A 56,091-nucleotide genomic window follows, 5' to 3' on the forward strand; every position below is an offset into this window, starting at 1 on the left:
TTGTGGGGCGCGGGGTGGGGGGGGGGGGGGCGGGGGGGGGCGGGCCCCAACCCCGGCCCCCCCCGCGGGGGGGGGGGGGGTGGGGCCCGCGCCCCCCCCCACGCTGCAGCCAGCGTTCCGCTCGATGTTCCAGGACAGCCCCTCTCCCCGACCCTCTCCCCTGAAGGGGAGAGGGAGACTTTGGGTGGCCGCTATCCGAACGACGTGCTCATCTCGGGCTTCGACATCCTATTCTTCTGGGATGCCCGCATGATGATGCAGGGCATCCACTTCATGGGCGATGTGCCGTTCAAGAAGCTCTACCTCCACGGCCTCGTCCGCGCCGCCGATGGTGCGAAGATGTCGAAGTCGAAGGGCAATGTCGTCAACCCGCTCGGGCTGATCGACCAGTACGGCGCCGACGCACTGCGCTTCTTCATGGCGGCGATGGAGAGCCAGGGCCGCGACATCAAGATGGATGAGAAGCGCGTCGAGGGCTATCGCAACTTCGCGACCAAGCTGTGGAATGCGTGCCGCTTCGCGCAATCGAACGGCATCGTCGCGAGCACCACGCTCGAGGCGCCCTCGGCCGAGCTCGCGGTCAACAAGTGGATCATCGCCGAGACGATCGCATGCGTCCAGGCGGTCGACCTCGCGCTTGCCGACCTGCGCTTCGATGGTGCGGCGAATGCGGTCTATCAGTTCGTGTGGAGCCGCTTCTGCGACTGGTATCTCGAGCTGATCAAGCCGGTGTTCGACGGCGACGAGAAGGGCAGCATCGATCCCGAGAGCAAGTTGGTCGCGGGCTGGGTGATCGACCAGATCCTCGTGCTGCTCCACCCGTTCATGCCGTTCATCACCGAGGAACTGTGGCACGCGATGGGCCCGCGCGAGACCGACCTGATCGTCGCCAAATGGCCGATGGCGGATGCGCGCTCGCTCGATCCCGCGGCGAGCAAGGAGATCGACTGGCTGATCCGATTGGTGTCGGAAATCCGCGCGGCGCGGACCGAGGTCAACATCGCGCCGGGTACGCGGATGCAGATGCACGTCCGCGATGCCGATGCGGAGACGCTCGCGCGGCTCGAGCGGCAGGCGCCGGCGATCGCGCGGTTGGCACGGGCGAGCGTGGTGCAGGATGCGCCCGGTGGCGGCGCGCTGCAGGTCGTCGTCGATGGCGCGACCTTCGTGCTGCCGCTCGAGGGCGTGATCGATCTCGGCGCCGAGCGTGACCGCCTCACCAAGGCGATCGCCGCGGCCGCCAAGGAGCGCGATGCGCTTGCCGGACGGCTGGGCAATGCGAGCTTCGTGGAACGCGCGAAGCCCGAGGCGGTTGAGAAGGCGCGGGCCGATCACGCCGAGAAGTCCGCCGAGGCCGAGCGGTTGACGGCGGCGTTGCAGCGTTTGGGCTGAACCGTCGCCCCGGCGCAGGCCGGGGCCGCTGGGCTATGGGCACCCGGTGCGCATCACCGCCAGCGGCCCCGGCCTGCGCCGGGGCGACGGTTGGTCGTGGCGCGGCTAGTTTGAACATATTCCCCTCCCGCCTGCGGGCGGGGCTAGGGGAGGGCCTGTGAGCGACGTTCTGGACATTACAGCCCCTCCTCCAACCCCTCCCGCAAGCGGGAGGGGAGCTAAACAGCGCGACCTGACGACCGGCCCGATCGCGATGACGTTGCTCGCCTTCGCGCTCCCCACGCTGGGCTCGAACATCCTCCAGTCGCTCAACGGCTCGATCAACACGATCTGGGTCGGGCGCTTCCTCGGCGAGGGCGCGGTCGCGGCGACCGCCAATGCCAACACGATCATGTTCCTCATGTTCGCGCTCGTGTTCGGCTTCGGCATGGCCTCGACCATCCTGATCGGCCAGAGCATGGGCCGGCGCGATATCGAGGTGGCGCGCCGCGCGTTCGGCGCGTCGATTGGTCTGGTGATGGCGGGCGCGGTGGTCGTCGCGGCGCTCGGCTGGGTCTTCTCGCCCGATATTCTGCGCGTGCTGGCGACGCCGCCGACCGCGATGCCGCTCGCGCTCGCCTATCTGCGCGTGATCTTTCTCGGGCTGCCCGCGTCGATGCTGCTCGTGCTGCTCAGCATGGCGCTGCGCGGGATCGGCGATTCGATCACGCCCTTGTGGTTCACGCTGCTGAGCGTGCTGCTCGACAGCGGGTTGAACCCCGTATTCATTCGCGGCTGGTTCGGCATGCCCGCGATGGGCATCGCCGGCTCGGCGACCGCGACGTTGATCTCGGCGCATGTCGCGGCGCTCGGGCTGTTGGCGTACGTCTATCTGCGCGACCTGCCGATCAGGCTGCGCGGGCAGGAGCTGAGCTACCTGATCCCGAGCCTCGCACTGACGCGGACGATCCTCGCCAAGGGCCTGCCGATGGGCGCGCAGATGCTCGTCATGTCGGTCGCCGCGCTGACGATGACCGGCCTCGTCAACCGCTACGGGATCGAGACGACCGCGGCCTATGCCGTGTCGTTGCAACTCTGGGCCTATATCCAGATGCCCGCGCTCGCGGTCGGCGCGGCGGTGAGCAGTATGGCGGCGCAGAATATCGGCGCGGGCTTCTGGGATCGGGTCGATCGCATCACGCGCGCCGGGCTGATCTTCAGCGCGGTGCTGACCTCGACGATGGTGGTCGCGATCATCGCGTTCGACCGGCCGGTGATGGGGTTGTTCCTCGGCAGCGAGAGCCCGGCGATCGCGATCGCGCGGCATATCCAAGTGCTGGCGAGCTGGAACTTCATCATCTTCGGCATGACGATGGTCCTGTTCTCCACCGTGCGCGCCAACGGCGCGGTCTGGGCGCCGCTGATCATGCTGTTCGTCGCAATGTATCCGGTGCGGATCGGCTTTGCCTTGCTGTTCCAGCCAACGATGGGCGCGGATGCGCTGTGGTGGAGCTTCCCGCTCGGCTCGTGTGCCAATTTCGTGATGGCGCTGTGCTATTATCGCTATGGCGGGTGGCGCAACCAGCGGTTCGTCGTGCCCGCCGAGCGCGCGCAGGAACAGGTACCGAGTTCGGCCGAGCCGGCGGGGCGGCTGCACCCGTCGGGCTAGGGCAGAAGCGCGAAGCTCACGACGAGTTGCACGCGCGTTTCGACCGGGGTCGGAGCGATGTCGAGCACGACGGGAGCCTGTGCAATCGCTGGCATCGCCATGTTGGGCGCGTCTTGGACATCGAATAATACGCGCCCGTTGGGATCCGCGCGCACGATCGAGACGACCGGCCCAAGCCGCAACCCGCTCGCCGTGGCCAGTGCGGCGGCCTGGGCGCGGGCATCGGCCATTGCATCGGCGAGCGCGCGTCGCGCCGGCGCGCTATCGTCCCGCAGACCAAAACCGTCGACCCTTGCGCTGCTGGCGCCGAGCCGCCTGGCGAGGCCGACTGCGGTTCCGGCCTGCAGCACTGCCGCGAGCCGTACACTCGTCTGTGTACTCGCGACATGCCCGGTCACGCGGCACGGACCCTTGCCCGTGCCGCCGGCGCCGCCGCTGCCACTTGCCATCTGGTCGAGGGTCTCGGCGGCAGTGTCGAGGGTCTCCGCCATGGATACCAACCCGGTGTCATCCGTGCCGTGATCCGCGCAATTCCCGCCGCGCACTTCGCGCATGGCGATCGTTCCGGTGCGGATGTCGAGGTGGCGGTCGAGACCGCGCAGGCCATCGAACACCGCGCGCTGTCGGGCGGCGGCCGTGGCCGCGTCGGGTGTCTTGCCTTCGCCGCGCAGGGTGAGGTCCAGCGTTGCCAGGTCGGGCGCGGTTTCGATCTTGCCGGAAGCGGTGACCAGGATCGTGTTGGGCCGGGCCAGATCCGGCATCGCCTGAGCTTGCACCGCCATGGGGAAGAAGGCGACGAGACCGAACGCCAATAGCCTGGACACGCCGTCTCTCCCAATGTCTGTTATGTTGTAACATCATCATTGCAGTGATCCGCGAGGCGCGCAAGACCGCTTGCACCCGCCCGCGCGACGTTCCAGAACGATGCACATGACCGCGCAATATCCAGCACTTCGCCTTCGCCGTACTCGTGCCTCCGCCTGGAGCCGGCGGCTCTATGCCGAGACCGTGCTCACCCCTGCCGACCTGATCTGGCCGCTGTTCATCGCCGAAGGGACCGGCGTCGAGGAGCCGATCGCCTCGCTGCCGGGCGTGTCGCGCTGGTCGGTCGACGGGATCGTCGCGCGCGGGCGTGAAGCGCGCGATCTTGGCATTCCCTGCATCGCCTTGTTCCCCAACACGCCGGGGCATCTGCGCAGCGAGACGGGCGAGGAAGCGCTCAACCCGGACAATCTGATGTGCCGCGCGGTGCGCGCGCTCAAGGACGCGGTGCCCGAGATCGGCGTGCTGACCGATGTCGCGCTCGATCCCTACACCAGCCACGGCCATGACGGGCTACTCGACGCGGCGGGCTATGTGCTCAACGATGCCACGTCGGAGGCGCTGGTCGCGCAGGCGCTCAACCAGGCGGCGGCTGGGTCGGATATCATCGCACCGTCGGACATGATGGACGGCCGCATCGGCGCGATCCGCGAGGCGCTCGAGGCTGATGCGCACCACAACGTCCAGATCATGTCCTATGCGGCCAAGTACGCCAGCGCCTTCTATGGCCCGTTCCGCGATGCAGTCGGCAGCCGCGGACTGTTGAAGGGCGACAAGAAGACCTACCAGATGGACTCGGCCAATGCCGAGGAAGCGCTGCGCGAGGTCGCACTCGATCTCGCCGAGGGCGCCGACAGCGTGATGGTCAAGCCCGGGCTGCCCTATCTCGACATCGTCGCGCGGGTGAAATCGGCGTTCGAGGTGCCGGTGTTCGCATACCAGGTGAGCGGCGAATATGCGATGATCGAGGCCGCCGTCGCCGCGGGCGCCGCCGAGCGCGACCCGATGGTGCTGGAAACGCTGATGGCGTTCAAGCGGGCGGGTTGCTCGGGCGTGCTGACCTATCATGCGGCGCATGCCGCGCGGTTGCTCAACGCGTGATTGCGGCGATCGTCGAGACCGAGCGCCTGCGGTTGCGGGTGCCGGGCCCCGGCGACCGCGCCACTTTGCATGGCTGGTTCGGCGATCCGCGGGTGATGGCCGATCTCGCGCCGGTGATGGACGCGGCGGCCGCCGATGCTGCGATCGCGCGGCATGACGGCTATCGCGGCGAGCGGCTCGGCTTCTGGATGGTCGAGCGCCGTGATGATGGAGTGGCGGTCGGCTTCTGCGGGCTGAAGCGCTGCAATCCCGGAACGCCGCTCGTCGGACGGCTCGAGATCGGCTGGATGTTCGGCGGGCCCTATTGGGGGCAGGGCTATGCGCGCGAGGCGGCGTCCGCCAGCCTCGCCTGGGCGTGGGCCAATCTTGACGCGGACACGGTCGTCGCGATCACCGCGCGGGTCAACACCAAGAGCCAGCGGCTGATGGAGCGGATCGGGATGCACGCCGCGCCCGCGCTCGATTATCAGCATCCCGCCTTTGCCGAGGGGCACCGGCTGCGCGATAGCGTGGTCTATGTGATCGACCGGCCGGCGGCATGATCGAGACGCCACGTCTGATCCTGCGCGGCTGGCGCGAGAGCGACATCGCGCCGTTCCATGCGATGGGGCAGGACCGCGAGGTGATGCGCTATCTCAAGCCATCGCTGAGCATGGCGGCCGCGCGCGAGGGGTATGACCGAATGGTCGCGTGCCAGGCTGAGCACGGATTCTGCTTCTGGGCGGTCGAGCGGCGCGATGACGGTGCGTTCATCGGATTTTGCGGGATCAAGCCGGGCGACAGCTTTCTTGAGGGCGAAACCGAGATTGCGTGGCGGCTCGCGCGCGACGCGTGGGGGCAGGGCTATGCGCGCGAGGCGGCCGAGGCGAGCCTCGCCTGGGGCTGGGCGAACCTCGACATTCCGCGTGTCACTGCGATCACCGTCCCCGCCAACACGCGCAGCTGGGGGCTGATGGAGCGGCTCGGCATGACGCGCATCGTGGGCGGCGATTTCGACCGTCCCGATCTTGCCGTGGACGATCCGCTGCGGCGCCACATCCTCTATCGTATCGATCGGCCGACCGCATGACGACTCTCCGAGCACCCGCGCGCTTTGCCCGGCTGCTGTTCGTCGTGACGATCCTCGGCGGCTCGTTCCTGCTGTTCCTCGTCCAGCCGATGGTCGCGCGCATGGCGCTGCCGCGGCTCGGCGGCGCGCCGGCGGTGTGGAACTCGGCGATGCTGGTCTATCAGGCGCTGCTGCTCGGCGGCTATGCCTATGCGCACTGGCTGGGGCGGCTGAGCCCGCGCGCGCAGGCGATGACGCATCTCGGGGTGTTGCTCGCCGCCGCGCTGTGGCTGCCGATCGGGCTGTCGAGCGTCCAGCCGAGCCCAACCGCGCAGCCCGCCATGTGGGTGCCGTGGTTGCTGGTGACGTCGATCGGCCCGCTCTTCCTGGCGATCGCGGCGCAGGCGCCGTTGCTGCAGCGCTGGTTCAGCCTGACGCGGCACGGCGACAATCCCTATGCGCTCTACGCCGCGTCCAATTTCGGCAGCTTCGCCGGGCTGATCGCCTATCCGTTGCTGGTCGAGCCGATGATGGCGCTCTACCGCCAGCGCCTGCTGTGGAGCAGCGGCTACATTGTCGTCGGTCTGCTCGTCGCGCTCTGTGCAGCGACGCTACCGCGCACGGGGCCGCTGACCACCGCGACCGTTGCGCAGTCGCCCGCGCCGAGCCGGCGCCGCGTGCTGCACTGGGTGGTGCTCGCGGCGATCCCCTCGGGGCTGATGCTGGCGACCTCGACGCTGATCACAACCGACATCGTCGCGATGCCGTTGCTGTGGGTGCTGCCGCTTGGCCTGTATCTGTTGAGCTTCACGATCGCGTTCGCGACCCAGCGCAGCACGGCCGATCTGCAGACGCGGATCGCGCCGGTCGCGCTGCTGCTGTTCGGCGGGTTGCTCGTCAGCGGGATGGCGGGGATGCCGTTCCTTGGCGCGATCATGGCGCTCGCCTTGTTGTTCCTGATCGCGGTGGCGCTGCACACCGGGCTGTATCGGCTGCGCCCCGACCCCGACCGGCTGACCGGCTTCTATCTTGCAATGGCGGTGGGTGGCGCGCTGGGCGGCGTGTTCGCGGCGCTGCTGGCGCCCTTGCTGTTCGACTGGACCTACGAATATCCGCTGCTGCTGCTCGCCGCGGCAGTGTTGATGCCGCACGACTTCCTCGTCGGCGCGTTGCGGAAGCTGTGGGACGGCGGCGCGCGTCGGCGGCGGATCCTGCTGGGCGGGGTGGCGATCCTGGTCGTGTTCCTGGTGGCGATCGCGATCGAAGCCTCGGGTACGCTGCAGCAGACCGCGTTGCTGGCGATCGTCGCGATCGGTCTGCTTGCGATCGGCAACCGCCTGGCGTTCGGTCTGGCCGTGCTTGGGGCGCTCGTCGCGTTCGGCGGGTATCGCGCGGTGCTGATCTCGCTCGAGCCCGACGCGCGCACGCGCAGTTACTTCGGCATTTACACCGTCCGCGGCAACAGCACTGAGCGGCAGCTCGCGCACGGCACGACGGTGCACGGCACGCAGCTGCTCGGATCGCCGGCGCGCGAGCGGACGCCGACGACCTATTACGTCCCTGGGTCGGGCGTCGGACAGGCGCTGCGCGCGGTGCCCGGGCTCTATGGACCAAAGGCGCGGATCGGCGTGGTCGGGCTGGGCGCGGGGACGCTGGCTTGCTATGCCCAGCCCGGCCAGACGTGGCGCTTCTTCGAGATCGATCCCGCGATCGTGCGGATCGCGCGCACCCGCTTCAGCTTCCTGTCGCGGTGCAGCCCGGATGCGCAAATTGTGCTGGGCGATGCCCGTCTTAACCTGGCACGCGCGCCGTCGGCCTCGCTCGATCTGCTCGCGCTCGATGCCTTTTCGTCGGATTCGGTGCCGATGCACCTGATGACGCGCGAGGCGTTCGCCACCTATGGCCGAGTGCTCGGGTCGCGCGGTGTGCTGCTCGTCCACATCTCGAACCGCTTTCTCGATCTCGAGCCCGTCGTCGCGGCGGCCGCGCGGGCGGGGGGCTGGCGCGCGGTACAGCTGTTCCATCGTCCCGGACCGAACGACCCGCCAGCCTCGACGAAGTCGCAGTGGATCGCGCTATCGCATGATCGCGCGACGCTCGCCGTGCTCGCCCGCGCCGATCGTGCGTGGCAGCCGCTCGCCGAGCGACCCGGTTTTGCGCCGTGGAGCGACGATTATTCGACGATCCTGCCGCTGCTCAAAGGCGTGCGTTAGCCGCTCGGCAACTGCGCCGCGATCGCCCCGATCGTCGCGGTCTGGGCGTCGAACGCGGCTTGCGCCGTCGCGTGGAGCGCGGTGATCGCCGGATAGTCGGGTTTCGCGTCGGCGGCTCGCGTCAGTGCGAGCGTGTCGATTTCGGAAAGCGTGGCCGAGGTCGTCGCGCGGTAGCCGTCGAGCTCGGCCAGCGCGGTCTGCGCGGCGATCCAGCGCTCGCTGCCTGCCGCCGCGCCGCGTGCTGCGCTCGCCAGCCGCTCGGCGGTCGTCGCCGCGCCGGCAAAGGCGGTGCTGGTCTTGGCGAGTGTGGCGTGCAGCTCGGCGACCGTGGCATCGGTCGACGGCTCGGGCTCGGCGATGGCGATCGCGACTTCGGGCTCGGCATCGCTGCGCGTCTCGATCGCGCGCGGCAGCAGCGACGGGAAGCGCGTCGCGGTCTGCGCGGCACATCCCGCCAGCGCGCCGGTGAGCAGCAGCGCGGACAGCGCGGGGCGGGCGGGCAAAATCGATCGTTTCATCGATAAATGCTCTATGCCGGTAAGAAAGGTGACGCAACGCACTTGCGTCCCCCGAAAGACGCCGCTAACAGCGCCACTCCACTGCACCCATAGCTCAGCTGGATAGAGCATCAGACTACGAATCTGAGGGTCGGGCGTTCGAATCGCTCTGGGTGCACCAACCTATTTCCGCAGGTTGCGGGCGAAAGCCGGGTCAGAAATGACCCGGCTTTTTTGCGTCTGGTGTCGAGTGGCGGCTGGGCCGATCCGCGTGGAAGCGGCGTCACTCCACCGCGCTGCGTTCGACCGAATCGAGAATGCGGACGCCGGCCATGAACACCGCGAGCGGGCACACCGCGAACAGCAGCCAGCCGCCATAGCCCGGATACTGGCTGAGGTAGTGCACCCCGCGCTCGACCGCGCCGAGCGCCAGCGCGTAGATCACCGCGAAGGCTTCGAACTTGTTCTTGATGACGAACAGCCGCGAGAATTTTGTCCACATGCAGCCATACTTAGCAAAAGCCGGGCCAATCGCGGTTTTGCGTCGGTTCTTGCTTAACAGCGATGGTTAAGTGTCAATTAACCCGACAGTAGGTCGGTGCGATCAGCTTCGCGCGACATGGTAGACGATCGCATCCTCCGCGACGTCCAGCGCCGACGCCACGGTGCGCCCGAGCACGATCCCGCCGGTCAGCGTCCGCACATCGCCGTACGCACAGCGAAAATCGGCGAGTCGGCCATGCGCGACGAGCGCCGGTTCGCCCCCGTCGCCGTCGATTGCGACGATCCGCGCCGCCTTCACATCGCGGATCGTGCGGACCTGGTCGGTCTTGGCGAGCATCGTCGGGCCACCGTCAAAAATATCGACATAGTTTTCGTAGGCGAAGCCCTCATTCTCGAGCATCCGCATCGCGGCGCGGCCCGAGGGGTGGGGCAGGCCGATCACCGCGCGGGCGCTCTCGGGCAGCATCGCGATGTAGATCGGGTGCTTGGGGAACAGGTCGGCGATGAACTGGTGGCCACGCACCGCATTGAACTGGTCGGCGTCCTGGAAATTCATCCCGAAGAAGCGCCCCGCCAGCCCGTCCCAGAAAGGCGAGCCGCCGGCCTCGTCGATGATCCCGCGCAGCTCGGCGAGCACGCGGTCGGCGAAGCGCGCGCGGTGCTGCGCGATGAACAGATAGCGGCTGCGCGCGAGCAACATGCCGAGCCCGCCGGCGCGCTCGCCCGGATGGAGGAACAGTCCGCCGACTTCGCTGCAGCCCTCGAGATCGGTGGTCAGCCCGAGCATGTCGGCGCGAAAGGTGCGGCCGAGCTCCTTGCTGTGCTGCGTCAGCGTGCCGAGGCGGTAGCTGTAGAAGGGATAGCTCTGCCCGACATGCGTGAAGATCTGGCAGGTGCCGCGCACCTCGCCCGTCGCGGTGTTTTCGAGCACCAGCACGAACAGGTCATCGGCCTTGGCGTCGTCGGTCCGCGCGAAGGCGCGCGCGCTGCGTTCGAGCTTGGCCTTCAACGCGGCGCGATCGGGCGGGAGGTTGGTGAAGCCACCGCCGGTCAGCTTGGCCATTTCGTAGAGCGGCTGGAGGTCGCTGTCGCGCGCGGCGCGGATCACATGAGTCACAGGGTACCCTTTTCGGCAAGGCGCAGGATCGTCAGCGCCGAGAGCGCGGCGCGCTCGGGCAACGAATCGACGATCAGAAATTCGTCGGTGGAATGGATCGCGCCGCCGCGCGCGCCCATCGTGTCGACCACGGGGACGCCGCACGCCGCGATCGTGTTGCCGTCGCACACCCCGCCGGTCGCACGCCAGGCGATGTCGAGGCCGAGGTCGGCGCCGCACGCCTTGACCAGCGCGAACAGCTTGGCGGCGCCGGGGTCGATCGGCTTGGGCGGGCGGTTGAAGCTGCCATGGACGGCGATTGTCACGTCGTGCGCCGCGGCGACTTCGGCGACGATGCGGTCGATCGCGGCTTGCGCGCGCGCGATCTCGGCGTGATCGGCAGGGCGGAAGTTGATCCGCAGCACGGCGTGGTCGGGAACGACATTGTTCGGCCCGCCCCCCTCGATCCGCGCCGGATTGACCGCGAGCGACGGCGAGCGGACCGCGAACAGCCGCACCGCGAGGTCCGACGCCGCGACGATCGCGTTGCGGCCTTCGTCGGGGTTGCGCCCGGCATGCGCGCTCTTGCCGGTGACGATGATCGAGAAGTTGCCCGTCCCGCCGCGTGCTCCCGCCAGCGTGCCGTCGGGCAGCGCGGGTTCGTAGGTCAGCGCCGCGATCTTGCCGCGCGCCGCCTCCGCGATCAGGCGCGAGGAGGAGAAGGAGCCGGTTTCCTCGTCGGAGTTGATGATCACCTCATAGCCGATCCGCGCGGCGAGCGGGCTCGCCTCGACCGCGCGCAGGGCTGCGAGCATCACCGCGAGCCCGCTTTTCATGTCGGCGACGCCGGGGCCGTTGATCGTCCCGTCGGCGCGCGCGGTCAGCGTCTGGAAGGGATGTTCGACCGGATAGACGGTGTCCATGTGTCCGGTCAGCAGGATCTGCACCGGCGCCTGCGGGCGCACCACCAGATGGAGGTGCCGGCCATGATCGAGCGTCGTCACGCTGCCGTCGGCGGCGACGTTCTGCGCGGTGTCGCCCGCCACCAGCGCGATCTCGCCGGGCAGCACTGCAAACGCCTCGGCCAGCAAGTCGGCCACCTTTGCGAGCCCGGCAAGATTGCGCGTTCCGCTGTTGATCGCCGACCAGGCCTCGACCTGCTGCAGCATCGGCGCTGCGGCCACGTGCGCGACCGCCGCGCGTTCTATCTCTGTCATCCCCGCCATCGAAGCGGTGTAGCCGGTCTGCGCACCCTGCTCCAGCCCCCGGCCCGTGCTCAGCGCAAGTGGGGCGAGAAGGCGGCGAGGACCTGCTCGTACAACTCCTTCTTGAACGCGACGATCACGTTGGGGAGCGTCTCCGGGCGTACCCACTGCCACGATTTGAACTCGGGATGCGCGGTGGCGATGTCGATGTCGCTATCCTGCCCCAGGAAGCGATACAGGAACCAGCGCTGCCGCTGGCCGCGCCATTTGCCTTTCCACACCTTGCCGACGAGCTCCTCGGGCAGATCGTAGAACAGTTCGTCGGGGGCGGCGGCGATCAGCGCGACATGCTCGGGCGCAATGCCTGTTTCCTCGCCGAGCTCGCGGATCGCGGTGGCCTCGGGGTCTTCGCCGTCGTCGATCCCGCCCTGCGGCATCTGCCACGCCTCGACCTCGGCATCGATCCGCTGGCCGACAAAGACGAGGCCCTCGGCGTTGAGCAGCATGATCCCGGCGCAGGGGCGATAGGGCAGGGTGGTGGGGTCGGTCATTGGAGAGCTTTCGTTGGAAAAAATCCTCCCTCGCGCAGCGGGGGAGGGGGACCATGAGCATTAGCGAATGGTGGAGGGGGAATATCCGCGGGGGAGACGCTTGTGGCGGCCCCCTCCACCACCAGCCTGAAGGAGGCTGGCGGTCCCCCTCCCCCGGTTCCCGGGGGAGGATTAAGAGGCTTCGGCGATCAGCGTTTTTGCGGCGGCTAGGGCGCCCGCCACGTCGTCCGCCGCCGACGGGATCGCCTTGCGCAGCGTGATGAAGCCGTGGATGTTGCCGACCGCCTCGCGGAAGGTCACCGCCACGCCCGCCTCCGCCAGCGCCGCAGCATAAGCGCGCCCCTGGTCGCGGATCGGGTCGAGGCTCGCCGTCACCACCACCGCGGGCGGCATGCCCGCAAGATCGCCCTTCAGCGGCGAGGTGCGGATATGCTCGGCCTCGGCCTGATAGGCGGCGTTGAACCACTCCATGCTGTCGCGCGTCAGCAGATAGCCGTCGGCGAACTGCGTGTAGGACGGATAGTCGCGCGTCGTGTCGGTCGCGGGATAGAAAGGCAGTTGCGCGATCACCGGCACCGCGGCGGGCGCATCGCGCAGCGCCATCGCGGTGACGATCGCGAGGTTGCCGCCCGCGCTGTCGCCGCAGACGATCAGGCTGGTAACGGTGCGGCAGAGCGCGGCAGGGCTCGCCGCCGCCCAGCGTGCCGCGGCCTCGCAATCGTCGGGCGCGGCGGGCCAGGGGCTTTCGGGGGCCAGGCGATAATCGACCGCGAGCACCGGCAGGTCGAGCGTGCGCGACACCTCGGCGCAGAAGCTCGCATGCGTGTCGAGATCGCCGATCACGAAGCCGCCGCCGTGGAAGAACAGCACCAACGGCCCAGCGTCGCGCGTCGCGGCGGTGTCGAACAGCCGCGCGGGAACGTCGCCGGCGGGACCAGGGATATTGAGGTCGGTGATCGTCGCCAGCGCGCCGATCGGCGGATCGGCAATGTCCTTCATCGCGGCATAGGTCGCGCGCGCTGCGGGAGGCTCGAGCTGGTGCATCTTGGGGCCAGGGACGCTGTTGAGAAACGCGAGGAAGCCCGCGACATCGGGGCGCACGTACGGATCGGTCACGCATCTCTCCATCTGGTCTAGGCCGTGTTTGCACCTACCTAGGGAGGATGATCGCGGTCGTCCATCACCCAGCCTATGTCGCGCCCGGGCAAGCGACCAACCCCAGCCAGCTCAGCAAGAATGCCGCGATTCGTGACTTGCTGCGCACGCACGGGGGCGCGATCGACTGGCACGAACCCGAGCCGATGCCGCTCCACTGGCTCGAGGCGACGCATGATCCCGGCTATGTCGCCGAGGTGCTCGAAGCCCGCGTGCCGCGCGAGAAGGAGCGGCGGATCGGCTTTCCCGTCACGCCGACCGTGGCCGCGCGCGCGCAGGTCGTGCCGGCGGGGACGTGGCTCGCGGCACGGCTCGCGCTCGATCGCGGGTTTGCCGCCAACAGTGCTGGCGGCAGCCATCATGCGCTGGCCGAGACCGGCGCGGGCTACTGCGTGTTCAACGATCTGGCGATCGCGGCGGTGCGGCTGGTCGAGGAAGGCGATGTCGCGCGCGTACTGATCGTCGATTGCGACGTCCATCAGGGCGACGGCACCGCCGCGCTTACCGCCGGGCGGCCGGGGATCGCGACCTATTCGATCCATGCCGAGAAGAATTTCCCGGCACGCAAGGCGCGCTCGACGCTCGACGTGCCGCTCGCCGATGGCATGGGCGATGCCGAATATCTCGCCACGCTATCGGAGACCCTCGTACCGCTGATCGACGAGTATCGGCCCGAATTGATCCTCTATCAGGCGGGGATCGACCCGTTGGCGGGCGACCGGCTCGGCCGACTTGCGTTGAGCGACGCGGGACTGGTCGCGCGCGAGACCTTCATCGCGCGGACCGCCGCCCGCCGCGGCATCGCGCTTGCGAGCACTGTTGGCGGAGGATACGGTGGCGACGTCTTGGCGCTGGCGTCGGCGCATGTCCGCGCGATCCTGATGTTGGGAAATGTGTATCGCGATGCGGCGCGTTCGCTCGTGCGCTGATGGCCGACAGGGAGATGGCTCACACGAAGACACGAAGCCACGAAAAGAGAGGAAGGAAGCGGTTTGACCGAGGATCTCGAGGCGCTTGCGCGGATCGCGGTCGATTGCGGTTATAAGCTGCATGAGGCGCTTGGGCCCGGTCTGCTCGAATCGGTTTACGAGGCGTGCTTGTCGAGCAGCCTCCGGGCGCGCGGTCTCTTTGTCGAGCGGCAAAAGATTGTGCCGATCCGCTATGGCGACATCGTGTTGGACGAAGCGTTCAGGGCGGATATCCTGATAGAGCGACGGTTGCTGATCGAGCTGAAATCCGTTGAAAACTTCGCGCCGGTGCACGCAAAGCAGGTGCTGACCTACCTGCGTTTGATGGATCTGCAACTCGGGCTATTGATGAACTTTGGCGCAGCCACCTTCAAGGACGGCGTACGGCGGATCGCCAATAATTATTTCGGTCCGTCGGAACGATAATCCGCTTTTCGTGTCTTCGTGTCTTTGTGTGAGTCATCTTTCTTGAGCAATCCGACAGATCCCGTTCTCCTCTGGCTGCGCCGCGACCTGCGGCTTGCCGACCAGCCCGCCTTGCTCGCCGCGATCGAGGAGGGAGCGGTGATCCCGGTCTACATCCTCGATGACGCTACGCCGAAGCATTATGCGATGGGCGGCGCGTCGCGCTGGTGGCTGCATCACAGCCTCGACAGCCTCGACGCGGCGCTGCGCGCGAAGGGATCGCGGCTGATCCTGCGGCGTGGCGAGAGCGCTGCCGAACTGGCCAAGCTCGCCAAGGAGACGGGCGCCACGCGCGTCCACGCGATCCGCCATTTCGAGCCGTGGTGGCGCAATGCCGAGCGTGCTGTGGGGAAGCAGCTCGAGCTCGTCTGCCACGACGGCAACTACCTCGCGCCGCCGGGATCGGTGACGACCGGCTCGGGCGGGCAGTACAAGATCTTCACCCCCTTCTGGCGCGCGTTGAAAGCGACGCTGCCGCCGGCAGAACCGACGCGCGTGCCGGCGCATATCCCGGCGCCGTCGCACTGGCCCAAGAGCGACACGCTCGCCGACTGGGACCTGCTGCCGACCAAGCCCGATTGGTCGAAGGGGTTCGGCAAGGAATGGACGCCCGGCGAGAAGGGCGCGCACAAGCGCTTGAAGGCGTTCGCGGATCATGCCGACCGCTATGACGAGACGCGCAACCTGCCGTCGGTCGAGGGCAGCTCGCGCCTCTCGCCGCACCTTCATTTCGGCGAACTTTCGGCAGCCCAGGTGTGGCATGCGGTTGCCGATGCCGGGGGATCGGTCGACGTCTTTCTCAGCGAGATCGGCTGGCGCGACTATTCGCAGAACGTCATCTGCCAATATCCCGACTACGGCTCGAAGAACGGTCGCGACGCGCTCGATTCGCTCGGCTGGCGGACGGGCAGCGAAGCGACCGCCGACCTCAAGGCATGGCAGCAGGGCCGCACCGGCTATCCGATCGTCGACGCCGGGATGCGCCAGCTGTGGACCACCGGCTGGATGCACAATCGCGTACGGATGATCACCGCGAGCTTCCTGATCAAGCATCTGCTGATCGACTGGCGCGAGGGCGAGCGCTGGTTCTGGGATTGCCTGGTCGATGCCGATTACGGTTCGAACTCGGTCAACTGGCAGTGGACCGCAGGCACCGGGATCGATTCGAACATGTTCGTGCGGATCATGGCGCCGCTCGTCCAGTCGCCGAAATTCGATGCCGGGGACTATATCCGCGAATGGGTGCCCGAGCTCGCCGGTATCAAAGGCGACGCCATCCACGATCCCGAAGACGCCGGTTGTCGCCCGCGCGCATACCCCGCAAAAATCATCGGGCATCGCGAGGCGCGCGAGCGTGCGCTCGAGGCGGCACGCCAGACGCGCTGAAAATCCCGTTGCGGTGTGTGGGCATGGATGCGAGGGGGCGCGCAATGCTTGGGGCCTTCTCGAAATTGTTTCACCGTCTGCTGGACCGGATCGACGCAGGTCTGGTCGCGGGCTCACTCGCCGCGCACTTGCCCGACGGGGGCGATCGGCTGCTCGGCGGCCGCGCGCCGGGGCCGGCGGCCGTGGTCGACCTGCGCAGCTGGCGCGCCTTGCTGCGCCTCGCGACGGGTGGATCGGCGGGCTGGTACGTCGCCTGGGAGAAAGGCGAATGGGCGAGTCCCGACCCGACCGTGCTGTTCGACCTGTTCATGCGCAATCGCCGCACGCTCGGCGGCACTGCGCGCTCGGGCGGCATCATCCGCACGCTGCGCCGCGTCGCCAACAGCCGCCGGCGCAACTCGCGCCGCGGCGCCCGGCGCAACATCGAATTCCACTACGACCTCGGCAACGATTTCTACCGGCTGTGGCTCGATCCGAGCCTGATGTATTCGGCCGCTCTGTTCGCCGAGCCGGTCGACCCCAGCGAATCGCTCGAGACGGCGCAGGCGACCAAGATCGCCGCGATCCTCGACCGGCTCGCGGTCGTGCCGGGCGAGCGGGTGCTCGAGATCGGCTGCGGCTGGGGCGCCTTCGCCGAGGCGGCGGCGCGGTGCGGGCTGCGCGTCGATGCGATCACGCTGTCGGCCGAGCAGGAACTGGCGGTCAACCAGCGCATCGCCGCGGCGGGGCTCGACGGCGTGAGCGTCGCGCGGATCGACTATCGCGACGTCACCGGAATCTACGACGCGGTCGCCAGCATCGAGATGGTCGAGGCGGTCGGGCAGGACTATTGGCCGACCTATCTCGCCGCGATCGCGCGCGCGCTCAAGCCGGGCGGACGCGCGGCGTTGCAGTACATCACGATCGATGACGCGATCTTCGAAGCCTATGCCGACAATGTCGACTTCATCCAGCGCTACATCTTCCCCGGCGGGATGCTGCTGTCGGAGAGCCGCTTCCGCGCGCTCGCCGAAGCCGAAGGGCTGGAATGGCAGGACAACCACACCTTCGGGTTGCATTATGCCGAGACGCTGCGGCGCTGGCGCGTCGCGTTCGACGCGGCGGTTGCGGCGGGGCGCTTGCCGGCCAAGTTCGACCAGACGTTCATCGCCTTGTGGCGCTATTATCTGATGTATTGCGAAGGCGGTTTTCGCGGTGGCGGGATCGATGTCGCGCAGGTTACGCTGGTGAAGAGTTCCCCTCCCGCTTAGGGAAGGGGCGTGCCTCGGACGCGGCGCTCTGCGGCACGCCCCTCCCCCAACCCCTCCCGCAAGCGGGAGGGGAGCTTTAAGCGACCCGTTCGAAATGCCCCGTCGCGAAATCCTCGGTCAGCAAGGCGACGATCCGGTCCGCCACCACCGAGGGTTCCTTGACCGACTTGGGGTCCTCGCCCGGATAGGCCTTGTGGCGCATCGCGGTGCGCGTCGCGCCGGGGTCGATGATCGCGGTGCGGATCTTGCTGATCAGCTCCATCTCGTCGCCATAGGACGCGAGCAGCGTCTCGAACGCCGCCTTCGACGCGCCGTACATTCCCCAATAAGCGCGGGGCTTGCGCGCCACGCTCGACGTCAGGCCGATCACGCGGCCGTGCGCCGACTTGCGCAGCATCGGGTCGAACGCGGCGATCAACGCAGCCTGCGCGCTGACGTTGAGCGTCAGCACCTGCGCCATTTCCTTGGGGTCGATCGCCGGCACGGCCGACAATTGCCCGAGCATCCCCGCGTTGAGCACCAGGATGTCGAGTGCGGGCCAGCGCTCGCCGATCGCGGTGCCGAGGCGCGCGATGCTGTCGGTCTCGGTCAGGTTGAGCGGCGCGATCGTCGCAGACCCGCCGGCATCGAAGATCGCATTCTCGACCGTCTCGAGTCCCGCCGCGGTGCGCGCGGTGATCACGACATGCGCACCCGCCGCGCCGAGCGCGAGCGCGGTGGCAGCGCCGATTCCGCGGCTGGCGCCGGTGACGAGGGCGATCTGGTTGGCGAGCGGTTTGTCGGTCATGCGGGCTCCATCTCCTGAAAGCCCCTCCCCTTCAGGGGAGGGGTTGGGGGTGGGGAAGTGCCTCGCAGAGAGCCAGCGCCCGTTACGGCCCCACCCCAACCCCTCCCCTGAAGGGGAGGGGCTAGTTTCTGTCAGATCACGCGTTCCGCCAGCAGCGCGAACTGGTCGACCGACGACACGTCATCCTGGTCGGTCAGGCTGGTCGGATAATCGCCGGTGAAGCAGGCGTCGCAATGGCTCGGCCGGATCGCGTTGCGCTGCGGCTCGCCGAGCGCCTTGTAGAGCCCGTCGATCGAAATGAAGGCGAGGCTGTCGGCCTTGATATACGCCGCCATCTCCTCGAGGTTCTTCGTCGCGGCGAGCAGCTTGGCGCGCTCGGGCGTGTCGACGCCGTAGAAGCACGAATGCCGGGTCGGCGGGCTGGCGATGCGCATATGCACCTCGGCGGCGCCGGCCTCGCGCATCATCTCGACGATCTTGAGGCTGGTCGTCCCGCGCACGATCGAATCGTCGATCAGCACGATCTTCTTGCCCGCGATCAGCGCGCGATTGGCGTTGTGCTTCAGTTTCACGCCGAGGTGGCGGACCTTGTCGCTCGGCTGGATGAAGGTGCGCCCAACATAATGCGAGCGGATGATGCCGAGCTCGAACGGGATGCCCGATTCCTGCGCATAGCCGAGCGCGGCCGGCGTGCCCGAATCGGGGACGGGGATGACGAGGTCGGCATCGACCGGGCTCTCGATCGCCAGCTGCGCGCCGATCGCCTTGCGCACGGTGTAGACGCTGCGATCCTCCGAGATCGAATCGGGGCGCGAGAAATAGACATATTCGAAGATGCACGGCCGCGCCGCCACCTGCGGGAAGGGGCGGTGCGAGGTGATCTCGGTGCCCTTGACCATCACCAGCTCGCCCGGATCGATCGAGCGGACGAAGGTCGCGCCGACCACGTCGAGCGCGACGGTCTCCGAGGCGAAGATGATCGAGCCGCCGTCGGCGCCGTCGATCTTGCCCATCACCAGCGGACGGATGCCGAGCGGATCGCGGCAGGCGATCATGCCCTCGGGGGTCATCACGATCAGGGAATAGGCGCCCTCGACGCGCTTGAGCGCATCGATGAACTTGTCGACCGTCGTGCGGTAATTCGAGGTCGCGACGAGATGGATGATCGTCTCGGTGTCGCTGGTCGACTGGAAGATCGACCCGCGCCGCACGAGATCGCGCCGCAACCGCATCGCATTCGAGATGTTGCCGTTATGCGCGATCGCGAACCCGCCCGAGGCGAGATCGGCGTAGAGCGGCTGGACGTTGCGCAGCGCAGTCTCGCCGGTCGTCGAGTAGCGGACGTGGCCGCACGCGACGGTGCCGCGCAACGGCACCATGATGTCCTCGCGATCGAAATTGCCAGCGACATGCCCCATCGCGCGATGGGTGTGGAATTCCACCCCGTCGAAGCTGGTGATGCCGGCCGCCTCCTGGCCGCGGTGCTGCAACGCGTGCAGCCCCAGCGCCACCAGCCGGGCCGCGTCGGTCGCGCCGGAAATGCCGAAAATGCCGCACTCTTCGTGCAGCGTGTCGTCTTCATGTGGGTTCGTGGTCAGCATATCGCCCTTCGGGGGTAGCGCTCGCGGTGGGCATATAGGGGCGGTGCCGCGGTTTGTCGCGCTTTTGTCACACCGTACGGAGCGTTTGGTCGCAACACCCGTTTTCGAGGCCGGTTTACGGGGTGTTTGCAGGAGGTGCGCATGGCGAAGGATCACGGCCCGAGCGTCAAGGACGACACACTCTACGAAGATCTGCGACGCGACGGCGCCTCGAAGAGCAAGGCCGCGCGAATCGCCAATGCCAAGGCGGCGGGCACGCTCGATCATCGCTCGACCGAGCTTGCCGACCGCTCGAAGGACGATCTGCTGAAGGAAGCGCGCGAGATCGGGATCGTCGGGCGCTCGAGGATGACCAAGGCGGAACTGGTCAAGGCGATTCGCCAGGCGTGATGCGTCGCCCCGGCGGAGGCCGGGGCCGCCGGGAAGGGTGTGAGGAGGTGCCACAAACCCAGCGACCCCGGCCTCCGCCGGGGTGACGGGTGTGGGGAAGCCCGCTAAGCAGCCCGCATGCCCGATCCCCGCGAAACCGGCCTTGCGCTGGACCCGAAATTCGATGCCGCCGGCTTGATCACGGCGGTCGCGACCGACCGCACTACCGGCGAGGTCCTCATGCTCGCGCACATGAATGGCGAGGCCTTGCGCAAGACGGTCGAGACGCGCGAGGCGCACTTCTGGTCGCGTAGCCGAAACAGGCTCTGGAAGAAGGGCGAGACCTCGGGACACGTACTCCACGTCACCGACATCCGCATCGACTGCGACCAGGACGCGGTCTGGCTGATCGTCGATCCCGCCGGTCCGGCCTGCCACACCGGTGCGCGAAGCTGTTTCTATCGCCGCATCGACGGAGACCAGCTGACGGAGGTCGCGTGACGCGAGTCGCGCCGAGCGGTGTCGCCATGGCGCTAGCGCTGCTCCTGCTCGCCGGCTGCCACCGCAGCGCGCCCGAGCCCGCCGCCACGCGCACGCCCGAAGGCCTGGAAGCCGCCGCGATCCAGGCCGGCGTCATCCCCGATCCCGCCAGCACCGACATCACCGGGCTCTACGCGACCGAAAGCGACCGCGTCTGCATCGTGCCGAGCGCGACCGCGTACCGGATCGGCGTGTTCGTCGATTATGACGAGCAGCAGCAGTGCGGCGGATCTGGCACCGTTTCGCGCGACGGCGAGACGCTCCACGTGACGCTCGGCGGCGAGAGCGCGGGATGCAGCTTCGACGCGCGCTTCGACGGCGACCACATCATCTTCCCGGCGCGCGTGCCCGATCGCTGCCAGACGCTGTGCGTCGGCCGCGCCTCGGTCGCCGCGCTGGACGCGGTGCGGTTGAGCGAGTCGGTGTCCGAAGCCTCGACGCTGCGCGACGCCAAGGGCCGGCTGCTCTGCGGCAGCGCCGGCTAGGCGAACGATCCTGCCTGGCCCGACCGGAAAAGCGCACGGACCATCCCTCGAGCGATTGACGTTCACGTAAACGTTAGCTATTTTGGCGGCATGTCCACCGGTCCTGCCTATGCCATGATCGATCGTCACCCGGATCGTGATCATTTCTCCATCTCCGACCTGTCGGCGGAGTTCGGGGTCACCGCCCGCGCGCTGCGCTTCTATGAGGATGAGGGGCTGATCGGCCCCGAGCGGCGCGGCACCGCGCGGATCTATTCGCAGCGGGATCGTGCGCGGCTCGCCTGGATCCTGCGCGGCAAGCGCGTCGGTTTCTCGTTGTCCGAGATCCGCGAGATGATCGACCTTTACGATATCGGCGACGGACGCCGCGCTCAGCGTGCCGTCACGATCGAGCGCTGCCGCAGCCGCGTCGCTTTGCTCGACGCGCAGAAGCGCGACATCGACGCCGCCATCGCCGAATTGACCGAGTTCATCGAGCTCGTCGAACATAATCACCCGAAGGAAGCCTGATGCCCCAATATACGCCCCCCGTTCGCGACGTCCGCTTCGTGCTCGAGCATGTCGTCGGCCTCGAAAACTATGCCAACCACGCCGGCTTCCAGAACGCGACGCCCGACGTGGTCGATGCCGTGCTCGACGAAGGCGGCAAGTTCGTCGCCGAAGTGCTGTTCCCGCTCAACGCCTCGGGCGATCAGGAAGGCTGCACGCGTCACGAGGATGGGTCGGTCACCACGCCCAAGGGCTTCAAGGAAGCGTATAACGCCTTCGTCGAATCGGGCTGGGGCACGCTCAGCGCGCCGGAAGAATTCGGTGGCCAGGCGATGCCGCATGTCGTCTCGACGGCATTCCAGGAATTCATGATCTCGTCGAACATGGCGTTCGCGATGTATCCGGGCCTGTCGCACGGCGCGATCGCCGCGCTGCTGGCGAAGGGCTCGGACGAGCAGAAGGCCAAGTACGTCCCCAACATGGTCAGCGGCAAATGGGGCGGCACGATGAACCTGACCGAGCCGCAGTGCGGCACCGATCTCGGCCTCATCCGCACCCGCGCCGAACCGCAGGCCGATGGTTCGTACGCGATCACCGGCACCAAGATCTTCATCTCGTCGGGCGAGCATGACCTGACCGAGAACATCATCCATCTCGTGCTGGCGAAGACCCCGGGCGCGCCCGAGAGCTCGAAGGGCATTTCGCTGTTCGTCGTGCCGAAATTCCTCGTCAACGACGATGGCTCGCTCGGCGCGCGCAACCCCGTCACCTGCGGCTCGATCGAACACAAGATGGGGATCCACGCCAATTCGACCTGCGTGATGAACTATGACGGCGCGATCGGCTGGCTCGTCGGCGAGGAGATGAAGGGCCTCGCCGCGATGTTCATCATGATGAACGCGGCGCGCCTCGGCGTCGGCCTGCAGGGCTTGGGCGTCGCCGAAGTCGCCTATCAGAACGCCGTCCAGTACGCGCACGACCGTCGCCAGGGCCGCGCGCTGACCGGCCCGAAGGAGCCGAACGAAAAGGCCGACACGCTGTTCGTCCACCCCGACGTCCGCCGCATGCTGATGGAAGCCAAGGCGCTGACCGAGGGCCTTCGTGCATTGTGCCTGTGGGGCGCACTCCAGGTCGATCTCGAACATGCCGGCGCGACCGAAGAAGAGCGCCAGCTCGCCTCGGACCTGATCGGCCTGCTCACGCCCGTCATCAAGGGCTACGGCACTGACAAGGGCTATGACGTCGCGACCAACGCGCAGCAGGTCTATGGCGGCCACGGCTACATCGCCGAATGGGGCATGGAGCAGTACGTCCGCGATGCCCGCATCGCGATGATCTACGAGGGCACCAACGGCGTGCAGGCGATGGATCTGGTCGGGCGCAAGCTCGCGCAGAACGGTGGGCGCGCGGTCCAGGCGTTCTTCAAGGTCGTCGCCGACGACGTCGCGGCGGGCAAGGCCGATCCGGCGACCGCCGATTTCGCCTCGCGCCTCGAAAAGGCCAATGGCGAGCTGCAGGCGGCGACGATGTGGTTCATGCAGAACGGCATGCAGAACCCCGACAATGTCGGCGCCGGCGCACACAGCTACATGCACATCATGGGCATCGTTGGCCTCGGCGTGATGTGGCTTCGGATGGCGACGGCGGCGACCAAGCTCAAGGCGGCGGGCGAGGGCGATGCCGCTTTCCTCGACGCCAAGCTGATGACCGCGCGCTACTTCGCCGAGCGGATCATGCCCGAGGCTGGCGCGCTGCGCCGCAAGATCGAGGCTGGCGCCGAGTCGGTGATGGCGATCCCGCCCGAGATGTTCGCCGCCGCCTGAACGTCGCTCCTCCCCGGCCCGGGGAGGAGCACGTTACTGCCCGCCGGGCGTCGGCTTCGCGACCGGCGCGATCTCGGACTTGCGTCGCACGCCGGCGAGCGCATCGGGAACTGCCGGCACCGAGCGCGTCGCGCCCGGCGCCGTCTCGACCCTGAGCGTATCGACGGCGCGCTGCGCCGGCAGATAGACTTGCTGCTTCATGCACTGCGTCGGATCGGCGCGCTTGAACTCGGTGCAGTTCCACAACGCCTTGTCATAGCCGCGCGAGCGATCGCGCAGATAGCTGAACGACAAGGCCGCGATCTGCGCCGGCTGCAGCGGCAGCGCGGTCGGTGTCCTGGCCTTGTCGCTCCATCCCATCACCTTGCAATAGGCGCGCTCGCCGCAGGTCCGCGTGGCGAGCTGCGCGAAGCCGTCGGGCGTCATCTTCTTGGCGTCGATCGTCAGCAGGAAGCTGCCGTCGTCGCTGGCGAGCTCGGTCGGCAGCGGCGTCGCGGCGGCGACCGGGTCGCGGTAGAGCGTCTCGTTCTCGGCCAGCACCGGGCCATCGCGATGCACCTCCGAATAGGCCGCGAGCTGCGCGATGATCGGCTCGTCGTCCGAGACGTGACGATTGAAGGCGGCGGGCGTGCCCCACCATCCGGTCCAGCGGAAGAACAGATGCGTGTTCACCGCGGCGATCTTGTCGAGGCTCGACTGCCAATAGGGCACCACCCAATCGGTATGGTAATGCGTCGCATAGCCGACCGGCTTGAACACCGCGCCGCCGAGCGCCGCGCTCGCGGTTTCGCGCGCGCGTGTCCATTGCGCGTCGAGCCAGCCATGGCGGGCGAGTGCGCCGTCGCAGGTGAAGGTGAACTGGCAGCCGGTCGAGCGCTCGGCGCCCTGGAACACCACGCCGCAGATCGTCTTGGGGAAGGCGGGATGGCGCACGCGGTTGATCACCACCTGCGCGACGGCGCGTTGCCCGACCGGATCGTCGCCCGCCTCGTAGAGCACGGCGGCGGCCATGCAGTCGATCGCGCGCGCGCGCTGGATCGGATCGCCGGCGAGCTTGAACGGCCGCGCGGCGGGATTGGGGCCGTCGACGAACGGCACGCTGGCGTTGAACGCGCGCGCATCGTCGGGGGCGAGATCCTGGAACGCGACCGGCTCGACCGGTGGCAGCTCGGCGGCGGGGACGACGCGCTGCGCGGCACTGCGCGCGACAGGGTGGCGCACCAGCGGCGGCGCGAAGCGAATCAGCAGGAGCGGAACGAGCATCGCCAGCAGCGCGATCGCAACGACGATCGCGCGCAGCGTGGAGCTGGGAGGGCGGGCGGGGGTCATGCGATCAAGACCGGGCATTGAGAAGGAACGGGGGCACGAACGGCTCCTGACCGAATTGGGCCAGCGCCTCTACCGCATTCCCGCGCGGATACGAAATGGCCGCGATGTCAGCGCCATCCGCGGTCCGGCACTGTTCGCAAGGGGTGATCAACCCCCAACCGTCACCCCGGCCTCGTGCCGGGGTGACGACTCCTGAGCATGAGTCGCCTGGCCGCGGAACAGGATCGCGCTCAGCTCTCCGGCAGGAAGTCCGGCACCGACAGATAGCGCTCGCCCGTATCGTAATTGAAGCCGAGCACGCGCACGCCGTCGGGCAGATCGGGCAGCTTCTGCAGGATCGCGGCCAGCGTCGCGCCCGAGCTGATCCCGACGAGCATGCCTTCCTCGGCGGCCGAGCGCCGCGCCATGTCCTTGGCGATCGCCGCATCGACCTTGATCGCGCCGTCGATCGCCTGGGTGTGGAGGTTGGCCGGCACGAAGCCCGCGCCGATCCCCTGGATCGGATGCGGGCCAGGCGACCCGCCCGAGATCACCGGCGAAGCGGCGGGCTCGACCGCATAGACCTTGAGGTTCGGCCAATCCTGCTTCAACCGCTCGGCAACGCCGGTGATGTGCCCGCCCGTGCCAACGCCGGTGATGATCACGTCGATCGGCGAATCGCGGAAATCGTTGAGGATCTCGAGCGCAGTGGTGTGGACATGGACGTCGATGTTGGCGGGGTTCTCGAATTGCTGCGGCATCCACGCGTTCGGTGTCTGCTCGACCAGTTCGAGCGCACGCTCGATCGCGCCCTTCATGCCCTTCTCGCGCGGGGTAAGGTCGAAGGTCGCGCCGTACGCCAGCATCAGCCGGCGGCGCTCGAGCGACATGCTCTCGGGCATGACGAGCACGAGCTTGTAGCCCTTGACCGCGGCGACCATCGCCAGGCCGACGCCGGTATTCCCCGAGGTCGGCTCGATGATCGTGCCGCCAGGCTGGAGATGCCCGTCACGCTCGGCCGCCTCGATCATCGCCAGCGCGATCCGGTCCTTGATCGAGCCGCCGGGGTTCGAGCGCTCGGACTTGATCCACACTTCGGCGCCGGGAAACAGCTTCTGGACGCGGACGTGCGGCGTGTTGCCGATCGTGTCGAGGATCGTGTTGGCTTTCATGGCGTGGCCTCCAGTTCGAGATCGCGGGAATCTTGGGCGCTTTTGGGCGGGTCGAAAGTCTTGGCGTTGCGAATGCTGGGGAAGAGATAGGTCCACAGGATCGTTACCACAATCGCGCCACCGCCGCCGACCAGCACCGCACCGACCGGCCCGAGTGCGGCGGCGAGGAAGCCCGACTCGGCCTCGCCCAACTCGTTCGACGCTGAAATCGTCAGCTGCGACACCGCGCCGACACGCCCGCGCTTGTCGTCCGGCGTGTGCAGCGTGATCAGCGACTGGCGGATATAGACCGAGAACATGTCGGCCGCGCCCGCCACCGCCAGCGCGGCCAGGCTCAGCGCCATGATCTGCGACAGGCCGAACACCACCGTGGCGACGCCGTAGACCAGCACCGCGCCGAGCATCTTGCGACCGACATTGGTCTTGATCGGGCGGAACGAGAAGAACAGCGCGACCACCGAAGCCCCGGCGGCAGGTGCGGCGGCGAGCAGGCTCAGTCCCTGCGGACCGACCTTCAGAATGTCGTGCGCGTAGATCGGCAGCAATGCGCTCGTCCCTGCCAGGAACACGGCGAACAGATCGAGCGTGATCGCGCCTAGCACCAGCTTGTTCTGGCCGACATAGGCAAGGCCGTCGACGATCTGGCGCAGCGGGTGCGCCTTGCTCGGCGCGATCGTCCGCGGCACCGGCGGTATCGTCAGCATCGCGGCGAGCGCCACCGCGAACAGCACGGTCGCCACCGCATAGGCGCCCCAAGGCGCCGCGGCATAGGCGAAGCCGCCGATCGCCGGCCCGATGATCGTGCCGACCTGCCACGAGATCGAGCTCAGCGCGATCGCGGTGGGGAGCACTTCGCGCGGCACCAGATTGGGCGCGAGCGCGCCGAACGCCGGTCCTGCAAAGGCGCGGCCGAGCCCGAGCAGCACCGCGACCGAGAACAGCACCGGCAGCGTCATCGCCCCCGAATAGGTGACGAGCGCGAGGATCAGTGCGCAGGTGACCTGCAGCGCGAGCGTGCAGCGCGTGATCAGCCGGCGGTCGAATCGGTCGGCGACCCAGCCGGTGATCGGCGTGGTGACGAACAGCGGCACGAATTGCAGCAGCCCAATCAGTCCGAGCTGCGCCGCCGCGCCGGCCGGCGACATCGTCGTGCGTGCGATCGTGTAGGTCTGCCAGCCGATCACGATGATCATCGCATTCTGCGCGATCGTCATTGCGAAGCGCGCCGCCCAATACGAACGGAATTGCGCGATGCGGAGCGGGTGGGGAGCGGCGGTCATCTTGCCCCGCCTTAAGCGGTGCGATGCAGGAGGGGCAATCGAGGATGTGCTTGGCCTGTGGAAACTTGCGCTGTTCCCCCGTCATCCCGGACTTGATCCGGGATCGCGGCGCGCCACGCGCTTCAGCGGGCGCGGTGGCCGTTCGGCGGAAAACATCGTCGAAGCGCATCGTTTCGACAGGGGCGATTGATATCGGCGCAACATCGCGCCTATAGGCTCGGCGTCCCTCTCCCCAGGTTATGAGGTCTTCAAGACGTGGCAAAAGCCCCCGCCGCCGTAAAGGCACTACCCCCGGTGCCGAACCGCGAGCGCCCCGACGAGCCCAAAGCGTACGAGGCTTCGAAGGCGGAACTGCTCGAATTCTACAAGCAGATGCTGCTGATCCGTCGCTTCGAAGAGAAAGCCGGACAGCTGTACGGCCTCGGCCTGATTGGCGGCTTCTGCCACCTCTATATCGGCCAGGAAGCCGTTGCGGTCGGCCTGCAGTCGGGCCTCGATGGCGACAAGGACTCGGTCATCACCGGGTATCGCGATCACGGCCACATGCTCGCTTACGGCATCGATCCCAAGGTGATCATGGCCGAGCTGACCGGGCGTGGCGCGGGCATCAGCCGCGGCAAGGGCGGCTCGATGCACATGTTCTCGACCGAGAAGAAGTTTTACGGCGGGCACGGCATCGTCGGCGCGCAGGTGTCGCTCGGCACGGGCCTCGCCTTTGCGCACAAATACAATGAGGATGGCGGCGTCGCCATGGCCTATTTCGGCGATGGTGCGTCGAACCAGGGCCAGGTGTACGAGAGCTTCAACATGGCCGAGCTGTGGAAGCTGCCGATCATCTATGTGATCGAGAACAATGAGTACGCGATGGGCACGAGCGTCAACCGCTCGTCGGCCGAGGACCAGCTGTTCCGCCGCGGCGAATCGTTCCGCATCCCCGGCATCCAGGTCGACGGCATGGACGTGCTGGCATGCCGCGGTGCTGCCGAGGAAGCGCTCGCCTGGGTCCGCGCCGGCAAGGGGCCGATCATCCTCGAGATGAAGACCTATCGCTATCGTGGTCACTCGATGTCCGACCCGGCCAAGTATCGCTCGCGCGACGAAGTCCAGGCGGTGCGCGACAAGTCGGACCCGATCGACCACGTCAAGAAGCTGCTCGACGCGCAGGGCGTGTCCGAGGCCGAGCTCAAGACGGTCGACCAGGAGATCCGCAAGATCGTCAACGAAGCCGCCGACTTTGCCGAGCAGGCGCCCGAACCCGAGGCGGCCGAACTCTACACCGACATTCTGGTGGAAAAATACTGATGTCCGTCGAAATCAAGATGCCCGCGCTTTCCCCGACGATGGAGGAGGGCACGCTCGCCAAATGGCTCGTCAAGGAAGGTGACGTCGTCAAGTCCGGCGACATCATGGCCGAGATCGAGACCGACAAGGCGACGATGGAATTCGAAGCCGTCGACGAAGGGACGATCAGCAAGATCCTCGTCGCCGAGGGCACCGACAATGTGAAGGTCGGCACCGTCATCGCGACACTGACGATGGAAGGCGAAGAGCCTGCCGCTGCGAGCGACGCCAAGCCTGAAGCCGCAGCGCCTGCTCCCGAGCAGAAGCTCGAAGCGACGCCCGCGCCCAAGCAGGCCGAAACCGGCACGCAGCAACTGGCCGAAGCCGCCCAGCACAAGGCAGAAGTCAGCGATCCCGCGATCCCCGAGGGGACCGAGATGGTCAAGCTGACGCTGCGCGAGGCTTTGCGCGATGCGATGGCCGAGGAAATGCGCGCCGATAAGCGCATCTTCGTGATGGGCGAGGAAGTCGCGCAGTATCAGGGCGCGTACAAGGTGACGCAGGGCCTGCTCGAGGAATTCGGCGACAAGCGCGTGATCGACACGCCGATCACTGAATACGGCTTTGCCGGCATCGGCACGGGCGCGGCGATGGGCGGGCTTCGTCCGATCGTCGAGTTCATGACCTTCAACTTCGCGATGCAGGCGATCGATCACATCGTGAACTCGGCCGCCAAGACCAACTATATGTCAGGCGGCCAGATGCGCTGCCCGATCGTGTTCCGCGGGCCCAACGCGGCGGCGAGCCGCGTCGGCGCGCAGCATTCGCAAAACTATGCGCCCTGGTACGCGAGCGTTCCGGGCCTGATCGTCATCGCACCGTATGACGCGGCCGATGCCAAGGGCCTGCTCAAGGCGGCGATCCGCACCGAGGATCCCGTCGTGTTCCTCGAGAACGAATTGCTCTACGGCCGCACCTTCGATGTGCCCAAGCTCGACGATCACGTCCTGCCGATCGGCAAGGCGCGGATCATGCGCGAGGGCAAGGACGTCACGATCGTCAGCTACTCGATCGGCGTCGGGCTCGCGCTCGAAGCCGCCGAGAAGCTCGCCGCGGAAGGCATCGACGCCGAAGTGCTCGACCTGCGCACGCTTCGCCCGCTCGACACCGAGTCGGTTCTGAAGAGCCTCAAGAAGACCAACCGCCTGGTCGTCGCCGAGGAAGGCTGGCCGACCTGCTCGATCGCGTCGGAAATCCAGGCGCTGTGCATGGAGCAGGGCTTCGACGATCTGGACGCACCGGTGCTCCGCGTGACGAACGAGGACGTGCCGATGCCGTATGCGGCGAACCTCGAGAAGCTGATGCTGGTCAACGCCGACAAGATCGTCGCTGCCGTCAAGCAGGTGACCTACCGCTAGGTCGCGTCCGCCGACCTGTCCCCGCTCGATCGGGGACGGGTCGGCGATCGCTCAGCAGCTCGAAACGGTGTCGTTGCTGGTGTTGTAGATCCTGCTCAGGTCGCGCGTGTCGCGCACCAGCATCGACGCATATTCGACGAAATAGGTCGTCGGCGAAAACGACGTCTTCACCAGCGGCGTGTAGGCGTAATACACCTCGACGAACATCGCCGCATTGCCGTTCGGGACCTGAACCTGGTGTCCGGCCGGTCCCAATCCGGTCAACCCGGTCTTGGTGGCGGTCGTGTACAGCGGCACATAGCTGGTCTTGGTGCCAAAGCAGCGCTGCCAGCCGATCTTGAACGTCGGCGGGGTCGAATTCGGATTCGTGGTCGGCTCGAGATCGGTCAGGATAACGCGGCCGTTCGTCTTCAGATCGAGCTCGCCCGATTGCAGCTGCGAACCCGTGAACAGGTCGTTGATGTCTGTCTCGGTGATCGTCTTCGCCGACAGCAGGCTGCCCGAGCCCATGCGTGCGGCATCGTCCGCCAGTTGCAGCGCCAACTGGCTCACCCGCATTTTCGTGGTGATGTAATTGGTGATTTCGGCGCCGGTCAGGCTGAGCAGCAGCAGCACCGGCAGCATGAAGGCGAATTCCAGCAGCGCAAGGCCACTCCGGTCGCGTGCAAGCGCACGAACGGGCAAGCGGATGCTGGTTCGCTTCACGAGCAATTCCTCTGGGTCGCTGCAGCGTAGCTGTTTTGGTCCGAATACGGCTGGTTCTGCAGGATCGTCTTGGCGGTGAGCGTCGTCGTGCTCGCCACGCCGATGAACTTCCACAGCGGGAACATCCGGGGATAGCTGACCTTCACCGTGTAGAGCGTGCGATCCTTCGCGCCGCCCTGGCCACTGTCGCCGCCGTCGGAGTCCCACACGGTGTTGTTGTTGGCATCGATATAAGGCTCACCCGCGTCGCAGGTGTGATTGCCATTGGTGTCGGTATAGGATTCCGCCGTCGCCGCAGCCGCCAGGCTGAAGGTGCGATAGTAGCGCCGCGTGAAGGTGATCGTGGCGTTGTTCGCCAGTGCGGAGACCTGTGCCCGGACCTTGTTGTCGAGCGCGGTCGCAGCGGTCGCGCTGGTACCGGTCTCGAGGCTCGCGTCGCGCGCGGTCTTCTGGATGACGCCCTGCAGGGCCGCGCGCGCGTACAGCGTATGGGCGGTGTCGAACCCCGCGACCAGCAGCAGGCACAGTACCGGCGCGACGATCGCGAACTCGATGACCGTCGCGCCGCGATTGTCGTCGCGCAACCGGCGATCCGAAGCGGGAGCCCTGGTCACCTGGTGAGCCTGAGCGCGGAGATGTTGTTCGCGATCGTCGCGAACTGGGTCTGCAATGCGGCCGAGTCGGTCGCCTTGAAGTAATAGGAAGGCGAGGTAGCACACCCCTGCAACCGCGCTTCGGTGGCGGCGTTGGTGCCGTTGCCGAAGGAGATCACCCACAGTGTGATGTTCATGTTCTTCACCGACGTGCACAGCGCCGAGAGCCGCAGGTTGATCTGATCGATCAGCGCCTGGCGGTTGGACGGGCATGACGAAGCCGGCCCGACATCGGTCGTCTGCTTCTGGTCGTAGAATGGCACGCCGTAGGCATTGTAGTCGCACGGATTGGACGTCGAATCGCCGTCGGTCATGAAGATCATGTGCCGCTGGATGTCAGCGCCGCCGCTATAGTTGGCGGTCGGCAGCGTCACCGCATTCTCCGATGCGAAGACGCCCGTCGGCGACATGAACCGCGCGCCCCACAGCATGCCGATATCGTGGTAGGTATTGCCCTGCGCGACGAGACTGTCGACATAATCGTCAAACGTCGTCGGGTCTGTCCAGCTCCGCAGCTTCTGCGCCGCTGTCGGGCAATAGTCGTCGACCGAATTGTAATAATCGTTGGTCGTATCGCTCTCTACAGTGGTCGCCTCGCTCCAGTAACTGCTGATGTTGCGCAGGTAGATGGCGTCCGGAAGCGACGGCCCCCAGAGCGAGTTGGCGTTGGTCGACGTCGGCACGAGATCGATGTTGAGATCGTAGGCGGCGCTCGGGATCGGCGTGTAGTTGGTGGTCGCGACGGTCGGGCGTTCCTGGATGCAGCCGTCCCACCCGACCGTGCGGTCGGTCCCGTTCGGGCCGATCGGCATCGCCAGACTGCTGTTCCACGACGTACCGTTCTTCAATCCGGCGACCGACTGACTGATCTTGCCATAATGCCACGTCACCTGCGCCGCATCATTACGAGTGTAATTGGTCGTATTGGTGTTGGTGGTCGTGCGGGAATCATAATAGCAGATGAAAAGGCCGGTGCTGTTGTACCGGTATTCGGTCGTCGTTACTGGCGTATCGATCTTGTACGTGACGGTGCGATAGCCTTGGTAGGTGGTGGTACTGGTCGTGGTGGTGGTCGGGGTGCCGTTGGTCGTCGTCGTGGCGGGGACGTTGGTTTGGCACCACGTGGTCCAGCCTGAATAGATGCTGCCCTTCGAGGTTGTCTTGTTCTGCCAGTTCCCGGCGCCGTTGTTGGTCGTGCTGGTAGAGGTTTGTGTCGGCGTGCCGTTGGTCGGATAGGCGATCGATTTGATCGACCGCGACTGATAGGACCAGGTGTCGGCAAGATAGGCCGGCGGCAGCGAATAGCCGACGTTGACGTTGCTGGCATAGGGCATGAAGCCGAACCGGATCTGCACCTGGTCACCGGTGCCGCCGGTCGCGTTGGTGGTCGCGCAGGTGGCATTGGTCTTCAGCCGCGCGACGATTTCGTAAAAGCATTTCACCGCGGTCTTGAGGCCGTCGATCTTCGAACCCGCCGCCGGCACCCCGCCGTTGTTGGTGCAGGTGGTCGAGGTTGCCGGGCAATTCATCGAGCCAGTGACGTCGAGTACGAACATCACATCGGTATTCGGCAACCGCATTTCCGAATCGCACGTGACCGTGATCGTGTCGGTGGTGATCCCGAGCACGCGCATCAACGTCATCGGCACGGTCGCCGTCGCGGTGCCCGAGACGGTGCCGCCTACTGCCGAAAAGGCACGCGTGGTGCCCGTGCTGCCATAGCCGTTGGCCTGAAAGTTCGCGTCGTAATATTGCAGCGCGACATCGTTATCGTCGCTGCCCCAGATACCGCCGCCCATCTGCTTGCGACCGGCCAGCGCGCCTGCGTCGCAGGCGTGTTGCATGCGCGTCTTGATGATATACATCCGGCTGATGTCGATCCCGCCGCCCACCAGTCCCGCCATCGGGATCAAGGCTGCGGCCATGATCGCCAGAGTGTTGCCGGCTACGTCGCGGCCGAAGCGGCGCCAAAAGGCACTAATGCGCTGGAGATGCGTCACACCAACACAATTCGCGCTTGCCACCCAGCCACCTCGCATCGATCTCACGCAGTCATTCGGGCGGCCAATGCAGCGTCACCCGATCCGATCGAATATCGCTGCAAGGTTAAAATGCTCCTTATGACCGACGCCGACCCCGAACGCGCGCTGGCGCTGTCCTATGCGCCGCCCGCCCGTCAGGCCGCGCTCGCTGCACTGTTTGCGCTCGATGATACGCTGGCGCAGGTCCTGCGCACGACGCGCGAGCCGCTCGTCGGGCAGATGCGGCTGACGTGGTGGCACGAGGCGCTGAGCGCGCTCGACCAGGCGCCGCCACCGGCGCAACCGGTGCTGCAGGCGCTCGCCGCGACGGTGCTGCCGCGCGGGGTACGGGGCGCGGATCTCGCCGGGATGATCGACGGGTGGGAGGCGCTGCTCGAGGCCGAACCGATCGGCGACGATGCCATGCTCGCCCATGCCCGCGCGCGCGGCGCCGGGCTGTTCGCGGTGGCGGGCGTTGCGTTGGGTGGCGCCCCGGCCGATCCGGTCGCCGCCGCCGGGGAGGGGTGGGCTCTCGCCGATCTCGCGCGCCATCTGCGCGATCGTGCCGCGGCGGATCGTGCGGTTGCGCTCGCGACGCGCGCGCTCGCGCCGATCGCGACCGCGCGCTGGAGCCGCGCCGGGCGAGCGCTCGGGGCGCTCGCGTTGAGCGCGCGGATGGATCTGGCGGTGCCGCTCGACCAGCCGATCGCGCATGGCGCGCCGCGGCGGGTCGCGCGCCTCGCGCTGCATCGGCTGACCGGGCGCTAGACTTTCATATTACAGCAGAATGGGTTACGCTCCTTCGACGATCCGGGGGGAACGACATGTGGCGCTATCTGGTGGGTGGTCTGGCGGGCTTTGCGCTGATCGCGGCTGCGGTCTTGTTGCTCAATCGTTCGAGCCGCTCGGTCGCTGCGCTACCGTCGGCGCCGCCCGGCATGCTGCTCACGGGGCAGGCCGCGCCGCTGCCCGCGACGGTTCCCGAGGCGAGCGAGCGGACGCGCGAGGAGAAGCGCTTCGATCGCTACGACAAGGATCGCAACGGACAGGTAACGCGCGAGGAATATCTCGCGCAGCGGCGCAAGGCCTTCGCGAAGCTCGACACCAACCATGACGGCACGCTGACGTTCGACGAATGGGCGATCAAGGCCGAGGGCAAGTTTTCGCTCGCCGATGCCGACAAGACCGGCGCGATGTCCCGCGCCGAATTCGCCACCACCGCGGTCAAGCGCAAGCCGCCGCGGATCCGCCGCGATTGCCCGCCACCGGCGGCGGCTGCGAAGGACGACGCGCCGAGCGGCGGCGGCGAGGACAGCTGAAAGCCGCGACTATGGTCAGGCGGCAATCCACCCCTCGAGCGCAGTGCGTGCGCGATCGGTGTACATCTTCTTGCGGTCGGCCTTCTTGGTGCGCCCCGCGATCGGCGGGAACAGGCCGAAATTGACGTTCATCGGCTGGTATGTCTCGGCCACTGCCGCGCCGGTGATGTGGTGCAGCAGCGCGCCGAGCGCGGTCTCGACCGGCGGTGGCGTCATCGCTGCCCCGCCAAGCTCGGCGGCTGCGAAGCGCCCGGCGAGCAGCCCGATCGCGGCGCTCTCGACATAGCCTTCGCAGCCGGTGATCTGTCCGGCGAAGCGGATGTTGGGCCGCGCCTTCAGCCGCAGCGTGGGATCGAGCAGTTCGGGCGAGCGGATGAAGGTGTTGCGATGCAACCCGCCGAGCCGCGCGAATTCGGCATTCTGCAGCCCCGGGATGGTGCGGAACAGGCGGACCTGTTCGCTATGCTTCAATTTGGTCTGGAAGCCGACGATGTTCCACAAGGTCGCGCTGGCATTGTCCTGCCGCAGCTGTACCACCGCATAGGGCCAGCGCCCGGTGCGCGGATCGTCGAGACCGACCGGCTTCATCGGGCCGTAGCGCAGCGTATCGACCCCACGCGACGCCGCGACTTCGATCGGCATGCAGCCTTCGAAATAGGGGACGTCCTCCCATTCCTTGAACTCGGTCTTCTCGCCCTCGATCAGTCCGGTGTGGAAGGCGAGATACTCTTCCTTGTTGAGCGCGCAGTTGATGTAGTCCTTGCCCTCCCCCTTGTTCCAGCGCGACTGGAACCAGGCGGTTTCCATGTCGATGCTGTCGAAATGGACGATCGGCGCGATCGCATCGAAGAACGCCAGTGCGTCCTTGCCGGTCGCGCCACCGATGCTCGAGGCGAGCGCGGGCGCGGTGAGCGGGCCGGTGGCGACGATCGTCAGGCCGCTCTCGGGCAGCGTGTCGACGCGTTCGCGCACGATCTCGATATTGGGGTGCGCGGCGAGCGCGGCGGTGACGCCCTGCGAGAAGCCGTCGCGATCGACCGCTAGGGCCGATCCGGCGGGGACCTTGTGGATATCGGCCTCACGCAGGATCAGCGAGCCGAGCGTACGCATTTCCTGGTGGATCAACCCGACCGCATTGCTGGTCGCATCGTCCGAGCGGAAGCTGTTCGAACAGACGAGTTCGGCCAGACCATCGGTGTGGTGTGCGGAGGTCATTTCGCCAGACCCGCGCATTTCCGAAAGTCTGACCGTGAACCCGGCCTGGGCGAGCTGCCAGGCGGCCTCTGATCCGGCGAGGCCGCCGCCGATGATATGGATCTGATGTGTCATGCAGCGGCTGATAGCGGCGGGCGGACGATCAGGCAAAGATCAGATGGTGATACGACTGCTCGATTCTGCGGCTCGGGCGTTGATCGCTCCGGGCATCGTTGCGATGCGCCGCGCGAGGAACCGCAATGAAGATCTATACCATCGGCTATGAAGCCACGACGATGCACGATTTTCTTGGCGCGTTGACCGCCGCGCGGGTCGAACGCGTGATCGACGTGCGCGCGCTTCCGCTGTCGCGGCGGCCGGGTTTTTCCAAGACATCGCTCGCGGTATCGCTGGCCGAGGCCGGGATCGACTATGTCCATCTGAAGGCGCTCGGCACCCCCAAGCGCGGGCGTGATGCCGCCAAGAAGGGCGATGTGGCGACGCTCGAGGCGGTCTACGAGGAACAACTCGGCTTGCCCGAGGCCCAGGCACAGGTCGCGCAGATGCTCGCTTTGTCCGCGGAGAAGCCGAGTGCGCTCTTATGCTTCGAACGCAACCCCCAGCACTGTCACCGCACTCTGCTGCTGGAGGCCGAAGCGGCTGATGTCGAGGTGATCAATCTGTTTGCCTGAGATGTCTCAGCCGCGGTTCGCGAACGATCGAGCAAGGGCAGGCCGTTCGCCGACCAAGGCCGGCGCGATGCGCGGCTGATCAGCCGGCGACGGGGAGCTTGACCTTGCCCCCTGCATCGCGCTCGAGCGGACCGTAGGCGATCACCGTCTCGAGCAGCAGCGGGCCACCGTAGAGGTGCGGGAAGAGTTGGCCCCCGCGCGACTCCTCCCACTTCAACCCAGCACCGAACGACCCGAGATCGACCGCGGCGACATGCAGGTCGCTTTGCCCGGCGAAATGCTTGTCGACCGTCTCGGTCAGCTGTTCGGCAGTCGAGAGATGGATGTAGCCATCGGCGAGATCGACCGGCGCACCGGCGAAGGATTCCTCGGTCTCCAGCGTCGCCATCTGCTCGGCGGTGAGCACCTTGTACGCGGTCAGCGGCAGGTCGCTCATTCGCCATTCTCCGGGCCGGCGGCGAGATCGTCGCCGGTGTCGGCGGTGTCGTCGGGCGCGATCTCGACCGCGGTCAGGTCGCGCACATCGGCCTCGGCGTCGCCTTCGGACTCTTCGATCCGCGCGGCCGAGACGACATGCTCGTTCTTGCCGACATCGAACAGCTTCACGCCCGCCGAGTTGCGGCCGATCACGCGCATCGAGCCGAGCGTTGTGCGGATCACCTTCGCCTGGTCGGTGACGAGCATCAGCTGATGGCCCTTGGTCGCGGCAAAGCTCGCGACGACGGGGCCGTTGCGACCGATATTGTCGATGTTGGTGATGCCCTGGCCACCGCGCCCGGTGCGGCGATAGTCATAGGCCGACGAGATCTTGCCATAGCCGTTCTCGCAGACGGTCAGCACGAACTGCTCGCGCTCCATCAGCTCCTGATAGCGCGCGGGCTCCATCGTGGGTTCGCCGTCCTTCTCGCCCTTCCACGGGGCGAAGCGGAGGTAATCCTCGCGCTCGTCGGGCGTTGCGCCGACGCGGTGTAGGATCGAGAGCGAGATGACCTTGTCCTCGCCCTTGAGCGCCATGCCGCGCACGCCGGTCGAGTTTCGGCTCTGGAACTCGCGCACCTCATGCGCGGCGAAGCGGATCGCCTTGCCCGCGCGCGTGGCGAGCAGGACGTCGTCTTCCTCGCTCAGCAACGCAACGCCGATCAGGCGATCGTCTTCGTCGATCCCCTCGAACTTCATCGCGATCTTGCCCGCGGTCGGGATGTTGGCGAAGGCGTCCATCGAGTTGCGGCGCACGCTGCCGTTCGCGGTGGCGAACATCACGTGCAGCTTCGCCCATTCGGCCTCGTCCTCCGGCAACGCGAGCACGGTCGAGATGACCTCGCCCTCGGCCAGCGGGAGCAGGTTGATCATCGGCCGCCCGCGCGTCGCGGCGCCACCCTCGGGCAACTTCCAGACCTTCATCCGGTAGACCTTGCCGAGCGTCGAGAAGAACAGCACCGGCGTGTGGGTCGAGGTCACGAACAGGTTGGTGATCGCGTCCTCGTCCTTGGTCGCCATCCCTGCGCGGCCCTTGCCGCCGCGCGCCTGCGCGCGGAAGGTGTCGAGCGTGGTGCGCTTGATATAGCCCTGCATCGTCACGGTGACGACCATGTCCTCGCGCTCGATCAGATCCTCGTCGTCGATGCCGTCGGCGGCAGCGGCGATCTCGGTTTTGCGCGGCGTGGCGAATTCGGCGCGGACGGCGACCAGCTCTTCGCGCATCACGGCGTACAGCTTGGCGCGGTTGGCGAGGATCTCGAGCAACTCGGCGATCGAATCGGCGAGGCCCTGGAGCTCGTTGCCGATCTCGTCGCGTCCGAGCGCCGTCAGGCGATGCAGGCGCAGGTCGAGGATCGCGCGGACCTGCAGTTCGGACAGGCGATAGGTCGCGCCGGTGACCTCGGTGTCGACCGCCTCGACCAGCCGGATGTAGGGCGCGATGTCGGCGATCGGCCAATCGCGCGAGAGCAAGGCTTCGCGCGCCGCGGCGGGGCTCGACGAGCCGCGGATGATCTTGACGACCTCGTCGAGGTTGCTGACCGCGATGACGAGGCCGAGCAACAGATGTGCCCGCTCGCGCGCCTTGGCGAGCTCGAACTTCGAGCGGCGCGTGATGACTTCCTCGCGGAAGCCGACGAACGCTTCGAGGATGTCGCGCAGGTTGAGCAATTCGGGGCGGCCGCCGCGGATCGCGAGCATGTTCGCCGGGAAGCTCGACTGCGCCGGGGTGTGGCGCCACAATTGGTTGAGCACGACGTCGGGGGTCGCATCGCGCTTGAGGTCGATGACGATGCGCACGCCCATGCGGCTCGATTCGTCGCGAATGTCGCTGACGCCTTCGATGCGCTTGTCCTTGGCGGCCTCGGCGATCTTCTCGACCAGGCCGTTCTTGCCGGTCTGGTAGGGGATCTCGGTCAGCACGATCGAGCGGCGGTCGCCGCGGCCTTCCTCTACGACGTAGCGCGAGCGGATGATCACCGAGCCGCGGCCGGTCTCATAGGCCGAGCGCGCGCCCGAGCGGCCGAGGATGATCGCGCCGGTCGGGAAATCGGGACCGGGGACGATCTCGAGCAGTTCCTCGGTAGTGAGCGGCTCGCGCGCGCCGGTCCTGGCGTCGAGCATCGCGAGCGTCGCGTCGATCACCTCGCCGAGATTGTGCGGCGGGATGTTGGTCGCCATGCCGACCGCGATACCGCCCGCGCCGTTGACGAGCAGATTGGGGAAGCGCGCCGGGAGCACCGAAGGCTCGCGCTCCGAGCCATCGTAGTTCGGCGTGAAATCGACGGTGTCCTTGTCGATGTCCTCGAGCAGCGAATTCGTCACCTTGGCGAGACGCGCCTCGGTGTAGCGCATCGCCGCGGCCTTATCCGGATCCATCGACCCGAAATTGCCCTGGCCGTCGATCAGCGTGACGCGCATCGACCAGTCCTGCGCCATGCGGACCAAGGCGTCGTAGATCGAGCTGTCGCCGTGCGGGTGATACTTACCCATCGCATCACCGACGATGCGCGCGCATTTGCGATACGGGCGGTTGTAGACGAAGCCGCTTTCGCTCGCCGACCACAGGATGCGGCGGTGGACGGGCTTCAGGCCGTCACGAACGTCGGGCAGCGCGCGCGCGACGATCACGCTCATCGCATAGTCGAGATAGCTCGACTTCATCTCGTCGACGATCGAGATCGGCGCAATATCGGAAGGGTCGGCGAGCACGGTCTCGTCGGTCAATTTTCGGTGCCTTCGGCTGTGTTACGGGATTGCGACAACCCTAGCCCAGCACGGCGACGAATGCCACCCCTGCGCATGTCCCGGAGCGGGGCGCAGGGGTGGGGAGAGCGTTATTTGCAGGCCGCCTTGGTCTTGTTGCCCGGCAGCGAGCAATTGTAGGTCACGGTCTTGCCGTTGGCGAGTTTCGCCTGGACCATGCGGCCGCCGGTGGTGGTCGTCTTGGTGGTGCGCGAATGTGCGACGGTGGTGGCCTTGACCGCCGTGGTGGGCGGGGTGGTCTTGGTGGTCGTCACCATCGTCTTGGTCGTCGGCGCAGCGGCTGGCTTGGCGACGGTGGTTTTGGTGGTCGTCTTGGTCGCGACGGGCGTCTGCGCGAGTGCGGCAGTGCCCGACAGCAGGACGATGGCGGTGAATGCGTGTCTGATCATGACGGTCCCCTCAAAAAACCTTCGAGCGTTATGCGCGATGGCCGGGAGAATGCGGCCGATCTGCGACCATATCAATGGGTCGACGATGACAAGTTCGTCATGGAGCCGCGGCTCCTATCCCGTTCAGGCTGAGCCCGTCGAAGTCCCGCTTGGACCGCGGGCACCGGCACTTGGGGAGCGTTGCCCTTCGACAGGCTCAGGGCGAACGGGTGGGAGAGCATTCCGCTAGCTCAGAACGGCACTTCCTTGCCTTCGAAATCGAACAGCTTGCCGGTATCGGGGGCTTTCAGCTCCTCGATCACGTCGAGCAGTTGGAGCGCGGCGCGCTCGGTGTCGAAAAGCCGGCCCGGCTGGACATTGCCCTGGAACGGCTTCGACAGCGCGGTGTCGACCGTGCCGGGATGCAAGGCGACGACGATCGCGCGGTCGTTGCGGCGCTTTTCCTCGATCGCGATGGTGCGCACGAGCATGTTGAGCGCGGCCTTCGACGCGCGATAGCCGTGCCAGCCGCCCATCTTGTTGTCCGAAATGCTGCCGACGCGCGCCGACAGCGCGGCGAAGACGTTGCGGCCGGTCTTGGGCGTGATCGGCAGGAAGTGCTTGGCGACGAGCGCGGGGCCGATCGTGTTGATCGCGTGCACCCGCGCCAACCACGCCGGGTCGAGCTCGCGCAGCGCCTTTTCGGGGCCGTGCGCATCGTCATGCAGGATGCCGGTCGCGACGATCACCAGCTTCGGGGCAGGGCCCTTGGCGACGTGCGCTGCCGCTGCCGCGATGCTCGCCTCGTCGGTCAGGTCGAGATACTGCGCGCCGGTGCGCGACCGCGCGAAACCGTGGACGACGTCATACGTGCCTTCCTCGATCAGCGCCGCCTCGAACGCCGCGCCGATCCCGCCCGACGCGCCGATGATGACTGCCGCGCCGCTCATGACCGCGCGAACCGCCAGCGATCGGCCGTGCTCTCGGCCTTGTCGAAACGATAGCCGTCGGTGTCGAAGCCCTTCATGTCGTCGATCTCCGTGATGCGATGCTCACACAGCCAGCGTGCGACGAGCCCGCGGGCCTTCTTGGCGTGGAAGCTGACGAAGCGCGGGCCGTCGGGGCCGGGCTCGCGGAAATCGACGTCGATGACGCGCACGCCGTCGAGCTTGCCGAGCACCGCGCCGAAATATTCCTGGCTGGCGAGGTTGAGCACGACGCCCGATCCTTCGTCCGAGACCTCCTCGCGCACCGCGGCGGCGATGCGGTCGCCCCACCATTCGTACAGGCTGTGCCGACGCGGCGCCCAGCGCGTCCCCATCTCCAGGCGATACGGCTTCATCGCGTCGAGCGGGCGGAGCAGGCCGTACAGCCCCGACAGCATCCGCACATGATCCTGCGCGAAGGCGATCGCGGGTTCGTCGAGCGTCTGCGCCTCGAACCCGGTGTAGACGTCGCCCGCAAAGGCAAACAGCGCCGGCCGCTCGGGCGCACCGGCGAACCCGGCGAAGCGGTCGGCGTTGAGCTTGGCCAGCTTGGGCGAGATGTGCATCAGCTCGGACAGCCGCTTCTGCGACAGATTCGCCGCCGATTTGGCGAGCGATTCGGCCTCGGCGGCAAAGCGCGGGGTGGTCGCGGTGAGCGGGGGCAGGGGACTCTCGTAATCGAGCGTCTTGGCGGGGGAAAGCAACGCGATCATCGCCGACGCGGTTAGGCGCGCGCGGCCGACGCGTCAAAGGGTCTCGCGCCGAGGGATATAACGCGCTCATGCGGTGTTCAGCCACGGTGACACTATTGCGGTCGCTTGACGGTATAACCCGTGGCGTTAGAGCGGCGGCAGCATTCCGCCGCGCGGGGCTGCGTGGCATGAGGAGAGTTCGACAATGAAGATGGTTTCGAAAATCGCTTTGGCCGCCGCGCTCGTCGTCGGCATGAACGGCGCGGCGCTCGTCACCCCGGCGCTCGCTGCCAAGAAGGACAAGGCCGCCGACGGCGCGCCCGCGCCGAGCCTGTCGAAGGAAGCCCGCGCCGCTGCGGTCGATGCGCAGACCGCGCTCAGCGCGACGCCGAAGGACCTCGTCAAGGGCGAAGCCGCGGTCAACGCGCTCGATGCCGCCGCCAAGAGCGATTATGAAAAGTATCTGGCATCGGGCCTGCGCCTGGCGCTGGTGAGCGCGCAGACGCAGGGCCAGCCTGAGGCCAACCGCATCCAGAAGCTGACCCCGCCGCTCGACGCGCTGATCGCCAACCCGGCGACACCGAAAGCCGAACTCGGCATCCGGTACAATGAGCGCGCCGGCTTCGCTTACTCGCTGAAGAATTATCCGCAGGCCGTCGAATATTACAGCAAGGCGCGTGACCTCGGTTTCACCAACGACGACCTGCTGCTCAACATCGCGCGCGCCAAGGTCGAGGGCGGCGACGTCATCGGCGGCACCAACGATCTCGAATCGGCGGTCAAGGCCGAGAAGGCCGCTGGCCGCAAGGCGCCCGAAGCCTGGTACAAATATGCCTTCACCCGCCTCGGCAAGGCCGGCAAGACCGAGCAGGCCGATGCCTGGACCGCGGCCTGGCTGACCGAATATGGCACCCCCGCCAACTGGCGCGGCGCGATCTACACGTTCGGCTTCCAGGGGCCGGCTGCAGTCAAGTACAGCAAGAACCGGATCGATCTGTATCGCTTGCTGTGGGCCACCAAGAGCCAGGCCGGGCAGAAGGAATATATCGATTATGCCGACGCCGCGCTGACGATCGGCCTGCCGAACGAAGCCAAGACCGTGATCGACGAGGGCTTCGCCTCGAAGGTGATCCCGGCGGGCAACGTGACCGCGACCGAGGAACTGACGCGCGCCAAGACCGGCATCGCGGGAAGCACCTCGCTTGCGATCAAGGAAAAGAATGCGCTCGGCGCGCCGAAGGGCGATCTCGCCCAGCAGGCGGGCGACGCCTATTTCGGCACGCGCAACTACGCCAAGGCGATCGAAATGTATCGCCTGTGCGAGACCAAGGGTGCGCCCGACGCCGACCGCAACAACCTGCGCCTCGGCATGGCGCTTGCGCTGTCGGGTGACCGCGCCGCCGCCAAGACGACGCTCGCCAAGGTCGCTTCGGAGCCGAACAAGTCGATTGCCCGGCTGTGGACGGTGTTCGTCGACGCGCCGCCAGCGGCATAAGCGCGGACAGTCTGTTCGTTGGGAAGGGGCGGCCTGCGGGTCGCCCTTTTTCGTTGGGGCTCGCTATCGGGCGAAACGGTATGCCGGGCGAAACGCATTCCCGGCCAGCCTGGCCGGGAATGCGCGCTGGGTTCAGGATGGCTGCCACGATCCCGATCCGCCACCGGTGCCGAGGCAAATGCCCAGACCCCCGCCGACGAACGACCCGACCAATTTGCTGTCGCGGTCGAAGAAGTTGATGTTGAGCGCGACCGCGCCCGAATTGAACTGGAAGCTGACCGCCTTCGAATAGAGCGTGTTGAGATCGGGGAAGCCCCACAGCTTGCCGCCCTGGATCCCGCCACCGCCGATCGACCCGACGCCGCCGGCATTGCCCGTGTAGCGATGGCCGTCCGGCGTTTCCAACGTCACGCGCCAGTAGAAGATGACGCAGATGGTTGTGCCGGTCACGCCCGTTACCGACTGGTTTTCGGACACTGCCTCGATCGTCAAGGTCGTCTCGTCGCCGGCGGCGTTGCTTCCGATGATTCCGGCGACGCATTTGTCGACCTCGGCATCGTCAATCTTGCCGCGCAGCCAGGCTTCCGATCCCGCTGCGACGTCCTTCAGGTCCTCGTCTGTAATAGTCATAAGTTTTCTCCGTTATGGATGAACGCTTACGCGAATCAAATATGAGATGATTCGATGCGAATACTAAACGTTACGAGCGTAAAGTCAGACGATATTTGTTTTATACTGGATTGCTAACCATCATCTGGCGGGTGGGTTTCAGGGCGGACAGTTGTTGCCCTACTGTCGCTAAGGTGAATCTGCCGGGCGCGCGCTGACGTAGCGGCCTCTCGCGCCATCGCTACGAGACGCCTGCGCCCTTGCGGCGCCGTCCGCCACGGCCCACAGCCGCCGGCCCTCCCGCATCCAAGAAAAATCCGTCCAGAAGCTGTTGAAAGTCCTGACCGTCGTCATCGTCGCGGCGGTCGTCATGTTCGGGGGGCGCTGATACAGCTATGTCGCCCATAGCGGCAGCCCGTATGACGAAGTCGCTATCGCGCTCAACGGCTATGCGCCCGCGCCGCTGCGCCGCTGGGGGTGCCACACGCTCAAGGAGCGCTTCCCCGGGCAACTGCCGCCATATGGCTGCGGCGCGATCGACGGTCGTAGCTGGATCTGAGGAACGCCGGCCGGTCATTGCTCCCGCGGTGGCAGGCGGCGGTGCGGCGCTCAGCTGGTGCGGATCGGGATCCCCGGCAGCGCCTTGGCGGTGCGGATCGTCAGCGAGGTCTTGACGCTTGTCACGTTGGGCGCGGGGGTGAGGTGCGTCATCAGGATCTCCTGGAAGCTCTTCAGATCGCTCGCGACGATCTTGAGGATGAAGTCGATTTCGCCATTGAGCATGTGGCATTCGCGCACCTCGGGAATCGTGGCGACATGCTCCTCGAACGCGGCGAGGTCGTGTTCGGCCTGGCTCCGCAGCGAGACCATCGCAAAGACGGTGATCGGATAGCCCATCGTTGCGGCATCGATTTCGGCATGATAGCCGCGGATCGCGCCGGCCTCCTCGAGCGCGCGAACCCGGCGTAGGCACGGCGGCGCGGTCAGCCCAACCCGTTCGGCCAGTTCGACATTGGTCATCCGCCCGTCGTCCTGAAGAAGTTCCAGGATGCGACGGTCGATCGAATCAAAGCTCATTGCACTCGGCTCCCCGGCGACGCGTATTTTGCAAAGACATAATGGCGCTCGGTATAAGATAATTGCCGGCGAACGCAATTGTCCCACAATGCGACGCCTCGAAATCTTGGGCTTCCGCCGAGTCGCTCCGCCGGTTAAGAAATTCTTACGGCGCACCCGCGTCCGCTTGGGGATAGGAAAGCGTGCGCTTCGACGACAGCCTTGAAACGGTGCTCTCGGCAGAAATGTCGACGTCGTTCGGCGCGCAGTCGGCATGGCGCCAGCTCGTCGACCTGATCGGCCGGGGCCGCGCGCCGGCAAGCGATGCAGCGCTCGCGCGGCTCCGCACAATCCGGGACGCCGTCGCGCTGCCGGTCCGTGCGGCAAGCGCACGCGCGCTCGCGTTCGCCTCGCCGCCCGCGATGCTGGTGTCGCTCTTTGCCGAGGATGCGCTGACGGTATCCGCGCCGGTGCTGCGGACAGCGCAACTGGAAGCGCGCGAATGGATCGCGATCCTGCCGCGGCTGACGCCGGCGGCGCGCTCGATCCTGCGCCACCGGCGCGATCTCCCCGCCGCGGTGGTCCGTGCGCTCGAGAGCTTCGGCAGTGTCGATTTCGTGCTCGGCGCTCCCGATGCTGTCGCGGCTGAACCGCTCGCCGCCGATACCGCCCACGACGTCGTGTCGCCCGAGCAAGCGCTGACGTCGACCGCGGATCCAGTCAGCGACACGCCCGATTTTCCGCAGACCATTGCCGCCGTTTCGCCGTTCGTGTCGATCGCGACAGCCGCGGCCGGCATCCCGCTCGTCGCCGAGGCGCGACGCCAGGCCGAGCGCGCCGGCACCAGAGGCGAGGCAGGGGCCGCACCATCGCCGCAAGGCGGGACCTTCCCGATCGCCGAGCTGGTCGCGCGGATCGACGCCTACCAGCGGCAGCGCGAAGAGGTGCCGAGCACGCTCCCGTCGCAATTGCGGATCGACCCCCAGTTCGCACTGTTCGCGCACGATCCGCAGCCGGCCGAGGGGTTTCGCTTCGAAACCGATGCCGGCGGGATCGTCCGCTGGATCGAGGGCGCCGCCCGCGCGCCGCTGATCGGCCTCTCGCTCGACAGCAAGCCAGCCTCGGTCGGCTCACAGGTCGACGGCGTCGCAGCCGGAGCGTTCCGCCGGCGCGCCAGCTTCGCCGATGCGCGGCTCGTCGTCGACGGCCATTCCGATGCTGCCGGTCAGTGGCGGATCAGCGCGATCCCGGTGTTCGACCGTGCCAATGGCCGCTTCGCCGGCTACCGTGGGACCGCGCGTCGCCCGCGCCCCGACGAGACCGCCGCGCCGACGCGCGAAACGCGCAATCCGGGCGTCGAGGCGTTACGCCAGCTCGTGCATGAACTGCGCACGCCGACCAACGCGATCGCGGGCTTTTCGGAGATGATCGAATCGCAGATGCTCGGCCCGGTACCGGCCGGCTATCGCGCGCAGGCCGCCGCGATCCGCAGCCAGACGAGCAGCCTGCTCAATGCGATCGACGATCTCGACATGGCCGCGCGGCTCGAGACGCATGCCCTCGACCTGCGCGCCGGCGATGTGCCGGTGGCGCCGCTGTTCGCGCAGATCCTCGCGGATCTGGCGCCGCTCGCCACCCTGCGCGGCGCCATCCTCGACTTTAAGACCGACGACGAAGCGCTGGCGATCCTCGGCGACGATCGCGCAGTCGAGCGGCTGGTCGCGCGGTTGCTGGCGACGTTGGTCGCCTCGGGCAGCCTGGGCGAGCGGATTGCGACCAGCGCGACGCGGAGCGAGGCTGCGGTGGTGATCCAGTTCGATCGGCCGCGTGCTCTCGCCGCCTATCCCGAGGAAAGCCTGCTGACGATCGACGCCGAGGCAGAGGCGGAGCGCGAGGGCGCGCCGCTGCTCGGCACCGGTTTCGCGCTGCGTCTGGCGCGCAACCTTGCCGCCGAGCTGCGCGGTAGCCTGGTGATCGGCGACAAGAGCTTGACTTTGCGGCTGCCGGCCGCCTTTCCTGCGAGCATGGGGCAGGCCTCTTCAAACTGATCGTGGCCGTCGCAGCGCCACCCCCCGCGTATCGACCGCCAGCGCCCGCGCCGGCCGAGCTGATCGCCTGGCCCGACGCGTTCGGCACGCGCTTCACCGTGTTCGTCGATACCGAGGAGGAGTTCGACTGGAGCGCACCGCTCGCCCGCGACGCGCATTCGGTCGGCGCGATGGCGGCGCTGCCGGCGGCGCACGCGCGCTTTGCCGATCGAGGCGTCCCGCTGACCTATATGGTCGATTATCCGATCGTGGCCGATGCCTTCGCGGTCGACGTGCTGCGCGGCGCGCTGGCGGACGGCGTGTCCGCGGTCGGCACGCAATTGCACCCGTGGGTCAATCCCCCGTTCGACGAGGCGCTGACGCCGGCGAACAGCTACGCGGGCAATCTGCCCCCGGCGCTCGAGGCGGCCAAGCTCGACGTGCTGACCGACGCCATCGTGGCTGCGTTCGGCCGCCGACCATTGGTCTACCGGGCCGGGCGGTACGGGATCGGCCCGACGACGCTGCGGCTGCTCGCCGAGCGCGGCTACCGGCTCGATAGCTCGATGCGCGCGCGCTATGCCTACACGGCCGATGGCGGGCCCGATTTCGCGGCGATCGGCAATGCGGCGTTTCGCACGGGGCCGGCGGGCGCTGTCGTCGAACTGCCGCTGACGACAGTGTACACCGGTGCGTTGCGTCGCGGCGGGACGGCATTGTACCGCGCGCTTGGTCCCATCCCGCGGGGACGTGGACTGTTCGCCCGCACGCATCTTCTGTCACGCGTCGCGCTGACCCCCGAGGACATGCCGCTGCGCGATGCGCTCGAGGCGGTGGCGGTCGCGGTGGGCGAGGGGCTGCGGCTGCTCAACTTCGCCTTCCACTCGCCTTCGGTCGCGCCCGGGCACACACCCTATGTCCGCGACGCCGCCGATCTCGCGCGCTTTCACCGCTGGTGGGACGGCGTGCTGGGCGATCTCGCGCGGCGCGGCATAGGCGCCGCCTCGCTCGACGAGATCATCGCCGCTACGGGCTTGCCAGCGCCGGGGCCACGGCGCTAACGCTCGCCGCGGGGGCCTGTAGCTCAACTGGTTAGAGCTGGCCGCTCATAACGGCTAGGTTGCGGGTTCAAGTCCTGCCGGGCCCACCACCACCCCCGCAGATCCGCTGAGCGGGTGAGGCTGCAACCCGCGATCGATGCAGGCCGCTACGGCCGATCATCCTTGCAGATCGGCGCAGGCCGCCGATCGTGGGAGCAAAGGCGGCGTGGCGACCCGAGTGCAGCGCGCGAACGCCACGTCGAAGCGCGCGGGCTGTGGGGGAGTCGGGCGGTCCGTCGCCGCGCGCCTGCTCAGCCGACGCCGACCTCGGCTTCGCGCGTCAACGTCCCGAGCGTCCGCAGGACGTCGTTGCCGTCGAACGGCTTGTTGATGATCGGCTGTCCGGCAAAACGCTCGGGCAGCATCATCGCACCGTCATAGCCGGTGGTGAAGGCGAACGGCACGCCGCGGTCCTGCAGGATCTCGGCGACCTCCCACGACATCTCGCCGTCGAGGTTGACGTCGAGCAACGCGGCATCGAGGCGCGCCTCCCGCGCCAGCGGCACCGCTTCCGACAGCCGCGTGGCCGGGCCGACGAGGTCCCATCCGAGGTTGGCGAGGACATATTCGATCGCCATCAGCACCAGCGCCGAATCCTCGACCACTAGCACGCGACGCTTTGCCGGTGCGGGCGGGATCGGCGCGGGCGTGCTCGCCGCGATCGCGGGGGCGGCGGCGGGCGGGTTGGCGGACTCGATCTTCTGGATCGCGGCGACCGGCAGGACGATCAAGCAGACGACGCCGCTCGGCGCAAAGCGCAGCTGCGACTTGCCGCCGGTCTCCATCGCCAGCGCGCGCTCGATCAGCGTCGAGCCGAAGCCACGCCGCGACGGTTCGGTGACGATCGGCCCGCCACTTTCGCGCCACGACAGCGCCAGGGTGCCGTCGCGATCAATCTGCCACGAAACGTCGAGCCGGCCGGTCGTGCTCGACAAGGCGCCATATTTCGCCGCGTTGGTCGCCAACTCGTGCACCGCGAGCGAAATCGCCAGCGCCGCCTTCGGTGTCAGGGTCACCGCCGGCCCTTCGATCGCGATGACGTGCGGATCGGCCTGGTAGGCGTCGAGTTCTTCGTGGATCAGCCCGGCGATCGACACGCCTTCCCAACGGCTCTGCGTCAACAGGCTGTGGGCGCGCGACAGCGAACGAATCCGCCGATCGAGCCCTTCGGTGAACGCCGTCAGCGAGGTGGCGCTGCGGCTGCTCTGCCACACCATCGCCTGGATGTTGGCGAGCGTATTCTTCACGCGGTGGTCGAGCTCGGCCATCAGCAGCCGTTCCTGCTCCCAGGCGCGCTGGCGCGCGCGGGCCGTGGCGTCGATCCGCCGCAGCACGACCTCGAGTAGCGACACGCGCAGGTCGAACGCGGCGTCGCGCTCCGATTTGCGCCATGGTGTCGAATGGCCGCGCACCGTCTCGGCCCACGACTCGAACGATTTGCGCGGGGTGAGGCGCGCGCCATTGACCCCGAACGTCACCGGCTTGCGCGGATCGCCGGCCCAGCGGACGTTAGCGATCACCTCGGGGCGGAACCAGAAGACGAAATCCTGCGGGTCGCGCGACACCGAAATCGCCAGCACGCCCGACGCGACACCGGCAAAGTCGCGCCCGGGTGGATAGAGTTCGCCCAGCCGGTCGGTGGCGAAGACGCCCTCGAAATCCTGCATGTGCGTCGTCAGCCAGGTGGACAGCGCATCGATCTGTGCGACGCTCGGGGTGCTGCCGAACGGCGTAACGACCCCATCGACGCTGATCGCGACGCCGCCGCGCGGCCGCGCGTCGTCGGCGAGATACGCAAGCAGCGCCCGTTCCTGCGCGACGAGGCCGTCGGCATAATCGTCGACCGGGGCGAGCGCCTGCATGATCTCGGCCAGCGTCGTGCGCGAGCGCAACCGCGCCTCGAGCTCGTCGGCCCGCACGCGCGCTTCGAGCTGGAGCGAGAACATCGACCCGAACAGCTCGCACACCGCGCGCAGATGGCGCGGCAAGCGGCGCGGGGTGCGGTGGTGGCAGGCGATCAGCCCCCACAATCTGCCCTCGGAAATGATCGAGATCGACATCGACCCATCGACGCCCATGTTGCGCAGATATTCGCGGTGGATCGGCGACACGTCGCGCAACGTGGCATAGCTCATGTCGAGCGGGCGGCCGCTGCGCGGGTTGATCGGCGGCAGCAGCGGGGCAGGGGTATAGTCGACCGCGGTGATCAGCCGCAGCCAGCTGGTGCGATACAGCGCGCGCGCCTGCTGCGGGATGTCCGACGCGGGATAATGCAGGTCGAGGAACGGCGCCATCTCGGGATCCCGCGCCTCGGCGCAGACCCAGCCGGATTCGTCGTGCAGGAACTGGTAGACCATCACCCGATCATAGCCGGTGACGAAGCGGACGCGCTCTGCCGCATGCTGGCAGAAGGCGCTCAGGTCGTGGGTTTCGGCGAGCCCGTCGAACATTTCCTGGACGCTGGCCAGCGGGTCCATCGCATGGCGATCGGCCAGGTCGGCATCCTCGACCTCGATCACCATCACGCCGTCGATCAGATGGACGCTCGCATCGACCGGCCGCCCGATCACCACGCGCAGCAGCGGATCGAGCAGGTGCCGCGGTCGCGCGAGGCTGGAGGATTCGATCAAGCCGCGCAGCCGCTCGATCTGGCGTTCGTCGAAAATCGCCGAGAGCGGGCTGCCGACGAGCAGTGCCGCATCGGCACCGAACAGCCCCGCCACGTCGCCGGCGATCTGTTCGATCTGCAGGGTTTCGGGGTCGACCGCGAGAAGCGCGCCGTGCGGCAGGATCGCACCGGGGATGTGGATCGGCTCGCGATCGCAATTGGTGAGATCGACGCCAGCTTCGGTGCGATCAGTCATCGTGCGGCCTCCATCCGTCCATCCAGCCCTCGAGCGCGGCGAAGGTTGTTACCGCCGCGCGGGCCGCGAGCGCGCGCGCGGCGCCGTCGGGCAGGTGCGCGTCGAGGCTCGCGACGAAGCGGGACCAGTCGGCGCTGCCGGTCCCGCACAGAAACCGCGTCGGCAAAGCGGGCGCGCGCCGCGCCAGTGCCTTTGCCATGACCTGACCGCCGAGCGACGCGCCGAACACGACGTAGCGCGCCCCGATCGTCTCGGCGGGGGACTCGCCGATCTGGAGCGGCGCGCACGACGGCAGCGCTTCGAGCGTGCCGCGCGACAGACCGAGGTCGACCAGATCGTCGGCCAGCGCGGTGCTGCGGGCATTGCCGAGCGCGAGGCGTGCTTCGACACTGCGATAAAAGCCGTGAATGCGCGCGAGCAGCGCACGATAGGCGGCGCGTTCGATCGTTCCGTCGGCCAGCGCGGCGAAGCCCGGATGGCGGTGCATCCGCTGGTGCACCGAGTCTGTGGCCGAGCGCAGGATCGCCCGCGCCGAACGGGCCGCTGGGCGCCCCGCGGGCGCCGCGCTCGCCTGCGCCAGTCGAGCGGGCGTTTGGCGATCAGCGCCAGTCTTCGCGTCAGCTAGCATCCAGCCCCCGAAATGGTCGGCACCGCCGATCGGCATCGGCCGCAATCTATACGCGCTTACCAATCGTTACGCCACTGTTTCGAAATCATTGGACGGGCAGCAGCTGTCCGCGCGCACGCCGCACGGCCCACGCATCGTGTCATCTGCACGAGCGGCGGCGAAGCATCCTTGCGCTTCGCGGCAGACCCGCCTAAGCGCAGCCAGCGTCGGGGAGTGGCGCAGTCCGGTAGCGCGCCTGCTTTGGGAGCAGGATGTCGCAGGTTCGAATCCTGTCTCCCCGACCATTTCACAAAAATCTTCGTGGAAAAGGCGTTCAACGCTGCGGGCGATGCTTCAGCTGTAGCGCTCCTCGGCCCACGGGTCGCCGCGCATGTGATAGCCATTGCGCTCCCAGAAGCCGGCCTGGTCGGCGCCGAGAAAGTCGATCGCGCGGATCCACTTCGCGCTTTTCCACAAATAGAGATGCGGGATCAGCAGCCGCGCCGGCCCGCCGTGCGACCGCGTCAGCGGAGCGCCGTTCCAGCTGTGGACGATCATTGCCTGGTCCGCCGCGAAATCGGCCAGCGGAACGTTGGTCGTGTAGCCGTCATAGCCGTGCAGCAGCACGAACGCGGCCGCTTCGCGCGGCTCGACTGCTTCGAGCAGGTCGTGGGTCGCAACGCCGGCCCAGTCATTGTCGTAGCGTGACCAGGTCGTGACGCAGTGCATGTCCGAGCGCGCCTTGCTCTGCGGCAGCGCCATGAAGCCGGCCCAGTCGAGGACCAGCGGGCGCGCGACCAATCCGCCGATGCGCAATTCCCAGCGCTCGGTCGCGATATCGGGTTGCCGCCCGAGATCGAGGACCGGCCAGTCGCGCACGAGATGCTGCCCGGGTGGCAGCCGCGCATCGCCCGAGCGCGGGGCCGCGCCGGTGATGAACTTGTGCTCGCTCGCCCAGCGCTGCTTCGAGCGGGTCAGCTTGCTGTCGGGGGGCGTTGCGTCGTCGGTCATCGGGTCCGTCCTCACCGCGCCTGGTGTACGCGCCGATGTCGGCGCGGTCGAGCGGGGACGACAGGGCTGCCGGTCAGAGCGCGCGCCGCATGGTGCGTTCAGTGAGCGCTGCATCGTCGTCGATCGTCGCGACGATATCGAGCTGGCCAGCGTCGCCCGCACGGGCCAGCAGCACGACATAGTCGCCGCGCGCACACGTCGTCGCGATCGCCACGCTGGCGATCGTCGGATGGGCGGCGAACCGCGTCGCGACCGGGGATGCAGCCTTCGCGACGGGCGCCCGTGCGGCGCGCTCGGCCTTGACCACGCCCTTGATCCCGCCTTCGAACCCCTCGACGAACGCGCCAAATTCGCCGACCGCGACGTCCAACCGGCGCGCATGCGCGAGCACCGCGGCATATTCGGTCAGCCGTGTCTTGTCGTAATCCGTCCCGAAGACCAGCTTGACGACCGGGGTCATCGGCGCGCGCAACTGCACCGCGATCCCGGCGGATTCGAGCAGCGCGGCATAATCGACTGGACGCGCGTCGGCGGCGGCGGCGAAATCATAGGCACGGGCCAGCGCGCGATAGAGCGTCGCGCGGCTGCGCGTGTCGGCAGCGCGTACCGCCGCAGCGGTCTGCTGCGCGAGCATCAGCTGATCGGTCAGGTTTGCACTGCTGGCGGGCGGTGCGTCGTCGTCGAGCGCGTCTGCCGGATCGAGATCCGCGCTCGGCCCGTCCGCCCAGATCGGCGCGGTCGCCAGCGTCTTGGGCGCGTTGCTGACGGCGGCGGCGACCTCTTCGTGAAGGCTCGCCTCGGTCTCCGGGTCGACCAGTTCCTTCCAGTTGATCACCCCGTAGATGAAATCGATCGAATCGTCGTCGGACGAGAAGGGCATCAGGATGCCGCGATACAGCGTGTTGTGGCCGCGCGTGCTGATGAATTCGGCCTCGAAGCCGATCGGCGCGCGGTTCGCGATAATTTGCAGATATTGGTCGGTCAGTCGCGACAGCAGCGAGCGGCTCGGGACCTGCGCGATATGCGTCGCCGTCGAGTCGAGCGCACATTCCTGCCGCAGCGCCCGGCCGAGAAACGCGATCGCCGGATTTTCGATGCCGAGCGAGAAATCGAGCAGGACGCTGTGCGCGCCGAAGTCGGCGATATTCGCCGGATCGAGATCCTCGATCGACGGATAGGCACGGCCGCCGAGCAGGGAAACCCAGTGATTATAGGCGCGTACGTGCATTCGCCGTTCGTCGGTGCCGACGCCCAGCGGCGTTTCGGCGACGTCCGTTCCAGCGTCTTCGACGGGGTTGCTCTCGATCTCGCCCATGTCGAGTCGATCGTCCCCGAACCCACGAACACTATCCATTGCGCAAACGCCTCACTTGGCGGCCGCACCCGACCTGGGCGACCATCACGCGACCCCTGTGCACCGTATGTGGTAAACGCCGGGTAAAGCGCGAGAGTTTTGCTTGCGCGCGCGGGCAAGAGCGGCGGGGTCGGGGAGGGCGTACCTGAAATTAGCGGAACGCGACGCTTGCCAGTGCCCAACCTAGCTGATAATCGCCCGCCCTCGCCACCGTTCATCCGAACGGCGCGCGACGCCGCTTTAGCTCAGTTGGTAGAGCATCGCATTCGTAATGCGGGGGTCACAGGTTCGAGTCCTGTAAGCGGCACCAGTACATAAAGAGAACATGCTGGAAAACCGCAGAAACCTGCGGTATATTGCCTCTCGGCGGTCCCATGATTTCTCACTTTGTTCCGCTAAGGCCCGGCAAAAAGGGGCCACGAATCATGGGACCACGAACTTTGCAGAAGGCGTGGCCCCATGCTTACCGTGGTTCAGATCAAGGCACTCAAACCAGCAGAACGACCCTTCAAGGTGTCCGACTCAGACGGTCTCTACGTTCTGGTCCAGCCGTCCGGCGCACTGCTCTGGCGGTTTCGCTACCGAAGCTCGGGGATTGAGCGCAAACTCTCGCTTGGCAGCTTTCCCGAGGTCTCGCTGGCCCAAGCCCGCCGCAAGCGCGACGAGGCCAAGTCAGAGCTGGAGGACGGGATCGATCCCGTCGAGGAGAAGCGTCAGTCTCGGTTGAAAGCCGAACTGGCGGCACAGACCACCTTCGGCCTGGTGGCCGAGGAATATATCCAGAAGATGGAGCGCGAAGGCCGCTCGCCGGCCACCACCAAGAAAGCGCGCTGGTTCCTCGAGCTCTTGGCTGGCATTGCCAAGCGTCCAATTGCGCTGGTGACGCCGCACGAGCTTCTCGATGTGCTCAAGCGGGTGGAGCGCCGTGGGCATCACGAGACGGCACTCAGACTTCGTTCGTTTGCGGGTCGCGTTTTTCGCTACGGTTTTGCCACGTTGCGGACCGAGCGTAATCCGGCAGATATCCTGCGGGGCGCGTTGACGGTCCCGAAGGTGAAGCATCACGCTGCCATCATCGAGCCGAAGAAGGTGGGCGAGCTGCTGCGAGCGATCGAGGAGTATAAGGGGCGGCCGGAAACCCTTCATGCTCTGAGGATTGCGCCGCATGTCTTTCTGCGCCCTGGCGAGCTGCGCCAGGCCAAGTGGGATGAGATCGACTTCGCCGAGAAGGTCTGGCGGGTGCCGGCTGAGCGCATGAAGATGAAGCAGCCGCACGCGGTTCCGCTGTCTCGCCAGTCGCTGTTTATTCTTCAGGACCTGCGGTCGCTCGCCCGAACGAGCGAGTACCTATTCCCGGCGCTCCACACGACGAAGCGGCCGCTGTCAGATAATACCTTGAACGTAGCTCTGCGGCGCCTGGGCTTTGAGAATGACGAGATGACCAGCCACGGTTTCCGGGCAATGGCCAGTACGCTGCTCAACGAATCAGGGCTTTGGCACCCTGATGCGATCGAGCGCGCTCTCGCGCATGGCGAGAAGGATAGGGTACGGGCCGCTTATCACCGGGGCGCTCATTGGGCGGAGCGTGTCCGCATGGCGCAATGGTGGTCGGATTATCTGGACCAGCTTCGTATCGGTGGCGAGGTCGTAAAGGGCAAATTTCGGAGCCGAGCATAAGGATGCGGCGGCTTTGCTAGCGGTTGTCTCACCTGGTACGGCAGCACGCGGTTTGCTAGAACGTCTTTTTGCACAGCGTGACTGCGTGACTTCGTTGATTTGTGAACTGGATATTAGTTTATGAATCGTATATAATGCTTAGTATGGCTGAGCGTTTGACAGGAAAACTAAATCGGCTGCAGCGTTTGCCCGAGCAAGTACTGGTTGATGCCGCATGGCTAGAGCGCCACGGATACTCATCGTCGCTGCGTAGCCAATACGTTAAGTCGGGCTGGCTCACTCAAGTCGCTCCACGTGTCTATCGTCGTGTGCAGGAACCGTTGTCCTGGCAACAAGCTGTGATGTCGCTGCAGAACTTCATGGGGTATCCGCTCACTGTCGGCGGACGCACCGCTCTGGAAGAGCAGGGTTTTTCTCATTACCTCGGCGAGCGGCACGAAGTGCACCTCTACGGCCCCGCCAAGCCGCCCGGCTGGCTCGCAAAGTTGAAGCTTGAGGTGCGATTTGTCTGGCACAATGCAACAAAGCTGTCTCCGGAGGAGCCGCTTGATCTATTCGGACCGG

The 56,091-nt window shown here is 67.0% G+C and carries 52 protein-coding genes and 4 tRNA genes (1 of these 56 only partly in view); 29 read left to right on the forward strand and 27 right to left on the reverse strand.

Annotated features, from left to right (window positions below):
• Both U1872_RS19665 and U1872_RS19670 read left to right on the forward strand, forming a co-directional pair.
• Positions 1-1,392: class I tRNA ligase family protein (locus U1872_RS19665; RefSeq protein WP_443025420.1), on the forward strand; the 1,392-nt coding region annotated here is incomplete at its 5' end.
• Between the two features lie 157 nt (positions 1,393-1,549).
• Complete coding sequence (locus U1872_RS19670; protein ID WP_332794620.1) at positions 1,550-3,040, forward strand: MATE family efflux transporter; 1,491 nt, start codon at positions 1,550-1,552, stop codon at positions 3,038-3,040.
• Here U1872_RS19670 and U1872_RS19675 read toward each other — a convergent pair.
• Positions 3,037-3,852: an SIMPL domain-containing protein gene (locus U1872_RS19675; protein ID WP_332794621.1), complete on the reverse strand. Its 816-nt coding sequence runs from the start codon at positions 3,850-3,852 to the stop codon at positions 3,037-3,039. The genes U1872_RS19670 and U1872_RS19675 overlap by 4 nt on opposite strands.
• 118 nt (positions 3,853-3,970) lie before the next feature.
• Between U1872_RS19675 and hemB the strand changes: the two genes are divergently transcribed.
• From hemB to U1872_RS19695, 4 genes are read left to right on the forward strand one after another with little or no spacing between them, the layout of a single operon-like run.
• Positions 3,971-4,963: a porphobilinogen synthase gene (hemB, locus tag U1872_RS19680; RefSeq protein ID WP_332794622.1), complete on the forward strand. Its 993-nt coding sequence runs from the start codon at positions 3,971-3,973 to the stop codon at positions 4,961-4,963.
• Complete coding sequence (locus U1872_RS19685; RefSeq protein ID WP_332794623.1) at positions 4,960-5,505, forward strand: GNAT family N-acetyltransferase; 546 nt, start codon at positions 4,960-4,962, stop codon at positions 5,503-5,505. The genes hemB and U1872_RS19685 overlap by 4 nt, the downstream gene beginning before the upstream one ends.
• Positions 5,502-6,032 carry a GNAT family N-acetyltransferase gene (locus tag U1872_RS19690; protein ID WP_332794624.1) on the forward strand — a complete coding sequence of 177 codons (531 nt, stop codon included), beginning with the start codon at positions 5,502-5,504 and terminating at the stop codon, positions 6,030-6,032. Before U1872_RS19685 ends, U1872_RS19690 begins: the two co-directional genes overlap by 4 nt.
• A complete protein-coding gene (locus U1872_RS19695; RefSeq protein WP_332794625.1) occupies positions 6,029-8,224 on the forward strand; it encodes a fused MFS/spermidine synthase in 2,196 nt (731 codons plus the stop codon). Before U1872_RS19690 ends, U1872_RS19695 begins: the two co-directional genes overlap by 4 nt.
• Here the strand turns inward: U1872_RS19695 and U1872_RS19700 are convergent.
• Positions 8,221-8,742, reverse strand: a complete 522-nt coding sequence (locus tag U1872_RS19700) for a hypothetical protein (RefSeq protein WP_332794626.1) — start codon at positions 8,740-8,742, stop codon at positions 8,221-8,223. The two genes, U1872_RS19695 and U1872_RS19700, sit on opposite strands and share 4 nt — an antisense overlap.
• 83 nt (positions 8,743-8,825) lie before the next feature.
• On the opposite strand from U1872_RS19700, the gene U1872_RS19705 reads away from it, so the two are divergent.
• Positions 8,826-8,902: transfer RNA gene (locus U1872_RS19705), tRNA-Arg, on the forward strand.
• Between the two features lie 102 nt (positions 8,903-9,004).
• On the opposite strand, the gene U1872_RS19710 is transcribed toward U1872_RS19705, so the two are convergent.
• The 5 genes from U1872_RS19710 to U1872_RS19730 all read right to left on the reverse strand — a co-directional run bounded on the left by U1872_RS19710 (position 9,005) and on the right by U1872_RS19730 (position 13,205).
• Positions 9,005-9,223 (reverse strand): hypothetical protein, encoded by a 219-nt coding sequence (locus U1872_RS19710; protein ID WP_332794627.1) that lies wholly within the window; start codon positions 9,221-9,223, stop codon positions 9,005-9,007.
• Between the two features lie 102 nt (positions 9,224-9,325).
• Positions 9,326-10,342 carry an arginine N-succinyltransferase gene (locus tag U1872_RS19715; protein ID WP_332794628.1) on the reverse strand — a complete coding sequence of 339 codons (1,017 nt, stop codon included), beginning with the start codon at positions 10,340-10,342 and terminating at the stop codon, positions 9,326-9,328.
• Positions 10,339-11,547: a hydrolase gene (locus U1872_RS19720; protein WP_332794629.1), complete on the reverse strand. Its 1,209-nt coding sequence runs from the start codon at positions 11,545-11,547 to the stop codon at positions 10,339-10,341. Before U1872_RS19720 ends, U1872_RS19715 begins: the two co-directional genes overlap by 4 nt.
• A 50-nt stretch (positions 11,548-11,597) precedes the next feature.
• Complete coding sequence (locus U1872_RS19725) at positions 11,598-12,077, reverse strand: RNA pyrophosphohydrolase (protein WP_332794630.1); 480 nt, start codon at positions 12,075-12,077, stop codon at positions 11,598-11,600.
• 171 nt (positions 12,078-12,248) lie between these two features.
• On the reverse strand, positions 12,249-13,205 hold the full coding sequence (locus U1872_RS19730) for an alpha/beta hydrolase (protein WP_332794631.1): 957 nt from the start codon (positions 13,203-13,205) through the stop codon (positions 12,249-12,251).
• Between the two features lie 35 nt (positions 13,206-13,240).
• Here U1872_RS19730 and U1872_RS19735 point away from each other — a divergent pair, with 35 nt between their 5' ends.
• The 4 genes from U1872_RS19735 to U1872_RS19750 all read left to right on the forward strand — a co-directional run bounded on the left by U1872_RS19735 (position 13,241) and on the right by U1872_RS19750 (position 17,301).
• Positions 13,241-14,161: a histone deacetylase family protein gene (locus tag U1872_RS19735; RefSeq protein ID WP_332794632.1), complete on the forward strand. Its 921-nt coding sequence runs from the start codon at positions 13,241-13,243 to the stop codon at positions 14,159-14,161.
• Between the two features lie 63 nt (positions 14,162-14,224).
• Complete coding sequence (locus tag U1872_RS19740) at positions 14,225-14,626, forward strand: GxxExxY protein (protein ID WP_332794633.1); 402 nt, start codon at positions 14,225-14,227, stop codon at positions 14,624-14,626.
• Between the two features lie 42 nt (positions 14,627-14,668).
• Positions 14,669-16,051 carry a cryptochrome/photolyase family protein gene (locus U1872_RS19745; RefSeq protein ID WP_332794634.1) on the forward strand — a complete coding sequence of 461 codons (1,383 nt, stop codon included), beginning with the start codon at positions 14,669-14,671 and terminating at the stop codon, positions 16,049-16,051.
• A gap of 44 nt (positions 16,052-16,095) precedes the next feature.
• On the forward strand, positions 16,096-17,301 hold the full coding sequence (locus U1872_RS19750) for a class I SAM-dependent methyltransferase (RefSeq protein WP_332794635.1): 1,206 nt from the start codon (positions 16,096-16,098) through the stop codon (positions 17,299-17,301).
• A 76-nt stretch (positions 17,302-17,377) separates the two neighbouring features.
• On the opposite strand, the gene U1872_RS19755 is transcribed toward U1872_RS19750, so the two are convergent.
• Together U1872_RS19755 and purF are read right to left on the reverse strand one after the other, a co-directional pair.
• Entirely contained in the window at positions 17,378-18,088 is a 711-nt protein-coding gene (locus tag U1872_RS19755) for an SDR family NAD(P)-dependent oxidoreductase (protein WP_332794636.1), read from the reverse strand.
• 131 nt (positions 18,089-18,219) lie between these two features.
• Positions 18,220-19,689, reverse strand: a complete 1,470-nt coding sequence (purF, locus tag U1872_RS19760) for an amidophosphoribosyltransferase (RefSeq protein ID WP_332794637.1) — start codon at positions 19,687-19,689, stop codon at positions 18,220-18,222.
• A 141-nt stretch (positions 19,690-19,830) separates the two neighbouring features.
• On the opposite strand from purF, the gene U1872_RS19765 reads away from it, so the two are divergent.
• The 5 genes from U1872_RS19765 (at position 19,831) to U1872_RS19785 (ending at position 23,395) form a co-directional block, all read left to right on the forward strand.
• Positions 19,831-20,079, forward strand: a complete 249-nt coding sequence (locus U1872_RS19765) for a Rho termination factor N-terminal domain-containing protein (RefSeq protein ID WP_332794638.1) — start codon at positions 19,831-19,833, stop codon at positions 20,077-20,079.
• A gap of 117 nt (positions 20,080-20,196) precedes the next feature.
• The gene (hisI, locus tag U1872_RS19770; RefSeq protein ID WP_332794639.1) at positions 20,197-20,559 is read left to right on the forward strand and encodes a phosphoribosyl-AMP cyclohydrolase; all 363 of its coding nucleotides are present in this window, start codon (positions 20,197-20,199) and stop codon (positions 20,557-20,559) included.
• Positions 20,556-21,083: a hypothetical protein gene (locus U1872_RS19775; RefSeq protein WP_332794640.1), complete on the forward strand. Its 528-nt coding sequence runs from the start codon at positions 20,556-20,558 to the stop codon at positions 21,081-21,083. The genes hisI and U1872_RS19775 overlap by 4 nt, the downstream gene beginning before the upstream one ends.
• Positions 21,084-21,173: 90 nt before the next feature.
• On the forward strand, positions 21,174-21,593 hold the full coding sequence (locus U1872_RS19780) for a MerR family transcriptional regulator (RefSeq protein WP_332794641.1): 420 nt from the start codon (positions 21,174-21,176) through the stop codon (positions 21,591-21,593).
• Positions 21,593-23,395 carry an acyl-CoA dehydrogenase C-terminal domain-containing protein gene (locus tag U1872_RS19785; RefSeq protein ID WP_332794642.1) on the forward strand — a complete coding sequence of 601 codons (1,803 nt, stop codon included), beginning with the start codon at positions 21,593-21,595 and terminating at the stop codon, positions 23,393-23,395. The genes U1872_RS19780 and U1872_RS19785 overlap by 1 nt, the downstream gene beginning before the upstream one ends.
• Positions 23,396-23,428: 33 nt before the next feature.
• On the opposite strand, the gene U1872_RS19790 is transcribed toward U1872_RS19785, so the two are convergent.
• The 3 genes from U1872_RS19790 to U1872_RS19800 form a co-directional block, all read right to left on the reverse strand.
• On the reverse strand, positions 23,429-24,724 hold the full coding sequence (locus U1872_RS19790; RefSeq protein ID WP_332794643.1) for a cell wall hydrolase: 1,296 nt from the start codon (positions 24,722-24,724) through the stop codon (positions 23,429-23,431).
• Between the two features lie 230 nt (positions 24,725-24,954).
• The gene (gene cysK, locus U1872_RS19795; RefSeq protein WP_332794644.1) at positions 24,955-25,875 is read right to left on the reverse strand and encodes a cysteine synthase A; all 921 of its coding nucleotides are present in this window, start codon (positions 25,873-25,875) and stop codon (positions 24,955-24,957) included.
• A complete protein-coding gene (locus U1872_RS19800; protein ID WP_332794645.1) occupies positions 25,872-27,155 on the reverse strand; it encodes an MFS transporter in 1,284 nt (427 codons plus the stop codon). The genes cysK and U1872_RS19800 overlap by 4 nt, the downstream gene beginning before the upstream one ends.
• A 255-nt stretch (positions 27,156-27,410) precedes the next feature.
• Here U1872_RS19800 and pdhA point away from each other — a divergent pair, with 255 nt between their 5' ends.
• Positions 27,411-28,457 carry a pyruvate dehydrogenase (acetyl-transferring) E1 component subunit alpha gene (gene pdhA, locus U1872_RS19805; protein WP_332794646.1) on the forward strand — a complete coding sequence of 349 codons (1,047 nt, stop codon included), beginning with the start codon at positions 27,411-27,413 and terminating at the stop codon, positions 28,455-28,457.
• Positions 28,457-29,854, forward strand: coding sequence for a pyruvate dehydrogenase complex E1 component subunit beta (locus U1872_RS19810; RefSeq protein WP_332794647.1), 1,398 nt, complete (start codon positions 28,457-28,459; stop codon positions 29,852-29,854). The genes pdhA and U1872_RS19810 overlap by 1 nt, the downstream gene beginning before the upstream one ends.
• A gap of 51 nt (positions 29,855-29,905) precedes the next feature.
• Here the strand turns inward: U1872_RS19810 and U1872_RS19815 are convergent, their stop codons facing one another.
• From U1872_RS19815 to U1872_RS19825, 3 genes are read right to left on the reverse strand one after another with little or no spacing between them, the layout of a single operon-like run.
• Positions 29,906-30,559 carry a TadE/TadG family type IV pilus assembly protein gene (locus U1872_RS19815; RefSeq protein WP_332794648.1) on the reverse strand — a complete coding sequence of 218 codons (654 nt, stop codon included), beginning with the start codon at positions 30,557-30,559 and terminating at the stop codon, positions 29,906-29,908.
• Entirely contained in the window at positions 30,556-31,173 is a 618-nt protein-coding gene (locus tag U1872_RS19820) for a TadE/TadG family type IV pilus assembly protein (RefSeq protein WP_332794649.1), read from the reverse strand. Before U1872_RS19820 ends, U1872_RS19815 begins: the two co-directional genes overlap by 4 nt.
• On the reverse strand, positions 31,170-33,251 hold the full coding sequence (locus tag U1872_RS19825) for a TadE/TadG family type IV pilus assembly protein (RefSeq protein WP_332794697.1): 2,082 nt from the start codon (positions 33,249-33,251) through the stop codon (positions 31,170-31,172). The genes U1872_RS19820 and U1872_RS19825 overlap by 4 nt, the downstream gene beginning before the upstream one ends.
• An 81-nt stretch (positions 33,252-33,332) precedes the next feature.
• On the opposite strand from U1872_RS19825, the gene U1872_RS19830 reads away from it, so the two are divergent.
• A complete protein-coding gene (locus tag U1872_RS19830) occupies positions 33,333-34,001 on the forward strand; it encodes a squalene/phytoene synthase family protein (protein WP_332794650.1) in 669 nt (222 codons plus the stop codon).
• A gap of 56 nt (positions 34,002-34,057) precedes the next feature.
• The gene (locus U1872_RS19835; protein WP_332794651.1) at positions 34,058-34,552 is read left to right on the forward strand and encodes an EF-hand domain-containing protein; all 495 of its coding nucleotides are present in this window, start codon (positions 34,058-34,060) and stop codon (positions 34,550-34,552) included.
• Between the two features lie 15 nt (positions 34,553-34,567).
• On the opposite strand, the gene trmFO is transcribed toward U1872_RS19835, so the two are convergent.
• Positions 34,568-35,881 (reverse strand): methylenetetrahydrofolate--tRNA-(uracil(54)-C(5))-methyltransferase (FADH(2)-oxidizing) TrmFO, encoded by a 1,314-nt coding sequence (trmFO, locus tag U1872_RS19840; RefSeq protein WP_332794652.1) that lies wholly within the window; start codon positions 35,879-35,881, stop codon positions 34,568-34,570.
• A gap of 125 nt (positions 35,882-36,006) precedes the next feature.
• On the opposite strand from trmFO, the gene U1872_RS19845 reads away from it, so the two are divergent.
• Positions 36,007-36,438, forward strand: a complete 432-nt coding sequence (locus tag U1872_RS19845) for a DUF488 domain-containing protein (protein WP_332794653.1) — start codon at positions 36,007-36,009, stop codon at positions 36,436-36,438.
• 79 nt (positions 36,439-36,517) lie between these two features.
• Here the strand turns inward: U1872_RS19845 and U1872_RS19850 are convergent, their stop codons facing one another.
• The 5 genes from U1872_RS19850 to yaaA form a co-directional block, all read right to left on the reverse strand.
• A complete protein-coding gene (locus U1872_RS19850; RefSeq protein ID WP_332794654.1) occupies positions 36,518-36,874 on the reverse strand; it encodes a DUF952 domain-containing protein in 357 nt (118 codons plus the stop codon).
• Positions 36,871-39,642: a DNA gyrase subunit A gene (gyrA, locus tag U1872_RS19855; RefSeq protein WP_332794655.1), complete on the reverse strand. Its 2,772-nt coding sequence runs from the start codon at positions 39,640-39,642 to the stop codon at positions 36,871-36,873. The genes U1872_RS19850 and gyrA overlap by 4 nt, the downstream gene beginning before the upstream one ends.
• Before the next feature lie 110 nt (positions 39,643-39,752).
• Positions 39,753-40,070 carry a hypothetical protein gene (locus tag U1872_RS19860; protein WP_332794656.1) on the reverse strand — a complete coding sequence of 106 codons (318 nt, stop codon included), beginning with the start codon at positions 40,068-40,070 and terminating at the stop codon, positions 39,753-39,755.
• Between the two features lie 230 nt (positions 40,071-40,300).
• Positions 40,301-40,999, reverse strand: a complete 699-nt coding sequence (locus U1872_RS19865; RefSeq protein WP_332794657.1) for an SDR family NAD(P)-dependent oxidoreductase — start codon at positions 40,997-40,999, stop codon at positions 40,301-40,303.
• Positions 40,996-41,748 carry a peroxide stress protein YaaA gene (gene yaaA, locus U1872_RS19870; protein WP_332794658.1) on the reverse strand — a complete coding sequence of 251 codons (753 nt, stop codon included), beginning with the start codon at positions 41,746-41,748 and terminating at the stop codon, positions 40,996-40,998. Before yaaA ends, U1872_RS19865 begins: the two co-directional genes overlap by 4 nt.
• A 184-nt stretch (positions 41,749-41,932) precedes the next feature.
• Here yaaA and U1872_RS19875 point away from each other — a divergent pair, with 184 nt between their 5' ends.
• Positions 41,933-43,222, forward strand: a complete 1,290-nt coding sequence (locus U1872_RS19875; protein ID WP_332794659.1) for a tetratricopeptide repeat protein — start codon at positions 41,933-41,935, stop codon at positions 43,220-43,222.
• Positions 43,223-43,354: 132 nt separating this feature from the next.
• Here the strand turns inward: U1872_RS19875 and U1872_RS19880 are convergent, their stop codons facing one another.
• Both U1872_RS19880 and U1872_RS19885 read right to left on the reverse strand, forming a co-directional pair.
• Positions 43,355-43,852 (reverse strand): VapA/VapB family virulence-associated protein, encoded by a 498-nt coding sequence (locus U1872_RS19880; protein ID WP_332794660.1) that lies wholly within the window; start codon positions 43,850-43,852, stop codon positions 43,355-43,357.
• A 588-nt stretch (positions 43,853-44,440) separates the two neighbouring features.
• The gene (locus U1872_RS19885; protein ID WP_332794661.1) at positions 44,441-44,908 is read right to left on the reverse strand and encodes an Lrp/AsnC family transcriptional regulator; all 468 of its coding nucleotides are present in this window, start codon (positions 44,906-44,908) and stop codon (positions 44,441-44,443) included.
• Positions 44,909-45,132: 224 nt separating this feature from the next.
• On the opposite strand from U1872_RS19885, the gene U1872_RS19890 reads away from it, so the two are divergent.
• The 3 genes from U1872_RS19890 (at position 45,133) to U1872_RS19900 (ending at position 48,064) form a co-directional block, all read left to right on the forward strand.
• Positions 45,133-46,935 carry a sensor histidine kinase gene (locus U1872_RS19890; protein WP_443025421.1) on the forward strand — a complete coding sequence of 601 codons (1,803 nt, stop codon included), beginning with the start codon at positions 45,133-45,135 and terminating at the stop codon, positions 46,933-46,935.
• A 2-nt stretch (positions 46,936-46,937) separates the two neighbouring features.
• Entirely contained in the window at positions 46,938-47,975 is a 1,038-nt protein-coding gene (locus tag U1872_RS19895) for a polysaccharide deacetylase family protein (RefSeq protein ID WP_332794663.1), read from the forward strand.
• Between the two features lie 12 nt (positions 47,976-47,987).
• A tRNA-Ile gene (locus U1872_RS19900) sits at positions 47,988-48,064 on the forward strand.
• Between the two features lie 201 nt (positions 48,065-48,265).
• Here the strand turns inward: U1872_RS19900 and U1872_RS19905 are convergent.
• Both U1872_RS19905 and U1872_RS19910 read right to left on the reverse strand, forming a co-directional pair.
• Positions 48,266-50,878: an HWE histidine kinase domain-containing protein gene (locus U1872_RS19905; protein ID WP_332794664.1), complete on the reverse strand. Its 2,613-nt coding sequence runs from the start codon at positions 50,876-50,878 to the stop codon at positions 48,266-48,268.
• Positions 50,871-51,542 (reverse strand): biliverdin-producing heme oxygenase, encoded by a 672-nt coding sequence (locus tag U1872_RS19910; protein ID WP_332794665.1) that lies wholly within the window; start codon positions 51,540-51,542, stop codon positions 50,871-50,873. Before U1872_RS19910 ends, U1872_RS19905 begins: the two co-directional genes overlap by 8 nt.
• 171 nt (positions 51,543-51,713) lie before the next feature.
• Between U1872_RS19910 and U1872_RS19915 the strand changes: the two genes are divergently transcribed.
• A tRNA-Pro gene (locus tag U1872_RS19915) sits at positions 51,714-51,790 on the forward strand.
• Positions 51,791-51,839: 49 nt separating this feature from the next.
• Here the strand turns inward: U1872_RS19915 and U1872_RS19920 are convergent.
• On the reverse strand, positions 51,840-52,496 hold the full coding sequence (locus tag U1872_RS19920) for a sulfite oxidase-like oxidoreductase (protein WP_332794666.1): 657 nt from the start codon (positions 52,494-52,496) through the stop codon (positions 51,840-51,842).
• 73 nt (positions 52,497-52,569) lie between these two features.
• Positions 52,570-53,850 (reverse strand): PAS domain-containing protein, encoded by a 1,281-nt coding sequence (locus U1872_RS19925; protein WP_332794667.1) that lies wholly within the window; start codon positions 53,848-53,850, stop codon positions 52,570-52,572.
• Positions 53,851-54,084: 234 nt separating this feature from the next.
• Between U1872_RS19925 and U1872_RS19930 the strand changes: the two genes are divergently transcribed.
• The 3 genes from U1872_RS19930 to U1872_RS19940 all read left to right on the forward strand — a co-directional run.
• Positions 54,085-54,160, forward strand: a tRNA-Thr gene (locus tag U1872_RS19930).
• Between the two features lie 149 nt (positions 54,161-54,309).
• Positions 54,310-55,527, forward strand: a complete 1,218-nt coding sequence (locus tag U1872_RS19935) for a tyrosine-type recombinase/integrase (protein WP_332794668.1) — start codon at positions 54,310-54,312, stop codon at positions 55,525-55,527.
• A gap of 143 nt (positions 55,528-55,670) precedes the next feature.
• Positions 55,671-56,091: the 5' portion of a type IV toxin-antitoxin system AbiEi family antitoxin domain-containing protein gene (locus U1872_RS19940; RefSeq protein WP_332794669.1), read on the forward strand. 392 nt of this gene lie beyond the right edge of the window; only the first 421 of its 813 coding nucleotides appear in the window; it begins with the start codon at positions 55,671-55,673; its stop codon lies beyond the right edge, outside the window.

It is taken from the genome of Parasphingomonas frigoris (assembly GCF_036663815.1).
GTDB lineage: Bacteria > Pseudomonadota > Alphaproteobacteria > Sphingomonadales > Sphingomonadaceae > Sphingomonas.

Coding starts and splice junctions, on each gene's coding strand:
- hemB (WP_332794622.1), top strand. CDS start 3,971: ATGACCGCGCAATATCCAGCACTTCGCCTTCGCCGTACTCGTGCCTCC.
- U1872_RS19690 (WP_332794624.1), top strand. CDS start 5,502: ATGATCGAGACGCCACGTCTGATCCTGCGCGGCTGGCGCGAGAGCGAC.
- U1872_RS19695 (WP_332794625.1), top strand. CDS start 6,029: ATGACGACTCTCCGAGCACCCGCGCGCTTTGCCCGGCTGCTGTTCGTC.
- U1872_RS19700 (WP_332794626.1), bottom strand. CDS start 8,742: ATGAAACGATCGATTTTGCCCGCCCGCCCCGCGCTGTCCGCGCTGCTG.
- U1872_RS19710 (WP_332794627.1), bottom strand. CDS start 9,223: ATGTGGACAAAATTCTCGCGGCTGTTCGTCATCAAGAACAAGTTCGAA.
- U1872_RS19720 (WP_332794629.1), bottom strand. CDS start 11,547: ATGGCGGGGATGACAGAGATAGAACGCGCGGCGGTCGCGCACGTGGCC.
- U1872_RS19725 (WP_332794630.1), bottom strand. CDS start 12,077: ATGACCGACCCCACCACCCTGCCCTATCGCCCCTGCGCCGGGATCATG.
- U1872_RS19730 (WP_332794631.1), bottom strand. CDS start 13,205: ATGGAGAGATGCGTGACCGATCCGTACGTGCGCCCCGATGTCGCGGGC.
- U1872_RS19735 (WP_332794632.1), top strand. CDS start 13,241: ATGATCGCGGTCGTCCATCACCCAGCCTATGTCGCGCCCGGGCAAGCG.
- U1872_RS19750 (WP_332794635.1), top strand. CDS start 16,096: ATGCTTGGGGCCTTCTCGAAATTGTTTCACCGTCTGCTGGACCGGATC.
- U1872_RS19755 (WP_332794636.1), bottom strand. CDS start 18,088: ATGACCGACAAACCGCTCGCCAACCAGATCGCCCTCGTCACCGGCGCC.
- purF (WP_332794637.1), bottom strand. CDS start 19,689: ATGCTGACCACGAACCCACATGAAGACGACACGCTGCACGAAGAGTGC.
- U1872_RS19765 (WP_332794638.1), top strand. CDS start 19,831: ATGGCGAAGGATCACGGCCCGAGCGTCAAGGACGACACACTCTACGAA.
- hisI (WP_332794639.1), top strand. CDS start 20,197: ATGCCCGATCCCCGCGAAACCGGCCTTGCGCTGGACCCGAAATTCGAT.
- U1872_RS19780 (WP_332794641.1), top strand. CDS start 21,174: ATGTCCACCGGTCCTGCCTATGCCATGATCGATCGTCACCCGGATCGT.
- U1872_RS19785 (WP_332794642.1), top strand. CDS start 21,593: ATGCCCCAATATACGCCCCCCGTTCGCGACGTCCGCTTCGTGCTCGAG.
- U1872_RS19790 (WP_332794643.1), bottom strand. CDS start 24,724: ATGACCCCCGCCCGCCCTCCCAGCTCCACGCTGCGCGCGATCGTCGTT.
- cysK (WP_332794644.1), bottom strand. CDS start 25,875: ATGAAAGCCAACACGATCCTCGACACGATCGGCAACACGCCGCACGTC.
- U1872_RS19800 (WP_332794645.1), bottom strand. CDS start 27,155: ATGACCGCCGCTCCCCACCCGCTCCGCATCGCGCAATTCCGTTCGTAT.
- U1872_RS19810 (WP_332794647.1), top strand. CDS start 28,457: ATGTCCGTCGAAATCAAGATGCCCGCGCTTTCCCCGACGATGGAGGAG.
- U1872_RS19825 (WP_332794697.1), bottom strand. CDS start 33,251: ATGCGAGGTGGCTGGGTGGCAAGCGCGAATTGTGTTGGTGTGACGCAT.
- U1872_RS19830 (WP_332794650.1), top strand. CDS start 33,333: ATGACCGACGCCGACCCCGAACGCGCGCTGGCGCTGTCCTATGCGCCG.
- U1872_RS19835 (WP_332794651.1), top strand. CDS start 34,058: ATGTGGCGCTATCTGGTGGGTGGTCTGGCGGGCTTTGCGCTGATCGCG.
- trmFO (WP_332794652.1), bottom strand. CDS start 35,881: ATGACACATCAGATCCATATCATCGGCGGCGGCCTCGCCGGATCAGAG.
- U1872_RS19845 (WP_332794653.1), top strand. CDS start 36,007: ATGAAGATCTATACCATCGGCTATGAAGCCACGACGATGCACGATTTT.
- U1872_RS19850 (WP_332794654.1), bottom strand. CDS start 36,874: ATGAGCGACCTGCCGCTGACCGCGTACAAGGTGCTCACCGCCGAGCAG.
- U1872_RS19860 (WP_332794656.1), bottom strand. CDS start 40,070: ATGATCAGACACGCATTCACCGCCATCGTCCTGCTGTCGGGCACTGCC.
- U1872_RS19865 (WP_332794657.1), bottom strand. CDS start 40,999: ATGAGCGGCGCGGCAGTCATCATCGGCGCGTCGGGCGGGATCGGCGCG.
- yaaA (WP_332794658.1), bottom strand. CDS start 41,748: ATGATCGCGTTGCTTTCCCCCGCCAAGACGCTCGATTACGAGAGTCCC.
- U1872_RS19875 (WP_332794659.1), top strand. CDS start 41,933: ATGAAGATGGTTTCGAAAATCGCTTTGGCCGCCGCGCTCGTCGTCGGC.
- U1872_RS19880 (WP_332794660.1), bottom strand. CDS start 43,852: ATGACTATTACAGACGAGGACCTGAAGGACGTCGCAGCGGGATCGGAA.
- U1872_RS19885 (WP_332794661.1), bottom strand. CDS start 44,908: ATGAGCTTTGATTCGATCGACCGTCGCATCCTGGAACTTCTTCAGGAC.
- U1872_RS19890 (WP_443025421.1), top strand. CDS start 45,133: ATGTCGACGTCGTTCGGCGCGCAGTCGGCATGGCGCCAGCTCGTCGAC.
- U1872_RS19905 (WP_332794664.1), bottom strand. CDS start 50,878: ATGACTGATCGCACCGAAGCTGGCGTCGATCTCACCAATTGCGATCGC.
- U1872_RS19910 (WP_332794665.1), bottom strand. CDS start 51,542: ATGCCGATCGGCGGTGCCGACCATTTCGGGGGCTGGATGCTAGCTGAC.
- U1872_RS19920 (WP_332794666.1), bottom strand. CDS start 52,496: ATGACCGACGACGCAACGCCCCCCGACAGCAAGCTGACCCGCTCGAAG.
- U1872_RS19925 (WP_332794667.1), bottom strand. CDS start 53,850: ATGGATAGTGTTCGTGGGTTCGGGGACGATCGACTCGACATGGGCGAG.
- U1872_RS19935 (WP_332794668.1), top strand. CDS start 54,310: ATGCTTACCGTGGTTCAGATCAAGGCACTCAAACCAGCAGAACGACCC.